The organism is Streptomyces musisoli, assembly GCF_016741855.1.
GTDB classification, from domain to species: domain Bacteria; phylum Actinomycetota; class Actinomycetes; order Streptomycetales; family Streptomycetaceae; genus Streptomyces; species Streptomyces musisoli.
In genome coordinates this window covers 230,687-284,389 of sequence record NZ_JAERRH010000008.1, presented here as the reverse complement: position 1 = coordinate 284,389, position 53,703 = coordinate 230,687, and the positions used below count along the sequence as shown (strand labels likewise).

73 protein-coding genes and 1 tRNA gene (1 of these 74 running past the window's edge) are annotated in these 53,703 nt (G+C 71.0%); 66 read left to right on the top strand and 8 right to left on the bottom strand.

What is annotated here, in order from left to right; translation table 11 throughout:
• Positions 1-329: 329 nt before the first annotated feature.
• Positions 330-701, bottom strand: coding sequence for a helix-turn-helix domain-containing protein (locus JK361_RS22760; protein ID WP_201821174.1), 372 nt, complete (start codon positions 699-701; stop codon positions 330-332).
• A gap of 269 nt (positions 702-970) precedes the next feature.
• Between JK361_RS22760 and JK361_RS22755 the strand changes: the two genes are divergently transcribed.
• The 20 genes from JK361_RS22755 to JK361_RS22665 all read left to right on the top strand — a co-directional run bounded on the left by JK361_RS22755 (position 971) and on the right by JK361_RS22665 (position 10,522).
• Positions 971-1,249: a helix-turn-helix transcriptional regulator gene (locus JK361_RS22755; RefSeq protein WP_201821173.1), complete on the top strand. Its 279-nt coding sequence runs from the start codon at positions 971-973 to the stop codon at positions 1,247-1,249.
• 6 nt (positions 1,250-1,255) lie between these two features.
• Positions 1,256-1,489 carry a helix-turn-helix transcriptional regulator gene (locus JK361_RS22750; RefSeq protein WP_201821172.1) on the top strand — a complete coding sequence of 78 codons (234 nt, stop codon included), beginning with the start codon at positions 1,256-1,258 and terminating at the stop codon, positions 1,487-1,489.
• A 92-nt stretch (positions 1,490-1,581) separates the two neighbouring features.
• The gene (locus tag JK361_RS22745) at positions 1,582-1,962 is read left to right on the top strand and encodes a hypothetical protein (RefSeq protein ID WP_201821170.1); all 381 of its coding nucleotides are present in this window, start codon (positions 1,582-1,584) and stop codon (positions 1,960-1,962) included.
• Entirely contained in the window at positions 1,959-2,507 is a 549-nt protein-coding gene (locus JK361_RS22740; protein ID WP_201821168.1) for a hypothetical protein, read from the top strand. Before JK361_RS22745 ends, JK361_RS22740 begins: the two co-directional genes overlap by 4 nt.
• A gap of 106 nt (positions 2,508-2,613) precedes the next feature.
• On the top strand, positions 2,614-3,156 hold the full coding sequence (locus tag JK361_RS22735; protein ID WP_201821167.1) for a hypothetical protein: 543 nt from the start codon (positions 2,614-2,616) through the stop codon (positions 3,154-3,156).
• Entirely contained in the window at positions 3,156-3,395 is a 240-nt protein-coding gene (locus JK361_RS22730) for a hypothetical protein (protein WP_201821165.1), read from the top strand. Before JK361_RS22735 ends, JK361_RS22730 begins: the two co-directional genes overlap by 1 nt.
• Entirely contained in the window at positions 3,392-3,652 is a 261-nt protein-coding gene (locus JK361_RS22725) for a hypothetical protein (protein WP_201821164.1), read from the top strand. The genes JK361_RS22730 and JK361_RS22725 overlap by 4 nt, the downstream gene beginning before the upstream one ends.
• Positions 3,652-3,939 (top strand): hypothetical protein, encoded by a 288-nt coding sequence (locus JK361_RS22720; RefSeq protein ID WP_201821163.1) that lies wholly within the window; start codon positions 3,652-3,654, stop codon positions 3,937-3,939. The genes JK361_RS22725 and JK361_RS22720 overlap by 1 nt, the downstream gene beginning before the upstream one ends.
• Positions 3,936-4,814, top strand: a complete 879-nt coding sequence (locus JK361_RS22715; RefSeq protein ID WP_307787305.1) for a Rad52/Rad22 family DNA repair protein — start codon at positions 3,936-3,938, stop codon at positions 4,812-4,814. The genes JK361_RS22720 and JK361_RS22715 overlap by 4 nt, the downstream gene beginning before the upstream one ends.
• The gene (locus tag JK361_RS22710; RefSeq protein WP_201821162.1) at positions 4,811-5,359 is read left to right on the top strand and encodes a hypothetical protein; all 549 of its coding nucleotides are present in this window, start codon (positions 4,811-4,813) and stop codon (positions 5,357-5,359) included. The genes JK361_RS22715 and JK361_RS22710 overlap by 4 nt, the downstream gene beginning before the upstream one ends.
• Entirely contained in the window at positions 5,356-5,604 is a 249-nt protein-coding gene (locus tag JK361_RS22705; protein WP_201821161.1) for a hypothetical protein, read from the top strand. The genes JK361_RS22710 and JK361_RS22705 overlap by 4 nt, the downstream gene beginning before the upstream one ends.
• On the top strand, positions 5,601-6,092 hold the full coding sequence (locus JK361_RS22700; RefSeq protein WP_201821160.1) for a RusA family crossover junction endodeoxyribonuclease: 492 nt from the start codon (positions 5,601-5,603) through the stop codon (positions 6,090-6,092). The genes JK361_RS22705 and JK361_RS22700 overlap by 4 nt, the downstream gene beginning before the upstream one ends.
• A complete protein-coding gene (locus JK361_RS22695) occupies positions 6,089-6,328 on the top strand; it encodes a hypothetical protein (RefSeq protein WP_201821159.1) in 240 nt (79 codons plus the stop codon). Before JK361_RS22700 ends, JK361_RS22695 begins: the two co-directional genes overlap by 4 nt.
• Positions 6,329-6,766, top strand: coding sequence for a hypothetical protein (locus tag JK361_RS22690; protein ID WP_201821157.1), 438 nt, complete (start codon positions 6,329-6,331; stop codon positions 6,764-6,766). It begins immediately after the preceding gene.
• A gap of 80 nt (positions 6,767-6,846) precedes the next feature.
• On the top strand, positions 6,847-7,644 hold the full coding sequence (locus tag JK361_RS22685) for a hypothetical protein (RefSeq protein WP_201821156.1): 798 nt from the start codon (positions 6,847-6,849) through the stop codon (positions 7,642-7,644).
• Complete coding sequence (locus tag JK361_RS22680; protein ID WP_201821154.1) at positions 7,641-8,057, top strand: hypothetical protein; 417 nt, start codon at positions 7,641-7,643, stop codon at positions 8,055-8,057. The genes JK361_RS22685 and JK361_RS22680 overlap by 4 nt, the downstream gene beginning before the upstream one ends.
• 49 nt (positions 8,058-8,106) lie before the next feature.
• Positions 8,107-8,718: a WhiB family transcriptional regulator gene (locus JK361_RS22675; protein ID WP_201821152.1), complete on the top strand. Its 612-nt coding sequence runs from the start codon at positions 8,107-8,109 to the stop codon at positions 8,716-8,718.
• A gap of 24 nt (positions 8,719-8,742) precedes the next feature.
• Positions 8,743-9,072 (top strand): hypothetical protein, encoded by a 330-nt coding sequence (locus JK361_RS22670; RefSeq protein WP_201821150.1) that lies wholly within the window; start codon positions 8,743-8,745, stop codon positions 9,070-9,072.
• Positions 9,072-9,197 (top strand): hypothetical protein, encoded by a 126-nt coding sequence (locus tag JK361_RS42100; protein ID WP_268983157.1) that lies wholly within the window; start codon positions 9,072-9,074, stop codon positions 9,195-9,197. Before JK361_RS22670 ends, JK361_RS42100 begins: the two co-directional genes overlap by 1 nt.
• Positions 9,194-10,522 (top strand): hypothetical protein, encoded by a 1,329-nt coding sequence (locus JK361_RS22665; RefSeq protein ID WP_201821148.1) that lies wholly within the window; start codon positions 9,194-9,196, stop codon positions 10,520-10,522. Before JK361_RS42100 ends, JK361_RS22665 begins: the two co-directional genes overlap by 4 nt.
• A 54-nt stretch (positions 10,523-10,576) precedes the next feature.
• Here the strand turns inward: JK361_RS22665 and JK361_RS22660 are convergent, their stop codons facing one another.
• Positions 10,577-10,867, bottom strand: a complete 291-nt coding sequence (locus JK361_RS22660; protein WP_201821146.1) for a hypothetical protein — start codon at positions 10,865-10,867, stop codon at positions 10,577-10,579.
• Positions 10,868-11,054: 187 nt separating this feature from the next.
• On the opposite strand from JK361_RS22660, the gene JK361_RS22655 reads away from it, so the two are divergent.
• The 37 genes from JK361_RS22655 (at position 11,055) to JK361_RS42085 (ending at position 37,694) form a co-directional block, all read left to right on the top strand.
• Entirely contained in the window at positions 11,055-11,237 is a 183-nt protein-coding gene (locus JK361_RS22655) for a hypothetical protein (protein WP_201821144.1), read from the top strand.
• Entirely contained in the window at positions 11,234-12,049 is an 816-nt protein-coding gene (locus JK361_RS22650; protein ID WP_201821142.1) for a DUF2637 domain-containing protein, read from the top strand. Before JK361_RS22655 ends, JK361_RS22650 begins: the two co-directional genes overlap by 4 nt.
• 3 nt (positions 12,050-12,052) lie before the next feature.
• A complete protein-coding gene (locus JK361_RS22645) occupies positions 12,053-12,199 on the top strand; it encodes a hypothetical protein (RefSeq protein WP_201821383.1) in 147 nt (48 codons plus the stop codon).
• A gap of 12 nt (positions 12,200-12,211) precedes the next feature.
• Positions 12,212-12,718: a hypothetical protein gene (locus tag JK361_RS22640; RefSeq protein WP_201821140.1), complete on the top strand. Its 507-nt coding sequence runs from the start codon at positions 12,212-12,214 to the stop codon at positions 12,716-12,718.
• Positions 12,718-13,089: a hypothetical protein gene (locus tag JK361_RS22635; protein ID WP_201821138.1), complete on the top strand. Its 372-nt coding sequence runs from the start codon at positions 12,718-12,720 to the stop codon at positions 13,087-13,089. The genes JK361_RS22640 and JK361_RS22635 overlap by 1 nt, the downstream gene beginning before the upstream one ends.
• A 77-nt stretch (positions 13,090-13,166) precedes the next feature.
• On the top strand, positions 13,167-13,304 hold the full coding sequence (locus JK361_RS22630; RefSeq protein ID WP_201821137.1) for a hypothetical protein: 138 nt from the start codon (positions 13,167-13,169) through the stop codon (positions 13,302-13,304).
• A 125-nt stretch (positions 13,305-13,429) separates the two neighbouring features.
• The gene (locus JK361_RS22625; protein ID WP_201821135.1) at positions 13,430-13,882 is read left to right on the top strand and encodes a hypothetical protein; all 453 of its coding nucleotides are present in this window, start codon (positions 13,430-13,432) and stop codon (positions 13,880-13,882) included.
• Between the two features lie 32 nt (positions 13,883-13,914).
• A complete protein-coding gene (locus tag JK361_RS22620; RefSeq protein WP_201821133.1) occupies positions 13,915-14,148 on the top strand; it encodes a hypothetical protein in 234 nt (77 codons plus the stop codon).
• Positions 14,149-14,273: 125 nt separating this feature from the next.
• A complete protein-coding gene (locus tag JK361_RS22615; protein WP_201821131.1) occupies positions 14,274-14,690 on the top strand; it encodes a hypothetical protein in 417 nt (138 codons plus the stop codon).
• Positions 14,687-16,039, top strand: a complete 1,353-nt coding sequence (locus JK361_RS22610; RefSeq protein ID WP_201821129.1) for a phage terminase large subunit family protein — start codon at positions 14,687-14,689, stop codon at positions 16,037-16,039. The genes JK361_RS22615 and JK361_RS22610 overlap by 4 nt, the downstream gene beginning before the upstream one ends.
• Positions 16,040-16,052: 13 nt before the next feature.
• A complete protein-coding gene (locus JK361_RS22605; RefSeq protein WP_201821127.1) occupies positions 16,053-18,380 on the top strand; it encodes a phage portal protein in 2,328 nt (775 codons plus the stop codon).
• A 2-nt stretch (positions 18,381-18,382) separates the two neighbouring features.
• Entirely contained in the window at positions 18,383-18,634 is a 252-nt protein-coding gene (locus JK361_RS22600; protein WP_201821125.1) for a hypothetical protein, read from the top strand.
• A gap of 2 nt (positions 18,635-18,636) precedes the next feature.
• Positions 18,637-18,984, top strand: a complete 348-nt coding sequence (locus JK361_RS22595; protein WP_201821123.1) for a hypothetical protein — start codon at positions 18,637-18,639, stop codon at positions 18,982-18,984.
• Positions 18,981-19,652 carry an HK97 family phage prohead protease gene (locus JK361_RS22590; RefSeq protein WP_201821121.1) on the top strand — a complete coding sequence of 224 codons (672 nt, stop codon included), beginning with the start codon at positions 18,981-18,983 and terminating at the stop codon, positions 19,650-19,652. The genes JK361_RS22595 and JK361_RS22590 overlap by 4 nt, the downstream gene beginning before the upstream one ends.
• Before the next feature lie 362 nt (positions 19,653-20,014).
• Complete coding sequence (locus tag JK361_RS22585) at positions 20,015-21,232, top strand: phage major capsid protein (protein WP_201821119.1); 1,218 nt, start codon at positions 20,015-20,017, stop codon at positions 21,230-21,232.
• An 83-nt stretch (positions 21,233-21,315) separates the two neighbouring features.
• A complete protein-coding gene (locus JK361_RS22580) occupies positions 21,316-21,612 on the top strand; it encodes a hypothetical protein (RefSeq protein WP_201821118.1) in 297 nt (98 codons plus the stop codon).
• A 3-nt stretch (positions 21,613-21,615) separates the two neighbouring features.
• Complete coding sequence (locus tag JK361_RS22575; protein WP_201821117.1) at positions 21,616-22,302, top strand: hypothetical protein; 687 nt, start codon at positions 21,616-21,618, stop codon at positions 22,300-22,302.
• Entirely contained in the window at positions 22,302-22,772 is a 471-nt protein-coding gene (locus tag JK361_RS22570) for an HK97 gp10 family phage protein (RefSeq protein ID WP_236053381.1), read from the top strand. The genes JK361_RS22575 and JK361_RS22570 overlap by 1 nt, the downstream gene beginning before the upstream one ends.
• A complete protein-coding gene (locus JK361_RS22565; protein ID WP_201821116.1) occupies positions 22,772-23,215 on the top strand; it encodes a hypothetical protein in 444 nt (147 codons plus the stop codon). The genes JK361_RS22570 and JK361_RS22565 overlap by 1 nt, the downstream gene beginning before the upstream one ends.
• Positions 23,212-23,517 (top strand): hypothetical protein, encoded by a 306-nt coding sequence (locus JK361_RS22560; RefSeq protein WP_201821115.1) that lies wholly within the window; start codon positions 23,212-23,214, stop codon positions 23,515-23,517. The genes JK361_RS22565 and JK361_RS22560 overlap by 4 nt, the downstream gene beginning before the upstream one ends.
• A 34-nt stretch (positions 23,518-23,551) precedes the next feature.
• Positions 23,552-24,124, top strand: coding sequence for a major tail protein (locus JK361_RS22555; protein ID WP_201821114.1), 573 nt, complete (start codon positions 23,552-23,554; stop codon positions 24,122-24,124).
• 93 nt (positions 24,125-24,217) lie between these two features.
• Positions 24,218-24,730 carry a hypothetical protein gene (locus tag JK361_RS22550; RefSeq protein ID WP_201821113.1) on the top strand — a complete coding sequence of 171 codons (513 nt, stop codon included), beginning with the start codon at positions 24,218-24,220 and terminating at the stop codon, positions 24,728-24,730.
• Positions 24,658-24,855, top strand: a complete 198-nt coding sequence (locus tag JK361_RS42095) for a phage tail assembly chaperone (RefSeq protein ID WP_201821359.1) — start codon at positions 24,658-24,660, stop codon at positions 24,853-24,855. Before JK361_RS22550 ends, JK361_RS42095 begins: the two co-directional genes overlap by 73 nt.
• 11 nt (positions 24,856-24,866) lie before the next feature.
• Positions 24,867-28,094 (top strand): phage tail protein, encoded by a 3,228-nt coding sequence (locus JK361_RS22540; protein ID WP_201821111.1) that lies wholly within the window; start codon positions 24,867-24,869, stop codon positions 28,092-28,094.
• A 3-nt stretch (positions 28,095-28,097) separates the two neighbouring features.
• A complete protein-coding gene (locus JK361_RS22535) occupies positions 28,098-28,952 on the top strand; it encodes a phage distal tail protein (protein ID WP_201821109.1) in 855 nt (284 codons plus the stop codon).
• A gap of 117 nt (positions 28,953-29,069) precedes the next feature.
• Positions 29,070-30,104, top strand: coding sequence for a hypothetical protein (locus JK361_RS22530; protein WP_201821107.1), 1,035 nt, complete (start codon positions 29,070-29,072; stop codon positions 30,102-30,104).
• Complete coding sequence (locus JK361_RS22525) at positions 30,104-31,306, top strand: hypothetical protein (protein ID WP_201821105.1); 1,203 nt, start codon at positions 30,104-30,106, stop codon at positions 31,304-31,306. Before JK361_RS22530 ends, JK361_RS22525 begins: the two co-directional genes overlap by 1 nt.
• 1 nt (position 31,307) lies before the next feature.
• Positions 31,308-31,790, top strand: a complete 483-nt coding sequence (locus JK361_RS22520) for a hypothetical protein (protein ID WP_201821103.1) — start codon at positions 31,308-31,310, stop codon at positions 31,788-31,790.
• Between the two features lie 12 nt (positions 31,791-31,802).
• Complete coding sequence (locus JK361_RS22515) at positions 31,803-32,720, top strand: peptidoglycan recognition protein family protein (RefSeq protein ID WP_201821101.1); 918 nt, start codon at positions 31,803-31,805, stop codon at positions 32,718-32,720.
• A gap of 2 nt (positions 32,721-32,722) precedes the next feature.
• On the top strand, positions 32,723-32,911 hold the full coding sequence (locus JK361_RS22510; RefSeq protein WP_201821099.1) for a hypothetical protein: 189 nt from the start codon (positions 32,723-32,725) through the stop codon (positions 32,909-32,911).
• Positions 32,912-32,961: 50 nt separating this feature from the next.
• Entirely contained in the window at positions 32,962-33,342 is a 381-nt protein-coding gene (locus tag JK361_RS22505) for a hypothetical protein (RefSeq protein WP_307787304.1), read from the top strand.
• 14 nt (positions 33,343-33,356) lie between these two features.
• Positions 33,357-33,713 (top strand): hypothetical protein, encoded by a 357-nt coding sequence (locus JK361_RS22500; RefSeq protein WP_307787303.1) that lies wholly within the window; start codon positions 33,357-33,359, stop codon positions 33,711-33,713.
• 102 nt (positions 33,714-33,815) lie between these two features.
• Entirely contained in the window at positions 33,816-34,895 is a 1,080-nt protein-coding gene (locus JK361_RS42090) for a collagen-like protein (RefSeq protein WP_268983155.1), read from the top strand.
• A gap of 78 nt (positions 34,896-34,973) precedes the next feature.
• Complete coding sequence (locus JK361_RS22490) at positions 34,974-36,179, top strand: helix-turn-helix domain-containing protein (protein WP_201821094.1); 1,206 nt, start codon at positions 34,974-34,976, stop codon at positions 36,177-36,179.
• A 173-nt stretch (positions 36,180-36,352) separates the two neighbouring features.
• Positions 36,353-36,667, top strand: a complete 315-nt coding sequence (locus JK361_RS22485) for a hypothetical protein (protein WP_307787302.1) — start codon at positions 36,353-36,355, stop codon at positions 36,665-36,667.
• Positions 36,668-37,090: 423 nt separating this feature from the next.
• The gene (locus JK361_RS22480; RefSeq protein WP_201821355.1) at positions 37,091-37,546 is read left to right on the top strand and encodes a glycine-rich domain-containing protein; all 456 of its coding nucleotides are present in this window, start codon (positions 37,091-37,093) and stop codon (positions 37,544-37,546) included.
• A 19-nt stretch (positions 37,547-37,565) separates the two neighbouring features.
• Positions 37,566-37,694 carry a hypothetical protein gene (locus JK361_RS42085; RefSeq protein WP_268983154.1) on the top strand — a complete coding sequence of 43 codons (129 nt, stop codon included), beginning with the start codon at positions 37,566-37,568 and terminating at the stop codon, positions 37,692-37,694.
• A 41-nt stretch (positions 37,695-37,735) separates the two neighbouring features.
• Here JK361_RS42085 and JK361_RS22475 read toward each other — a convergent pair whose 3' ends face one another.
• The 3 genes from JK361_RS22475 to JK361_RS22465 form a co-directional block, all read right to left on the bottom strand.
• Complete coding sequence (locus JK361_RS22475; RefSeq protein ID WP_236053380.1) at positions 37,736-37,969, bottom strand: helix-turn-helix domain-containing protein; 234 nt, start codon at positions 37,967-37,969, stop codon at positions 37,736-37,738.
• 545 nt (positions 37,970-38,514) lie between these two features.
• Positions 38,515-38,587, bottom strand: a tRNA-Arg gene (locus JK361_RS22470).
• A 406-nt stretch (positions 38,588-38,993) separates the two neighbouring features.
• Positions 38,994-40,268 (bottom strand): M6 family metalloprotease domain-containing protein, encoded by a 1,275-nt coding sequence (locus tag JK361_RS22465; protein WP_201821089.1) that lies wholly within the window; start codon positions 40,266-40,268, stop codon positions 38,994-38,996.
• Between the two features lie 278 nt (positions 40,269-40,546).
• Here JK361_RS22465 and JK361_RS22460 point away from each other — a divergent pair, with 278 nt between their 5' ends.
• Entirely contained in the window at positions 40,547-41,194 is a 648-nt protein-coding gene (locus JK361_RS22460; protein ID WP_201821087.1) for a TetR/AcrR family transcriptional regulator, read from the top strand.
• 167 nt (positions 41,195-41,361) lie between these two features.
• A complete protein-coding gene (locus tag JK361_RS22455; protein WP_201821086.1) occupies positions 41,362-42,900 on the top strand; it encodes an MFS transporter in 1,539 nt (512 codons plus the stop codon).
• A 28-nt stretch (positions 42,901-42,928) separates the two neighbouring features.
• Here JK361_RS22455 and JK361_RS22450 read toward each other — a convergent pair whose 3' ends face one another.
• A complete protein-coding gene (locus tag JK361_RS22450) occupies positions 42,929-43,438 on the bottom strand; it encodes a MarR family winged helix-turn-helix transcriptional regulator (protein ID WP_201821085.1) in 510 nt (169 codons plus the stop codon).
• Between the two features lie 163 nt (positions 43,439-43,601).
• Between JK361_RS22450 and JK361_RS22445 the strand changes: the two genes are divergently transcribed.
• Positions 43,602-44,393 carry a dioxygenase family protein gene (locus JK361_RS22445; protein WP_201821084.1) on the top strand — a complete coding sequence of 264 codons (792 nt, stop codon included), beginning with the start codon at positions 43,602-43,604 and terminating at the stop codon, positions 44,391-44,393.
• A gap of 81 nt (positions 44,394-44,474) precedes the next feature.
• Here the strand turns inward: JK361_RS22445 and JK361_RS22440 are convergent, their stop codons facing one another.
• Positions 44,475-45,011 carry a GNAT family N-acetyltransferase gene (locus JK361_RS22440; RefSeq protein ID WP_201821083.1) on the bottom strand — a complete coding sequence of 179 codons (537 nt, stop codon included), beginning with the start codon at positions 45,009-45,011 and terminating at the stop codon, positions 44,475-44,477.
• 193 nt (positions 45,012-45,204) lie between these two features.
• Between JK361_RS22440 and JK361_RS22435 the strand changes: the two genes are divergently transcribed.
• Together JK361_RS22435 and JK361_RS22430 are read left to right on the top strand one after the other, a co-directional pair.
• The gene (locus JK361_RS22435) at positions 45,205-46,203 is read left to right on the top strand and encodes a sigma-70 family RNA polymerase sigma factor (protein ID WP_201821082.1); all 999 of its coding nucleotides are present in this window, start codon (positions 45,205-45,207) and stop codon (positions 46,201-46,203) included.
• A 1,031-nt stretch (positions 46,204-47,234) separates the two neighbouring features.
• Entirely contained in the window at positions 47,235-48,182 is a 948-nt protein-coding gene (locus JK361_RS22430) for a TetR/AcrR family transcriptional regulator (RefSeq protein ID WP_372448732.1), read from the top strand.
• 392 nt (positions 48,183-48,574) lie between these two features.
• Here the strand turns inward: JK361_RS22430 and JK361_RS22425 are convergent, their stop codons facing one another.
• The gene (locus JK361_RS22425) at positions 48,575-49,648 is read right to left on the bottom strand and encodes a helix-turn-helix transcriptional regulator (protein WP_201821081.1); all 1,074 of its coding nucleotides are present in this window, start codon (positions 49,646-49,648) and stop codon (positions 48,575-48,577) included.
• A gap of 236 nt (positions 49,649-49,884) precedes the next feature.
• On the opposite strand from JK361_RS22425, the gene JK361_RS22420 reads away from it, so the two are divergent.
• From JK361_RS22420 to JK361_RS22405, 4 genes are all read left to right on the top strand, one after another.
• Positions 49,885-51,321: an MFS transporter gene (locus tag JK361_RS22420; protein WP_236053434.1), complete on the top strand. Its 1,437-nt coding sequence runs from the start codon at positions 49,885-49,887 to the stop codon at positions 51,319-51,321.
• 285 nt (positions 51,322-51,606) lie between these two features.
• On the top strand, positions 51,607-52,368 hold the full coding sequence (locus tag JK361_RS22415; RefSeq protein ID WP_201821080.1) for a DeoR/GlpR family DNA-binding transcription regulator: 762 nt from the start codon (positions 51,607-51,609) through the stop codon (positions 52,366-52,368).
• Entirely contained in the window at positions 52,365-53,312 is a 948-nt protein-coding gene (gene pfkB, locus JK361_RS22410; RefSeq protein WP_201821078.1) for a 1-phosphofructokinase, read from the top strand. Before JK361_RS22415 ends, pfkB begins: the two co-directional genes overlap by 4 nt.
• A 148-nt stretch (positions 53,313-53,460) precedes the next feature.
• Positions 53,461-53,703: the start of a PTS fructose transporter subunit IIABC gene (locus JK361_RS22405; RefSeq protein ID WP_201821077.1), read on the top strand. The gene runs 2,013 nt beyond the window's last position; the window shows 243 of its 2,256 coding nt (coding positions 1-243); its start codon is at positions 53,461-53,463; the stop codon falls past the right edge of the window.

Genomic DNA, 53,703 nt, shown 5'->3' with positions numbered 1-53,703 from the left:
TGAGGGACGACCAGTTCCCGAAGGATGGCGCGGACGAGGGTGACGGTATGTGCAGGGGTGAGGTCACTGGGGACGGTGATCACTCGCTCATCGGCATCGAAGGCAGGAGCGGTGTCGGGCGGAGCGAAGCTGATGCGGACGCACATGCGTACCCCCGGATGCGCAGGTAAAAGGGACCTGTCGCCGACGGGGGAGGACATCGGCAGCACGTCCGACCGTACCCCTGGATGGTGGAATTTTCGACCACTGTTGAACAAGTGGTTGCCGAAAACTCACTAGGAGTGAGCGAGTCCAGTTAGCGGAGACTCACGACGGGCGTGCCGGGTTGCCTACTGCCCCGTCCGATTCAGATCATGCAGGGCGCGCAGCTGCGCCTCGGTGATCCGCTGCTGTTCCGCGGTGAGGCCGCGGTATAGCTCCAGGATGCGGGCCTCGGCCTCGGTGCTGAGAGGGCCGGGGGACTGGCGGCCGGCGGCGCGGAAAATCTCGGCCTCGCTGAAGGCGGGGAACTCGCGGGCGAGCGCGGACAGCGCTTCGCGCTTCGGGCCTCGGCCGCCGCCGCGCTTGCGGTGGACCCAGCTGTTCACAGTGGCAGGGGCAACGCCGATGCGGCGCGCGATCTCGCTGTCTGTGACTCGGTAATGATCCTTGAGTCGTGCGAGAAGCTGCGCCAGATCTTCGGTGCGCTCCGGCTTGTCCACGGGGCAAGCATGCTCGGTGATCTTCTACTTTTGCAAGCCAAAGTAGAAGCGTGGCGGGTTTCACACGCAGCGCGCGACCTCCCCGTTACGCGCCGTTGTGCTCGGCATATGCCACACCTCTAGAACGTCCGTTCGAAATATGCCACACGCACGTATCGCTCATCAACACTCACTGACACTCACTTGACCTCACTGACACTGACACAGTAGAAATGTGTCAACGGCACCCCGCGGTGCCGGACAGGGACTACCGAACGCGTGAGGCGCACATGACCGACCTGATCCGCAAGGGCGCGGGCCAGCCACTCCGGGACGCAATGAGGCGTCGCGGGCTGACCCAAGCCGCACTCGCCGCCAAGACCAAGGGGGTCGACGCGAGCGGGAGGGGGGTCAGTCTCGGGACCATCATCAAGATCACCGGCCGCGGCAAGTACGGCGCGGACCGATGCCGCGAGCGCACGGCGCGACTCATCGCCGCGGCGCTCGGCGAACCCGTCAACGACCACTTCCTCACGCCCTCAGTTTCTACTGACACAGTGGAAAGGTGAACCCCCATGGCGACTCAGACCCTCGCTGAGCGCACCGAGATCCTCGCCCCCACCGGGCTCTCCCCGCTCCTGACCACCGCACAGCTGATGGCCCGCTACGGGGTCTCGAACTGGACGGTGAACGAGTGGGTCAAGGCCGGCTGCCCGGTAGAGCCGACCGCTTTCCGCGGCCGGCGCTTCGACCTCGCGGCGGTCCAGGCATGGATGGCCGAGCGCAGCGAGCAGCGGCTCACCGCCTGACCTCCCCCTGACGCGCCGAAGGGCCGCTCTCAGCTTCCCGGCCCGAGCAGCCCCCGACCGGCGCCCCTACAAGATCCGAAAGAGAGGCCCCGATGGGCACATCATTCCAGACCCCACCCGTCGTGCAGCACCTGAGCTTTCACGACCGGCAGGCCGCCCGGCGTCGCAACGAGACGGCGTACGACGTGACCACCGCGGTCAAGGCGCTGCCCACCCTGCACGTCGCGTTCCAGGCCACGCCGGACGCGGTCCTCGTGTCCGCCACCGACATGGACGTCCTCGCCGCGTGGCTGGACGTCATGGGCGGCACGATCACCACGGTCGACCTGCCGTCGGGCCAGACGGTGTGGACGCTGCACACGTCGACGTGGACCGACTCGCCGCGGGTGCCGGCGGTGCCGGTGTTCGTGTCGGTGGTGCAGGTGACGGGTGAGTCGGTCATGCCGGAGATTCGTGCGGCGGTGGCGGCATGAGCGGCCTCGCCGACGCCCGGCGTGCGGCTACCGCGCTGCTGCTCCAGACCACCGGGGCCGCGCTGCCCGAGTGGCGCCCCGCGTTCGACGGCGATGCGGTCACCGCCGCGCCGGATGCCATCGCTCCGGTGTGCACCGACGAGGGCCACGAGCGGACGGACGGCTCGGTGTACAGCTGCTGCCCGGACCCGGTGATCTCCGTTGACCCCCTGCTGGTGGACTACTTGGTCGCGCTGCTCAACGCCGACCGGGACGCCCAGGCCCGTGAGGCCGCGCCGACCACCGTGTTCCGCGCCGAGCACCCGGACTCCGGGATCACCCTCGGCCACTACGGAACCGAGGCCGCCGCCCGCGCCCACTGCGAGGCGACGGAGCGCCACTCCTGGCCGACGGGTACCACCCTCGCCTTCGACTGGATCGCGGACGACGAGGACCGCGTCGCCGAGCTGATGGTCACCGCCGGCCAGAACGAGGAGTCCACCACCGGCTACATCGTCACAGTCCTGGAGCTGGACTCCGAGTACGACGAGGGGGCCGACGAGTGACCGGCATCGAGTGGCTGCTGTGGGTGGCCGTCGTCTTGAGCGTCTTCCTCATCTACTGCTGGTGCGACGCGCCGACGCTGGTGATCCGCTGGAAGCGGGGCCGCCGATGAGCATCCGCGACGTCATCGAGCGCGCGCTCCGCGTCTACTACGCCGACAGTGCCGAGCCGAACGCCATCGCTCGGGACCTGCTCGCGCAGTACGACGCCGAGCGGGACGACGCACGGGAGCAGAGCAGCCGGCCGACAGTCGCCGGCAGCCGCGACTGCGCGTACCCCGCCGAGCGGATCGAGCGGTACATCACCGCCCTGCGCGAGGCCGACACGTACGCGCAGCTGGAGCGCCGGGACGACCGTGAGCGGTTCGCCCGCGCCGTGATGGCCGTCGCGGACGCCGAGACGGACCCGGTCTACCGCTCCGGGTACGGCACCGGCCGCGAGCACGCGGGTGCCGCCGGGTGGCTGCTCCAGGACTTTGAAGCAGTGATCAGCACCAGCGACGGCAGCCACGGCGTGGCCGGGGAGTACCGGTGCCGGACCTGCGGCGCGATCGGCGCGCAGGGCACCGGCCCCCGCTCGCTCCTCGACCTCGTGGCCATGGCCGCCCGTCACGAGTGCCTGCCGAATCTCGACCGGAAGGACGCCAGCTGATGCCGGACACGATCACCCGCCGCGGTTGGCTGCTCGCCGCCATACAGCGTGAGACCGCCCCGATCACCACGCAGCGCGCCGCGCAGATCCTCGCGGCCAGCCCGTGGGGCACGGCCGGCCGGAACACCGCGCGGAAGGACCTGCGGGCTCTGTCCTCGCGTGGGTTCCTGACCGCCGTTGAGACCGCCGGCCGCCGCACCTACTTCCCCACGACCACTGGAGAGGACGGCCGCTCATGACCGGCCCCGAGCACTACCGCGAGGCCGAGCGCCTCCTCGGCATGGCCCACCGCTTCACCTACGGGGACGGCGCCGACCCGGCCGTAGGTGCCGCGCTCGCCGCCGAGGCGCTTGCGCACGCCCAGCTCGCCACCGCCGCCGCGACCGCGCTGAACGACCACGCGGCCGACGCGGGCGGGATGCCGCTGGAGGACTTCCACGCGTGGGCCGAGACCGCTGGCGTGTGGAAGCCGAAACCGAAGGGACAGACCGCCTGATGACGACCGTCGCGCAGGCCGGGGCTCAGGCCCCGGCCGCCGGCCCGGCCCCCGGGTGGCCGCCGGACTGGGATCGCACCCTCGACACCGCCATCCGCAACTGGGGCGGGCAGTGGACAACCGCCCGCGTGCAGCAGCTCTACGCCGTCCGGTATGGCCGCCGCCTCTACCGCGAGGACGCCCGCGCGTTCCTCTCTCGCCGCGCCCGGCAGGGTCATCTGCGTCTCCACGACGAGCCGAACGCCCGCTACTACACCCCGATCACCAGGAAGGGCGGCGCCTCGTGAGCACCACTAGCCGACTGACCGACCAGCAGGTGGGAGTCCTGCTCAGTCCCATCAGCGAGAAGCGGGTACGACACCTGCGCGGCATGTCCCACCTCGAAGCCTGGGACGTGCGTCGCCAGCTCATCCGCATTTTCGGCTTCGACGGGTTCACCGTCGAGACGATGGCGCTGGACCTGGTGCACGAGAACGGGAACCCGAACTACCGGAAGAAGAACAAGGCGGGCGAGGAGTACGGCCCGACGTACACCGCCTGGACAATCGTGTACCGGGCGCAGGTCCGGCTCACAGTGAAGGCTGTCGACGGCCGTCCGCTCACGGTGTTCGAGGACGCCGCGGCAGGCGACGCGGTCAACCAGCCCTCGGTGGGCGACGCACACGACCTCGCGATGAAGACGGCGCTGTCACAGGCGTTGAAGCGCTGCGCGGTCAACCTCGGCGACCAGTTCGGTCTTTCCCTGTACAACGATGGCTCGCAGGCCCCGGTGGTGCTGCGGTCGCTGGCGTACATGGGAGAGCCGGTGGCCGAGTCGGAGGACAGCGAGGTCCGCCCGGAGCCGACGCCGCAGGGCGACCCGTCGCCGGACCCGGAGCCGACGCCCCCGACCGCCGCGTCCACCGCGCAGCAGTCGGCGCCGCCCGGCCCCACCGCCGTGCCGGACCCGCCGCAGCAGCAGCGCACCGGCACCATGCCGGCCGCCGGGCCCAACGAGCGGCAGGCCGCCATGGATGCGATGTGGGAGGCCGCCCGCGCCGTCGACTTCGCCGAGGGACTGCCCGCGCAGTTCGAGTCCGCGTTCGGCCACCCCATCGAGCAGGGCACCGCCGCCGAATTCCGGCAGGCCCGCGACCTCATGACCGGGAGCGCCGCCGCATGAGCAACCTCCGTGAACTGGCCCGCGAAGAGGCCACGCTGAAGGCCCTTGCCGACGTCGTCACCGAGCGACTCAAGGCCGTTCGTGCCGAGACGCAGGCCGCACTCAATGCGGCCGAGGAACAGACGGGCACCCGGCAGGTGTCGGCCGCGCTGCCCGACGGCACCGCCGTGGCCACGCTCTCCCTGACCGACCCCAAGCCCGAGGCGAAGATCACCGACGCCGAGAAGTTCCAGGCGTGGGTGATGGAGGCGTACCCCGCCGAGATCGCCCGCCGATTCGTCGCCGAGGTCCGGCCGGCGTTCACCGAGAAGGTGCTCGCCGAGATGACGGCCGCCGGTGTGGCCCGGGTGGTGAACATCGAGACGGGCGAGATGCACGACGTGCCGGGTGTGGAGGTGAAGGCAACCCGCTCACGCAATCACTCGCTGCGGTTCAAGCCGGGGGGCCGGGAGGGCATCGCCAAGGCGTGGCAGGAGGGCGCGCTTGCCCTGCCTGGAGTGACCGGCCCGGCCGCCATCGAGCCCGGATCGGGGGCAACGTCGTGAGCCTGCTCTCCCGCATCCGGCACCTCACCCGGCCGGGCACCGGCCGCCGCCGCGCCAACCACCCGCGGTGGACGGACGAGACCGTCGCCATGCTGCGCCCGGTGGAGGCCCTCGCAACGGACACCGCATGGTGCCCGGCCGAGAGGGAGACCACCCTGCACAGCTTCCTGCGGATGGGCGGCCGAATCTGCCTGACGTGCCGGACCCTCACCACCGACCCGACCCCGCCGGGCGGTGCCGAGTGACCACCCCGACCCTGTTTGAACCGGAGCGTCCGGCCGCCGTGGTGGCGGCCGGGCCCCGGCCCGCACCGTTCGTCATCGCACTGCCCGCCGGGCTGTTCCTGCTGAACTCGAACCAGCGGCTGAACCGACACGACCGGGACCGCCACGTGAAGGCCCTGCGCGGAGCCGCACGCGATGCGGTGACCGAGTGCCCGTCGCTCATGGACGCGCTCGCCGCCGCGGCCGGCCCGCTGTTCCCCCGGGCGCACATCCTCGGTGTTCTGCACCCGCCGTCCCGTCGCCGGGCGGACCCCGCGAACTGGTACCCGTCGTTCAAGTCGGCCACGGACGGACTGGTCGACGCGGGCCTGTTCGAGGACGACGACCACACCCGCGTGCTCGGCCCGGACATGCGCCTCGGCCGGGTCGTGAAGGGCGGCCAGCTGGTCCTCGTGGTCCGCGGCCTCGCCCCCGGCGAGGACCCGCTCGGCTACCGGCCGGCGCCGTGACAACCCGCCGCGGGCGCCGCGCCCCACCCGAGCCCGAGTACGTCCCCGGGACGCTCCTGGACTGGCGCGACTCCTCGCACTGGTCCGCCACCGAACAGCCCTGCCGCTACTGCGGATTCCCCACCCACCTCCGCGACTCGCGCATGAAACCGGCGCACAAGGTGTGCGCCGAGTTCGCCCTCACCCAACAGGCCGCGGAAGCTGCCGCCGCCTACCGCACGAGAGGAACCCTGTAGATGCCCAAGCTCACCCCGGCCGACGTCCCCGAGGTCAAGCTCGACTCGGCCGCCGCCTCCATCGAAGCGTCGATGCCGCGCGAGATGCGCCGCGGTCTGTTCGAGAAGCCCGGCACGGTCGTCGTCGCCATCGTGGAACTCACGTCCAAGTCCTACACCGGCCACGCCGAGGGCGAGGACAAAGACCCGCAGGTCAAGGTGCGCGTCACCGGCTGCGAGGTCGCGAGGTCCGACGAGGACGCCGAATCGCTGCTGGAGGCCAAGCGCGCGATGTGGAGGGCCCGGCAGATGGACGGGACGTTGGACGAGATCGGCGAGGGCCCGCAGCGGCCGGACGCCCACCTCTCCGCGGTCACGGACACCAAGCCTTCCGAGGCCGAACTGAAGGAGCACAAGCGGCGCGTGGAGGACCGGCGCCGCGCCGAGTACGTCCGCTGATCCCACGGCCCGGGACGGCCCCACACCGCGCCGTCCCGGGCCCGCTGGCCCCGCCCCACCCCGCGTGAGAAGAGACCCGAGTGAGCACTGAGGAGCAGGCCGCACCCGGCAGCGTGCCGAACGCCTACGGCAACGCTCTGTCGTGGAAGTGGACGCGCCAGATGTCCGCCTACCTACGGCGGTCCGGCCTGCCCCTGCTCCTGTGCCAGCTGCGGAACCTCGCTGCCGCCAGCGGGGAGATCGCGTTCGCCTCGGACCGCAAGCCCATCCGCATTCAGGACATCGCCAAGGCCGCGTGCTGCGACGAGAAAGACGCCCGCCGCTACATGGATGCCGCGATCCGGGCCGGCGTCGTCCGGGTGCTCGGCGAGCGGAAGCGGGGCAAGCCGACCCGGTACGCGCTCGTCGTGTCTCCGTGGCCGGACTGGCAGGCCGCCGAGGACTACCTCCGGTCGACCGCCCGGAAGCGGGCCCCGGGGTGGGACCAAAGTTCGGGGGACAGCGACCCGAACCAGAACGGGGGACAGCGCCCCGAACTTACCGCCGGTACGCCGGAAGAAGTTCCGGGGACAGCGCCCCGTATGAGTTCGGGGGACAGCGCCCCGAACGGTTCGGGGGACAGCGCCCCGAACAACCCAGGGGGGTACCCATGGGGTTCCCAAGGCGGGGCTGATGTCGGTTTCCAACCTCAGGTAGTGGGCGCTCCCGAGGACCAGAGCGATCACCACGAAACCCACCACGACGACCCCACCACGTGGACCCGCTGCGCCGTATGCGGCCGGCCGATCCTCCCCGACCCGCACCGCCCCGGCCGGACCGTGCACGCCCGCTGCGAACCCCACCTCGCCACCACCGACCACGAAAGGCACAGCGCATGACCACCAGCCGCCCGTACACCGACGACGACCTACGCAGCGAGGCCGGGCTGTGTCACGACTCCCTGAGCAAACTCCCGACCCCCGAGGAGATCGCGCACCACCTTCGGGAGGCATACATGCCCTCGCGGACGACCGACGACGCGACACCGACGTGGGGCGACCTGCTCAGCGAGGACCAGCTGAAGGACGCCGCACACCGCATCAAGGACCTGATGACCTTCACCGCCCCGGTGTCGACGTGGGGTGTCGCCCTCGGCGCCGACGGCCTGGAGCCCTCACCCGACGTCATCAACCTCGACGGCGACAACGGCCCCGTCATCCGCATCCACTTCGCCTTCGCCCCCGACATGCCCCTGCGCGCCCGCCAGCAATTCGCACTCGGCCTCGCGCAGGCCATCGCCGACAACACCTGACCAGCACCGCCGACCAACCGCCCCACGACCAACCCCCGGGAGCGCCGGAATGACCAGCCTGCACGACCTCACCCCGACCACCCCCGGCCTGCCCTGCCGCACCACCGACCCCGACCTCTGGTTCAGCAAGAGCAGCACCGAGCGCGCCCTCGCGCAGGCGCTGTGCCGGGAGTGCCCGCTCCAACAGCCGTGCGCGCAGTACGCCCTCGACAACCCCGAGCTGCGCGGCGTGTGGGGCGGGACGACGGCCGCGGACCGCCGACAGTTCTGGACGGGGGAGCCGTGCCGACTGGACGAGTTCGGCCGGGTGCGGCTGCTGTGCGGCTCGGAGCGCGCGTACCGGGCGCACTTCGGGTACCGGGAGCAGCCGTGCGAGGAGTGCCGGGCGGCGCATGAGGAGCACGTCACGGCCGAGCGGCGGGCCCGGCTCGCCGAGGAGCACGCGGCCGGCGGCTCGGTCCGCGGCTACGAACTTCACCGGCTGCTGGGGGAGGAGGCGTGCGAGGCGTGCCGCGGGAAGCGCCGGGAGAAGTCGAAAGCGCGCCGTCGTGCGGTCCCTCCGCGCCGTGGGCGTGCGCGCGGGACGTCTGCGGCGCCCGGGACGCCCGGAGCCGCGAGCGCCGCTCCTGCGGGCGCACAGCCCCTTCGCATCGCCAGCTGACCACCACCACCGAACGGACTGACCATGGACCGCACCACCACCGCCGAACCAGACCTCACCGAACTCGGGCCCCTCGTCCGCATCATCACCGACGCCCTGCACGAGACCCCGCTCACCCTCGGCACCCCGGCCGGCTGCGCTGACCTCGCCGCCACCATCGCCGTGCGCGTCGCCGTCTACATCGGCCGCGAGGTACTGCCGCCCGTCAGCATCTCGCCCACTGCCGCCTACCTCGCCACCCCGTGTGACGCGTGCTCGCACACCCTCAACTGGCACCGCAACGACGTCGGATGCACCGTCCCGCGGTGCGTCTGTGGCCGCTTCCACTCACCCACCAGCGAGGCCCGCCCGTGATGGCCGTCCTCGCCTACGTCGTCCTCGTCTTCAGCCTCAGCGCCATCACCCTCGCCCACTGGCTCTACCCGCCGTGGCGCACCACCCCGACCACCGACCACCCGCGGAAGGACCGCACCTCGTGAGCCAGACAAGCCCGGACGCGCGGGCCGTCGTCCGCGCCCTCGACGCCCTGACAACGCAGGTCCGACGCATCGCCGACGGCCCGTCGTCCACCGATCAGCAACCCGTCGACGGGGCGTCGTCGCCCGTCGCCATTGCGCACCACATCCCGGCCAAGGCGTACACCACCTGGACCGAGCAGCAGACGCCGGCCGCCGATGAGCTGGAGCGGATGCGCGCGGTCCTGGAGTACGAGCACAAGCGGGCCAACGACGCCATCGACCGAGAGGAGACCGCCGAGCAGGCCGCCGAGGAGCAGCGCCGCCGCGCCCACATCGCCGAGACCGAGCTGCGCACCCTGCGCGCCGGGCTCCGCGCCAACGGCGCCGACCCCACCCAGCTCCAGAACCTGTGGGCGCAGATCAGCCTTCGCAACCGGCAGTGGCGCGAGGCCAAGCAGGAACGCGACAGGGCCCGCGCCACGATCGATCGAATGAAGCGCACGAACCGCATGGTGAACGGTGCCGCACAGCAGAGCAGGGAGCGCGCCGAGCGGGCCCATGCGCGCGTGTGCCAGCTGGAGCGCGCCATCCGGGATGCGTTGGCCATCTGCGGCGAGCAGGGCAGCGACGTGCAAGACATCCTGCGGCCCGCCCTCGACGGAGCCGAGCCGGCGGCCGGGCCGTGCGCGCAGCACCCCGACGCCCCGGTCATCGGCGGTGTGTGCGGCGGCTGCACCCAGTACCCCGCCGACTCCTCGGCCGCGCTCGCCGACGAGGAGCAGACGCTCCGATGGGCGCGCCGCGAGTCCCTCCTCGTTCTCGTCACCCGCGTCCAGCACGGCCGCACCCTCACCGAGGACGAGGCCCGCACCCTCCGGCAGCACGTAGAGACCGAGATGCGCGAGGCCGAGACTGCGCGCGCCGTGGCCGCAGGGAACCGCAGGCACGTCCAGTTGCTGTACGCCGAGCTAACCGAGGCGCAGGCCGCCGTCGCCCGGGTGCGCGCCCTGCACACCCGGACCACCGTCCAGACCACCAGCGGGCCCGCGGCAGCCTGCTCCGGCTGCGAGTCCGACAGCATGAGCGCGCCGTGGCCGTGCCCAACCACCGAGGCCCTCGACGGCACCGAGCAGCCCACCCCCGAGGCACAGCGCTACGTCGACTCGTGCCCGGCCCACGACGGCCCGTGCTTCCCCGAGCCCGGCGCCCGCTGCTCCGCCCACGGCACCCACCGGTGCGCGCTCTGCCACCGCAACCCCAGCACGTGCACCAGTGAACTCGGCGGATGCGGCACGTGGTCACTGGAGGGAATGCACTGGGACACCTGCCCCAACCGGATCAAGTAACGACGCACGTCAACGCCCCGTCGCCCACCCGGACGACGGGGCGTCGTCATGCCGTCAGCTCTGACCCTTCCAGATGCGCCACGCCCGCGACCGGTCCGTGTCGATCAGCTCACCGATCTCCGGGAAGTCGAGACCCTGCCCCGAGTGCAGCGCGTCGACCGCTTGCTGTCGGATCTCCTTCGGCAAGCTCCGCTGTGCCGGCCACTCGCGCAGCACGAGGCCCGCGGCCCGCGCGCGTACCGCTGCGTCCGGGATCGCCTCCAGCCCGCGCAGCGCCGCACGCACCGCCTCGAGGACGCCGTCCGCTGCCGCGCGCGCCTCGTCCGTCCCCTGCTCCTCGGCCATACCCGCTACCTCCCCGCCGGAGCGTAGGTCTGCACACACCGGCCCGTGTCGGGTACGCTCCACCGTGTCGGCTACCCGACACCGCGTCACGACGGGCCGACGACGCCCGACGACGCCCCACAACAGAACGACCCCCGCAGGCGCTGCGAACGCCGAACGGGGGCCTGACCACCGGAGAGTGACCTCCATGGCTGAGCAGCAGCCTACCCACACCGCGCTGGAATACCAGCGCCTCCAGCGCGCCGCGCACTCCCTCATGGACACCGCGGACGCAGCCGCCCGCCGCGGCGACACCGCCACCGAGGACCGGGCCCGCGCCGCCGCCGGCCGCATCCTCGACACTGCCAAGCAGGTCGGACGGCAGCAGTGAAGGCCGAGGAGCAGACCCCGCGCACCACCGCCGCCGCCGGGCTCGGCCTCGCCATCGGCGCCGCCGTACTCATCACCGCCATCACCGGCGTGGCGTTCTGGCTGTCGTATCACCACCTGCACGACGTCGCCGCCGGCAACGGGCTCGGCGTAGACGCGGCCCGCGCGTGGGCGTGGCCGGCCGTGCTGGACCTGTTCTACCTCGCAGGTGAGCTGCTGATCCTGCGCGCCTCGTACCTGCGCGAGGTCGACCCTTGGGCCATCGCACTCACCGCGGTGGGCGCGCTCGGCTCGATCACGCTGAACGTGGCCGGTGTCGGCGCGCACGCCCGGCCGCTGGAGTACACCGTCGCCGCGGTCCCGCCGGTCGCTGCCCTGCTCGCGTTCGGCGCGCTCATGCGTCAGCTGCACGTCTGGTTCGCCCGCCGCCCGGCCGCCGAGCCTGCCCCGGTCACGGTGACGGTGGAGCGCGCCGAGGAGTCGACCGGCCCGGTCGTGCCGCCGAGGCCCGAGCAGGCCCCGGCCGTCCCGCCCGCCCCCGAGCCGCAGGCGATCGAGCCCCCGGCCGAGGAGCAGCCGCCGCAGCCGCCGGCCATCGAGTACAGCGACCGGCGTTGCGCCGTGATCCGCGCCCTGTACGAGGACGGCTACCGGCCCACCACCACCGAGATGCGCACCGCCATTGAGGGCGCGGGCCTCGCCGTCCCGGGTGGCTCCACCCTGCGCGGCGTGCTCCGCGCCGAGGTCGAGCGCCACGAGCCGAAGCTGGCCAAGCTGCCCACCCGGCCGTCGCCGCTCCGCCGCGCGGGCTGAGCCGTGCTGCTCGCCCTGCTCTTCCCGCTCGCGGCCTGCGCCGCCGTCCTCGGCCTCGCCCTGGTCGACCTGCGCACCGTCCCGCCCATCACCGGGACGTGCGCGCTCATCCTGACCCTCGCGGCGCTCGGCGTCGCCGTCCTCCGCTGAAGGACCCTTCCCATGACGTACGTGACTTTCGGCGGTGTCACCGTCGGACTCCTCGTCCTCGCCTACCACCTCGCCGCTTGGTACCCCGGGCTCAAGGCGCTGCGCTCCGATCCCGTCGGGCACGCCGCGGCACTGCTCCCGTTCCTGTTCGGCTGGACCTACGGCGCGCTCACGACCCTGGGCGTCGGCGGGCTCATCGGCTGGGCCGCCGACACCGCCCGGTGGATCTCGAACTGGCTCGGGGACGTCGCCCTCGTCTGGGGCGTCGGCGGGCAGTCCGGCCAGCGCGCGGGCGCCGTCACCTACCTGCCGCTCACGCAGACCGGCGGCGCCATCGTGCTCATCCTCACGGCGGTTATGGCTGTGCTGGTGAAGAAGCCCCGGTACGGCAGCGACCTCAAGCGCGGCATGTGGTGCGGGCTCTGCCTCGGCACCTCGGCGGGTGTTGCCGGGTTCGCCGCGGCCCCGCTCGCGCAGGCCGTCAACTGGCTCGGCGGCGGCGTCTACGGGGCGTTGTGATGGCAGAGCACGAGGACCGGCCGACGCGCGGCGTGGCCCCCGAGGAGCGCAGCCCGCTCGCGGGCGGGTGTGCCCTGCTCGTCCTCGGCGGCGCCGGGTTCGCGGCCGTGTTCGCCGTGTCGGCCGAGGGCGGGATCCTCGCGGTCTGGCTGGCCGGCGTGGCTGCCGTGTGGTGGTCCGCCCGCCGCCGTAAAGGTACGTACCAACCCCTCCCCTCCCCCACCGGTCTCCCCTCCCCTCACGACAAAGAGGGAGGTCAGACCACTCTCGTACACCGAGAGGGGATGGTGATCTACCTCACCCCCGATGCGACCAACCCGGTCCGCACCCACGTGCACGTTCAGCCGACCGGCGACGAAACGCACGCCTAAGACCCCGGGGCGGCCGACTGCTGCCAGGCGATCCGGCCGCCCCGGTCCCATCCCAACCACGAGACAGGAACGCCATCATGGCACTCGGATTCAAGCGCCCCATCCCCGCCGACGACCCCCGACTGAAGGGGCACGAGACGGACTACTCGGAGTCCCGCGGCGGCTGGGTCAAGACGCAGCCCAAGCCGGTCCCCGGCAAGCCGAAGAAGAAGTAGGGCGGCTGTCACACCCCACTGCCACACTGAGACCCGGGCCCCGCTGAAATCCCCCGTAGGCGGGGCCCGACCCATGCCCGCCATGGCACCATGCCCCTCCAGCCACACCGCCCATGGGGGGACACATGCGCACCCGCGCCACCACCATCACGCTCACCGCCGCCGCGCTCCTCGCGCTCACCGCCTGCTCGTCCAGCGACGACGACAGCCCGGCCGCCAGCGACAGCGGGACACCCGTCGCCGAGCCCACCGTCAGCGTGCCGGCCGCCCACGAGGCCGACGACGTGAAGGCCGCCGTCGGCACCTACACCGCCGCCTACTTCGCGGCCGACACCGACACCGCGTACGGCATGCTGTCCGCGCGCTGTGCGAAGGCCGTCGACCGGGCGTCGTACGCGGCCGAGCTGAAGCAGGCGAAGGACATGTACGGCGCCGACCACCCGGCGACCGACGTGCAGGCCGAGGTGTCCGGGACGCTGGCCCGGGTGTCGTACGGCGTGAAGGGCCTTCCGGCGCTGGCGCAGCAGGCGCAGGTGTGGAAGCTGGAGGGCGACGCCTGGAAGTACGACGCCTGCTGACGACGAGCCCGATCCGCGAGAGACTGAGACCCATGAGCGACAGCATCGACCCACACGAACTCCGGGCGAGACTGCACCGGATCGCCGCCGGACGGCTCCGCGTGGCCGCCGCCCAGCAGGACATGGTCGCCGCCTTGGTGATGACCACGAAGGCCATGCGTGACTTCGCCAGCACCTTCAACGCAGGCATCGCGCGCGACGTCGCCGAACACCCGGACCTCGCCGAGCTGAACGTACAGATGGACGCCTTCTACGACGCAGCCTGAGCCACCGCACAGCCCCAACGCCCCGTCGACCAGCGTCGTCGGGGCGTCGTCGTACCCCGCGGATTGCAGACCCCAAGATCCTGCCGCGCCCGAAATCCGTACCTTCCAGAGCAGGGAGGTGGCGGGTGCCGACGGCGCAGAACCGGGACATCGGCCTCGTGCGCGAACACGAGGCCGTGCTCCTGCGCACCCGTGACCGGCTGGAGTTCCGGCAGATCGCCGAGCGCCTCGGCTGCGACGTGAAGAACGCGCACAAGGCCTGGAAGCGCGGCGTGGAGCGGCTCGCCGCCGAGGCCGCCGAGGCGCACCGGCAGTACCTCGGCGAACAACTGGCCGTCATCAGCGTCGCCATCGACGGACTCATGCGTGGCGTGGTGAAGGGTGACGTCCGCTCGAACGAGGCCCTCGTCCGGCTCCTCGACCACCAAGCCAAGTTGCTCGGCCTGTACGCCCCGGTGCGCGTGAACGCCACCGTCACGGACGAGATGACCGCCCGCGTCATGGCGCTCGCCGAGGAGATCGCCGCGCTGGAGGCGCCGTGACCCTCAGCCTGGACGACCTGCCCGCCCGGCTCCAGGGACTCAGCCCGGAAGAGCTGGAGATCCTGGAGACAGAACTCCGCGCCCGGCTGTGGCAGCGCCGCTGGGACCGCTGGACGCCGTACCCGTGGCAGGTCCCGCCCGACCACATCGAGACCCTTGGCTGGTGGCTCCAGCTCGGCGGCCGAGGCACCGGCAAGACGGACGGGTGCGCCCGGTACATGGTCGCCCACGTCAATGGGCCGCCGTGCGACCCGCGGCTGCGCGGCGGTCACCGCATGGCCATCATCGCCCCCACCCAGGGCGACGCCGTGGAGGCCTGCGTGAACGGGCCCTCGGGCCTGCGTGCCCACGACCCGCGGGTGGTCCTGCGCACCACGGCGGGCGGAACTTTCGCGCGCTGGCCGAACGGGGCCGAGGCCAAGCTGTTCGGCGCGCACACCCCCGACGACGTGGAGCGTCTGCGCGCCGGTGGTAACCGCTGCTTGGTGTGGATGGAGGAGGTAGCCGCACAGCGCCGCCTCGGCGAGGCCATCACCCACAGCGAGATGGGCCTGCGCATCGGACCCAACCCCCACTACATCGCGTCGACCACACCCAAGCCACGCACCGAGCTGATCGCCCTCACCCGCCGGCCGGACGTCATCCGGACGCAGGGCCGCACCCGGGACGCGGTCCACCTGCCGCAGGAGCAGCGGGACAAGCTGATCGCCAAGTACGCCGGCACCCGCACCGAGGCCCAGGAACTCGACGGCATCCTCCTGGAGGACATCGAGGGCGCGCTGTGGTCCCGGGACGGACTCGACACCGCCCGCGTCGGTGCCGCACCCCCGTTGGCCAGCGTCGTCGTTGCGATGGACCCTGCGGCGACGTCCACCGACGACGCCGACGAAATGGGGATCATCGTCGCCGGGCGCGGTGCCGCGTACATCCCGGACCGCAACGGGTTCGCCCGGCAGCACGGGTACGCCCTCGATGATCTGTCCGGCCGCATGCCGCCGGTGGAGGCTGCCCGTAAGGCGATTAAGGCGTACCACGAGCACCGGGCCGACGCGATCGTGGCCGAGGTCAACAACGGCGGTGAGTGGATCGGTGCGGTCGTGAGGCAGGTCGACCCCACCGTGAACTACCGCACAGTCACCGCCTCGCGGGGGAAGCAGACCCGCGCTGAGCCAGTGGCCGCGCTCACCGACCAGGGCAGCGCGCACATCGTCGGCAGCCTGCCCGAGCTGGAGGAGCAACTCGTCACGTGGGTGCCCGGCGACTCCAGCCCGGACCGGCTCGACGCCTACGTGTGGGCCCTCACAGATCTCATGCTCGCCCCCGCGGGCAACCTCGCCGCGGTCGCCTAGGAGGAACGACGACGTGAGCCAGTACAGGAACAGGGCCCTCGGGAGGGCGGCCGGCCGGCGGGCCGTGGACCTCGCCGCGCTCCGCGACCGTGCGCCCGTCACCGTGGCCAGCATCGGCGGACAACAATCCCTCACGCTCGCCCTGGACGCCGAGGCCCGCGGTTTCTCGAACAGCGCCGTGGCGTACCGGTGCGTGGACGCCATCGCCAGTAACGGATCATCGGTGCCGCTCCAGGTGGCCCGGCCCGATGGCTCGTTCATCGACGGCCACGACGTGGCGCGTCTTTTCAACAAGCGGCCCAACGACAACATGTCGGCGCGCGCGTTCAAGTACCTCGCGCTCATGCAGGCCGAGCTTGCCGGCCAAAGCTTCGTGCACCTGGGCCGTGGTGAGACCGGGCTCGGTCCCGTGGCCGCCGCGCACCTCGTGTATGACGCGGTCGACGTGGTGGTAGACAAGCCGCTCGCGCAGCAGCCCACCATCGCCAACCTCGTCGGTTTCATCATCCGGCGGGCGGACGGCGTGCAGGTGCCGGTCCTGCCCGAGGAGATGCTCTGGCTGCGCTACCCGCACCCGTTCGACCCGCTCGGCTGCCTGGCCCCGTGGAAGGCTGCGCGGCACGCCGTCGACATGGACGCGTTCGCCCGAGAGTGGCAGCGCTCCTCGTACGCCAACGGTGCCCGACCGAGCGGCATCGTCTACCTCGGCGACATGGGCGAGGCCGAGTTCACCGCCACCAAGGCCGCGTGGCGCTCCTCGATGCAGGGCCCCGAGGCTGCCGGCAAGACGCTGCTGGTGCGGTCGACACCGGGCGGCGGGCAGGCCGGCGGGAAGGGCATCGGGTACGAGCGGCTGACGTTCACGGCCGAGGAGATGGAGTATCTGGAGTCCCGCGTCGCGAACGCTGAGGAGGTGATGCTCGCGTTCGGCGTGCCCCGGGACTACCTCCTCGGTGGGACCACGTACGAGAACCGGAGCGCGGCCAAGGCCACGCTGTGGTCGGACACGATCAAGCCGAAGCTGGAGATGATCGCCAGCGAGATTGACCTGCGGCTGCTGCCCTCGGATGCCGAAGAAGCGCAGTTCGATCTGTCCGGGGTGGACGCGCTTCAGGACTCGCAAGACTCGGTGGCCAACCGCACCCGGGCGTCGGTGTACTCGGACACGCTGACCATTGACGAGGCGCGCGCCGAACTGGGGTACGACCCGCTGCCGGACGGGATCGGGGCCCACACCCTCACCCCGTACCGGAGCCAGTTCGCCCCCGTGCAGGGGCAGGCCGGCACGGACGAGGCTCGCTCGTGGGACGCCGATTTCTCCCGTCTGCTGCCGTCGTCGCCGGACGTCGGCGCCATGGTGGAACGGGCCGTAGAGTCGGCGCTCGCCCGACTCCTCGGCGTCGCACCGCCGCAGGTCGACGGCCGTCCGACGCCCCGACGCCCCGAGCTGACCCGCGCGGACGACACCCCGTCGTCACCGTCGCTCGCCGACATCAACGACGCGTACGAGGAGCTGGAGGGTGTTGGGCGGCGCGCCGTGCAGGCCCTCGCCCGGGAGCAGCGCGAGCGCGTCCTCCGGGACTTTGACCGGCTGATGAAGAAGCCCGAGCGGTCCGCGGCGTGGCTGGAGGAGACCCGCGCGCAGGCGTGCGCCCTCGCCCGAGAGCAGACGCTCACCCTTGCCCCACCCGACCCCGAGCAGGTGCAGGCCGCCCGCCTCACCGACATGGATGTGGCCACCGGTCCGGACGGGTGGGAGGAGCGCATCCGGGTGCGGGACGTGTTCGATCCGCGGTACTGGAGGCGCCGCACCGGGGCGCTGCTGCGGCCGTTCATCGAGCGGGCGTGGAAGCGCGGCGGCACGTCGATCACCGGCACGTTCGATCTGGACGAGCCGGACGTAGCCCGCGCGCTCGCTGACCGGATCGAGGAACTGGCCGGGCAGGTCACGGCCACCACCGAGCAGGTGCTCCGCTCGCAGATCCTCGCGCACGGCGTCGCCGAGGGAGAGAGCGTGCCCGAGCTGCGCGCCCGCATCCAACAGGTGTTCACCAACCTCAGCGACTACCGGGCCACGATGATCGCCCGCACCGAGACCGTGGGCGGCTACAACGCCTCGGCGTGGCTCGCCGCCCTGGACGCCGGGGCCACCCGCAAGACGTGGCTTGCCACGGCCGACCAGCGGACCCGCGAGACGCACCGGCAGGAGAACGGCCGCGCCGTCCCGATGAACAAACGCTTCACCCTCACCAAGAGCAGGTGGCCGGCGGACCCTACCGCCCCGGCCGCCCAGTCCATTCAGTGTCGGTGCGCACTCACCTTCGAGTTCGAGGAGTCCTGACCATGCCCAAACCCACCGTGGGCCGCATCGTCCACTACGTCAGCTACGGCACCCCCAGCGGCGAGTACACCTCGCAGTGCCGGGCGGCGATCGTTACGGAAGTCCACCCCGGCACCGAGGGCCGCGGGGTATCGCTCGCCGTGCTGAACCCCGAGGGCCTGTTCTTCAACCAGAGCTGTGCGCACTACGAGCCGGACGGCGCGGGGATGCCGCCGGGTGGTTCCTGGCACTGGCCCGAGCGTGAGGAGTCCTGACCATGACGACCCTGCTGCGCGGCGAGGTCCGCGCCATCCTCCAGCCCGCCGGGCACGCCCAGTACCAGGGCGCCTACTGCCCGCCGGGCGTCCCGTTCGCCGAGGTGCGCCGAGGGCCGTTCGACGGGAAGCGGGACATCGTCGTACGGCCGGACGTCGACGGCGAACTGCCCAAGCTCATGACGTTCGGGGGCGGTCAGGTGGTCTACGAGTACGACGGCCGCGACCGGCAGAACCGGGCGGTGTACCGGTACGCGCCCAAGCTGAGCAGCAGCCACCGAGACGTCATGAACGGCGTGGCCGAGGTCTACGCCGAGCACGCGCTGAAGCAGGCCAAGGAGGACCAGTGACCGAGATCGAGTTCCGCGTATTCGACACGGCAGAGTTCCGCGTAGGCGAGGACGACGATGGCACGTTCGAGGGCGTTGCCTGCCAGTACGGGAAGAAGGACAGCTATGGCACCACCTTCCACCCGGGCGTATTCCGGCGCGGCATCGACAAGGGTTCGTACGCCTACCTGTGGATGCACAGCCCGTACGACCCCATCGGCACCTTCCGGGCCGACGAACAGAGCAACCTTCTTCACATCGGCGGCCGGTACGACGACACCGCCCGCGGCCGTGACGCCCGCGTGATGGCCCGATCAGGGTCCGCCCGGGAACTCTCCGTTGGATTCGTCCGAACCGACCTGCCGGACTGGAAGAAGTTGGCGGAGATGGCGGACGAGGACCGAGACGACGTGCTGAACAACATCCGATCGGCACGGCTGGTGGAGGTCTCTCAGATCACCGCACGCATGGCGGCTGTGCCCGGCTCCAAGCTGAAGACGGTGCGATCGGCGCTCGGCGCGCTCTACACCGAGACGGGGGAACCCACGCTCGCCGAGCGACTGGCGGAGTACGACCGCGAGCACGGCCGGGACACGGCGCTCGCACACGAGCAGGAGCAGCAGCGGCAGATGCAGGAGCGGCAGCGGCGGGCGGCGCTGCTGCGGCTGACCACGGTGGGAGGTGCGTGAGATGGCCCGCCGGTTCGTGTCCAAGGCACAGTGGCGGATGGCGTTCGCGCGGAAGCTGCCGTTCGCCCGGAAGTGGGCGCACCGCAATCAGGCATCGCAGCCGTACCGGACGCTGCCGCAGCATCACAGTGGGCGCGGCTTCCGCGGCCGACGACGCCGGTAGACGCCCGTTGCGCGCGCGGATTGCAGACCCCACCCACGCGCGCGCGGTCAGTCGATCTACCCTCCACCCATCCGGGCCGCACTGACCGGACGTGAAAGCCCAGTGCACGCCGGGCGCGATCCACCGGCCGTGACAGACGGACGCAGCAACCCATCACGCATGGGCGGCTGTGAGCCGTCCACGGACCGAGGAGGAACCGATGCCCACGGCACCGACCCTCACGGAGCAGCGCGACGAACTGGTGCGGCTGCTCCAGGACCCCAACTACGACGGCGACGTAGCCGAGCTGCTCCAGCGCGCCGACCAGATCACCGCGCAGATCGAGCAGGCCAACCAGCGCGACGCCCGGCTCCGCGCGCTCAAGGCCGCGCAGCTGCCGGCCGGCGACCCGGACCCGGACACCCGCGTGCAGCCCGGCATGCAGCCGGACGACCGTGGCAACCCCGACCCGGTGTCGGCGGCCGAGGCGTTCGTCCGCTCCAAGGCGCTGGAGGCATTCCGCGCGAACGGCAAGCAGGGAAAGTTCGCGGTGGAGTACCGTGCCGCCCCCGCCGGCACTGTCACGACCGGCACGCAGCCGCAGCAGAACACCCGGGTTCCGGGGGTCATCCCGCAGACCCCGGACCTGCCGCTGCTGGTGGCGAATCTGCTGGACCGGCAGACGTCGGACGGCACCACGCTGGAGTACATGCGGGACACTTCTGGTCCCCAGTCCACGTGGAACAAGGCTGCGGTGGTGGCCGAGGGCGGGGACAAGCCCAAGTCGGGGCCGTTCTCGTTCGACCTGATCACGACCACGCTGAAGACTGTGGCTCACTGGGTGCCGATCACGAGGCAGGCTGCGGACGACAACGCCCAGCTGATGGGCTACATCAACGGGCGGCTGACGTACGGGCTGGAGTACAAGCTCGACCGGGAGATCCTCACCGGCAACGGCAGCACCGAAATGCAGGGCATCCTTACCACGCCCGGCATCGGCACGTACCAGCCGGGCAGCGGCTCGACGGACCCCAAGCTGATCACCGTGCGAAAGGCGAAGACGCAGGGCGAACTCGCGCTGTACCCGCCGACCGCCGTGGTCATGAACCCGATGGACTGGCAGGACATCGAGCTGGACGAGGACGCCAACGGCCAGTTCCGCGTGATCGCGAACGTGACCGACCCGGGCGCGCCGATGCGGCTGTGGGGTTTGGTCGTCGTCACCACCGTCGCCATGACTGCGGGGACGGCGCTCCTCGGCGGGTTCCGGACCGGCGCCACCCTGTGGGAGCGGCAGGGGATCACGATCCTCATGACCGACTCGCACGCGGACTACTTCACCGCGAACACCTTGGTGATCTTGGCCGAGCGCCGCGCGAATGTGGCCGTGCACACCCCGGCCGCGTTCGTGAAGATCACGTTCGCTGCCGCGCCGTAACCCCCAGTCAGGGCGCGGCCGACCCCGTTCCCGGCCGCGCCCACCCCACCCCTGACACCCCTCTCAGTCTGAGGAGCCATCTCATGGCCACGCGTGGCAGCAAGACCCCCGACGAGACCCCCGAGCAGCCGGCCGCCACCATCCGCACGCAGGAGTACGCCGCGGGCGAAGGATGGCAGGTCGGCCAGACCGCGCCGTCCGACGCTTTCCGCGCGCTCGACGCGGCCGGCACCGGCGAGCCCACCGGCCCGGTCGTCCACAAGCACCCCGGTGGCTACGCCCGGCAGATCGTGGCCAAGGGCGCCACGATCACCGAGGGCGTGCGTCGCGAGCTGGACGACGCCGAACAGTCCGAGACCGCCGAGGGCGAGCAGGGCTGACCCATGGCGTACTGCTCCCTCGATGCCGCGCGAGACGCGGGCTGCACCGGCACGGACGCCGAGGTAGCCGCGTGGATCGCTGCTGCCCGGGAGCGGATCGACGCGTACACCCAACAGGTATTTGAGCCAACTGACCTGGTGGTGGTGGCGGACGTCGGCGCGGATGGACTGGTCATCCTTCCGCGCCGCGTTCGCCAAATCACCGCGGTCATGCCCGTGCTCCAGGCAGACGACGGCCCGTCGATCCCGTCGTCTGCCTGGCGTGTCACCTCGTCTGACGTGCTCGGACAGGTCGACGCCGTGCACCTCGCATGGGGTGGATACGACGACTTGGTGGTAGGGGCCGAGTCGTACAACGGGGGATGGCTCGGGCTGTGGGAGCGGTGGGGTGCCGAGCAGGTCAAGGTGGTCGGCGTCTTCGGGTACGCGTCGGCGCCGCTGCTGGTGCAGCAGGCGTGCGCGCTGCTGGCCGCTCATCTCCAGGCGCAGGCTCAGCCCTCGGACGCAGACGTCGCGCAGGATCCGACGCTCACGGTGGACGACGAGGGCAACAACGTAGCCATCGAGGACACCGAGGGGGCGTCGCCGGAGACGCATGTCTCTCCGTCGGCGTCGACCGGATCGACGCAGGTCGACGCCCTGTTGGCGGGTTACCTGAACCGCGGCCCGTCGCTGATCGGGGGAGTCTGATGGTGCGTGTACGCCGCAGCGTCTCTGTGGGGATGCGGGCCGAGGCCCGGACCACGATCAACACCCGCGCGTACGAGCGCGGTCTCCGCCGGTGGTTCGGCCGCATGTCGGACGACGTCGCCCGCGCTGTGGAACGGACCCGGATCGACGTGCAGAACGAGGCGCGCCGCCGGGCCCCGGTCGATACTGGCCGGCTGCGGTCCTCGATCGTGTCGCGCGCCGAGGGTGGCGGCCGGTCCCTCGGCTACGTCATCGGTACGAACGTGAACTATGCGGCGGCCGTGGAGTACGGCACCGCCCCGCACGTCATCAAGCCTAAGTACAAGCAGGCCCTGTACTGGCCGGGCGCCGCGCACCCGGTCGCCAAGGTGAACCATCCCGGCACCGCTGCGCGGCCGTTCCTGCGGCCGGCCATCGCCATGACCGAGATCTTTTGGCGGGCGCACGCCTCGCAGATCGGGCGGCGCTGATGGCTGCGAGCACTGCGGGTGCGATCAAGGCCCGGCTGGAGTCCCTCGCGTTCGGGGTACCGGTGTTCCGTGACGGCCCGCGCGAGGGGCAGGCCGAGCCGTACATCGTCGTGCAGGAGGGCATGCCCGCGGCCGTCGACCTGCGCGCGGCCGGGGACGCGGGCGAGGACCCGCAGATCACCGAGACCCTCACAGTCGACCTCGTGCAGCTGGCCCGGGTGAAGACCGGCGCCCGCAGCACGCGAGTCACCGAGCGGTACGGGCTGGCCGAGGCCATCGCCGCCGCACTGCACGGCTGCACCCTCCCCGCGCACCCGGCCCACGTGACCGCTGTCCGCGTGCAGGACATCGACCGCATCCCCATCACCGACAACCGAGTGCGCCACTCCATCACCGTGACCGTGCGCCGCGCCCTGCTCACCCAAGAGGTGACCCCGACGTGAACCCTCCCGTCTACACCCCGCTCGCGCACGACGACGTGGTCAGCTACCTCGGCCGCTGCTGGCCGCCGGTCCCCGGTGCTCCGTGCCTGACCGTCCCGCCCGACTCGGGCCTGACCGACGGCGCCGCCACCGTCTACCCCGTCGAGGGCCGTCCCGGCACGTCGTGGTGGGTGGTCGACTCCACCGTCTACCGGCAGGACGCCGGCACCCCCGATGAGGCGCTTGCCGCGCTGCTGCCCGGCTCGGTGCTCGGCACCGTCCCCGATCCCGACCCCGCCCCGGACACTCCGCCCGAGGGATGAGCCGAACCCCGGCACCAGGAAGGACACACACGTCATGCCGCTCCAGCGCTTCACCCGCATGTACGGAATTCAGGACGCCAAGATCAGCGTTCTGACTGCCGACCCGTTCGGCGGATCCCCGACGTACAGCACCCCCATCGACGTGCCCGGCATCAAGACCTTCGAGGTCAGCGGCGACGTGGAGGTCAAGGCCCTGCGCGGCGACAACATCAAGTTGGCGTCGAACTCCACGATCACGAACATTCAGGTCAGCGTGTCGCACGCCAAGATGTCGCTGGACGTCCTCGCTGCGATCATCGGTGGCGCGGTCACCGACTCGGGCACCACACCGAGTCAGGTCACCCGGTGGGACCTCAACAGCGACGACGCGAACCTGCCGCCGTTCAAGCTGGAGGGCATCACTCCGCCGGGAGGTACGGACATCGTCGGCGGTGACGCGCACGTGATCCTCCACAAGCTCACCCTCAGCGCGTTCCCCGACCTCGGGTTCGCCGAAGAGGACTACCGCATCGCGTCCTTCACCGCGGACGCGGACCCGCTCCAGTCGTCCGGCGACTGGATCAGCGTCGTCCTGAACGAGACCCGCACCCCCATCCCCGCTTCCTGACCCCGGGTCGGGCGCGTCCTCGCTCATCGCGCCCGGCCCGGCCCCGCCCCATCCGCAGGCCGAAACCCGGCACTCACCGAGGGACACACCACCATGACCGCAGGAATGGACCTGCTCGGCGACGGCGGCACCATCCCGCTGTCCGACGGCACTGAGATCACCCTCCGCTACTCCATGAGGGCCATCGCGCTCCTCGAGCAGCGCTACGGCTCGATCAACGCCGTACAGGGCGCCATCGACACCACCGGCCACGGGGCCGCGTTCGGCCCGATCATCCAGCTTGTGGGCTCCGGGTGCCTCGGGCCCGGCGGATTCGAGCCGCACTACCGCGAGCACCAGGACGCCAAGGGCGAGCGCCGCATCACCGGTGACGTCACCTTCCGGCGCCGCACGGACGGCGCGGACCTCGCGGACCTGCTGCTGCCGTCCAAGCTGCACGACTATGTCGGCGCTTTCAACAGCGCGTTCTCGAAGGCGCTGGAGGGCCTGGGGGGAAACGACGACGCCCCGGAGGGGGCGGCGGTGGAGACGGTATCCCCTGGTCTCAGCTCTACTACCTCGCCGTCGGTGCCCTCCAGATTCCGCCCGGTGACTTCTGGGACATGACGCTCGGCCAGCTACTCGCGCTGGCCGACGAACACCAAGCCGCCCACCAGACCGGCGGCACCCGTCCCCAGTCCACCCAGTCCGGCCCCGGCCTGCTGGAGATGGCCCGCATGACCCGAGCGTGAGGAGGTGACCCGTGGCCGACGACATCGACCTGCCGAACCTCGTCAGCCGGTTGGCGGTCAACCTCGACGGCATCAGCGGCGCCATCGCGGACGCGAGCCGGCAGGGCTCCAGCATGGGCGCTGCGCTCGGCGCAGGCATCCAGCGTGAGCTACGCGACCTCACGTCGCGCCTGCCCGCAATTCAGATCGACGGCAACAGCAGCGACCTGGACCGGGACTTGGCTCGGGTGCGCCGCGAGATGGCCGAGCTGTCCAACCAGCGCATCGGCGTGGACATCTCCATCGAGGAGGCGCTGCGCCGGGTCAACGAACTCCAGCCGCACATCCAGCGCCTGTCCGACCAGCACCCGGACATCAACGTACGGGCCACGACCCGGCAAGCTGCGGCGCAGCTGGACAGTCTCCTCGCCGCCGCGCGCCGCGTGGACGGCACGGACGTGGACATCAACGTCAACGTGGACGAGGACCGCCTCGGCCGCGTTCACGGTCTGCTGGGCAGGCTTGGCGGCGCGCTTGGCAGCCTCGGCGGGCTCGGCGCGTCCCTGGGCCGTACGGCGGCCGGGCTCGGCGCGATCGTGCCGGCCGCCGCGAGCGTCGTCACCACGCTGGCGAACGTCGCCCCTGCGGCCGGTGTCGCGGTCACCGGCATGGCCGCGGTGCAGCTGGCCTCGGGCGCGGTGAAGCTGGCGGCCGTCGGTATGGACGACGCCCTGTCGGCCGCGCTCGATCCGTCCAAGGCGGAGGACTACGCCGAGGCGCTGAAGAAGCTCAGCCCGGAAGCGAGGAAGTTCGCGGCCGCCGTCCACGACGCGGCGCCCGCGCTGCATCAGCTACAGCAGGACGTGCAGGACGAGGTGTTCAAGGGGCTGGGCGATCAGCTGAAGCGCACCGGGACGAGCGTCCTGCCGGTCCTGCGGACGAACCTCAAGTCGGCGGGCGGCGCGCTCAACGAGATGGCCAAGGGCGCCCTGGAGGCCGGCAAGGATCTCGCGGACTCCGGCACGTTGGGGCGGGCGTTGGGCTCAGCGAGTAAGGGTCTGCACAACCTCGCAGGCATTCCGAAGGTGGTCGTCACGGCGCTCGGCCAGATCGGCGCCGCGGCCGGCCCCAGCTTCGAGCGGCTGACCAAGGGCGCGGACGGCCTCGCGAAGAAGATCGGTGACCGGCTGGGCAAGGCGTTCGAATCCGGCGCGATGGAAGACGCGATCGAGGACGCGATCGATCTCCTCGGCCAACTCGCGGACGTCGCCGGCAACGTGTTCTCGATCGTGGGGTCCGTGTTCTCGGCGGCGCAGACGTCCGGCGGCGGACTGATCGGCACCCTCCAACAGATCACCGGGGCCCTTGCGGAAGCGTTCGCGACACCCGAGGTGCAGGAGGGGCTACAGGCCCTGTTCGAGACCATGTCGACGCTCGCGACGACGGCGGCGCCGTTGCTCGGTGAGGCCCTCGGGCTGATCGCTCCCGTCCTCGCCGAACTCGGCCCGCCGGTGCAGGAACTGATCATCGCGCTCGGCGAGGCATTGCAGCCGATCCTTGAGCAGCTCGGCCCGGTGCTGGTGGAACTGGCCGGGGTCGTCGGACAAGTGATCATCGCTGCGCTACCGCTGCTCGATCTGATCGGCCAACTGATTGCGGCGCTGCTGCCCGCGCTGGTCCCGCTGCTGCAAGCCGTGAGCGATCTGATCGCCGCTCTCTCGCCGATCGTCGCGATTGTGGCCGAGGGGCTAACGAAGCTTCTGACGCCCGCTTTTAAGGGCCTGGCGGATTTCCTGGTTAAGGTAGTCGCTCCGGCTATTTCGGTTGTCGCTGATCTCCTGCGAGGTGATTTCGCATCGGCGAGTGAGACCTCCCGGGTCCTTATTCAGAAGATGATTGACTTTCACGTCAACGCGTTCCGGAGTCTCCCGTCGCGTATCTCCGGATATGTGGCGCAGTTCGTGTCTGTCATGATCTCAGGCATCGGTGACGCCAAGAACTGGACCGTACGCACGATTCAGGACATGATCGATCAGGCAGTCTCCACCGTGCGGAGTCTCCCGTCGCGTGCCGCTAGCGCAGTGGGCAGCATGCGCGGCGTACTGGTCAACGCTGGCGTTAGCCTGGTCCAGGGGTTCATTGACGGTATCCGCTCCGCGATTCCCAGCGTGCAGGGAGTCCTTGGCGCGCTGACCAATAGCCTTCCGAACTGGAAGGGTCCGAAGCAGAAGGACGCCAAGATCCTCACCCCGGCCGGTCGTCTGCTCATCCTCGGTTTCATCAGGGGAATCGACGGCACCACTGCTCAACTGCGGGCGAAGCTGGCCTCAATCACCAAGGCTCTACCCGCAAATGTTCGGAGCGGTATCGGGAAGACGCTCGCCCACTCCACTCGGGAACTGGAGCGGCTTGTCACCTCCCGGGACAAGGTGGTTAAGAAACTCGCCGCGGCCGAAAAGCGGCTTTCCGATCTGACCAAAGCCCGCAACAAAGCCGCTTCCGATATCCGCGCCGGGATCCTCCGTGAGGCGAACATCACCACCGGGCACTCCGATGTCAACTCGGTGAAGGCCATCACGGTTGAACTGCAGCAGTCCCTCAAAGCCACGCAGCGATTCCAGGCGAATATTTCCCGGCTGAAAAAGATGGGCCTGCGTTCGGACCTGCTCCAGCAGATCGCGGACGCGGGGGTAGAGGGTGGCGCAGCCACGGCCGAGGCGCTCGCCAAGGCGACGCCCGCAGAACTGAAGAAGATCAACGATCTTCAGGGGAAGCTGAACAAGAGCGCGACGGACACCGGCAAGACGGTGGGCGATGCCCTGTACGGAGCGGGCATCAAAGCGGCCCAGGGCCTGGTCAACGGACTGAAATCTCAGCAGAAACGCATCGAGCAGATCATGGAGTCGATCGCCGAGCGAATGCTGAAGGCGGTCAAGAAGAAGCACAAGACACACAGCCCGAGCCGCGCGTTCCACGAACTCGGCGTGATGGACATGGAAGGGCTGCGCGGCGGTGTCCTCGCCACCGCACACCGCGTCGTCGGCGCCGTCACCGATGTAGCGTCGCGCGCCCTGAACGCGGCCGGCGGTGTGGGCGCGGCCCTGTCCGCGACACCGACCGGGGGCCAACTCGCCGCGGTGTACGGCGGCCCCGGCGGCGGCGGTGACCAGACGAACCACTTCCACCTGTACGGCGGCGACGCCACGCCGGACGGGATCCTGCGCGCCCTGTCGTGGCAGGCCCTCGTGGGGAGGGGATGAGCGGTGGCACAGCAGCGCCTCGGCAACGTGCAGTGGCAGGGCCTCACGTTCGGCCCCGGCACGCCGTACGCGGTGACCGCGCTGGACGGCCTGGACGACCTGCCCGATATCCGCTCTCAGGATGTGGAGCGCCCCGGGCAGCACGGCGACTACAGCGGCCCGGACTGGACCGGGCCCCGCACGATCACGATGAAGCTGGGCATGCACACGGACAGCCCGGACGCGCTGCGGGACTTGAGCCTCGCCCTGCGCGCGGCCACACAGCCGCAGGCCCAACCGGCGCCGTTGCAGTTCCTCGATCAGGACATGCTCGTGTGGGGGAAGGTCCGCAAACGCAGCATTCCGTACGACGCCGAGTACCTGTGGTCGATCGGTGACGCCGCGATCGAGTGGTACTGCGCCGACCCGTACGTGTACGGCCTGGACGAGAAGTCGGCGAGCACGACCGCCTATAGCCCGTCGGCGGGCCGCACGTACCCGCTCACCTACCCGCGGTCGTACGGCAGCGCGGGCACGTCTGGCCGGCTCACAGCCGTCAACGACGGGGCCAGCGCAGCGTTTCCGGTGTTGCGCCTTGACGGGCCGGTGGCGCAGCCGTCGGTGGAGCAGGTCACCACCGGATCCATCCTGACCCTCGACGCCACCCTCCAGGCCGGCGAGTACCTGCTGATCGATACCCGGTCCCGGGCGGTGCTGCTGATGGGGTCCAGCCCTCGCCGGACGTGGGTGCGGGCGGGCTCGATGTGGCCGCTCCTTCAGCCCGGCATCAACGAGTTGGCCTACCGCGGGAGCGCGCTGCCGGGCGCCCCCGGACAGACGTCCCTACTGACCGTCACTTGGCGCGATACCAGCCTGTGAGAGAGGAGATCCACCGTGGCTGTGATCAACCCCCCGTCGTGGATGCAGGCCGGTAGCTACCCGGCCAGGAACGACCGGCTCGTCCTGTCCGGGCTGCTCAGCTACCCGGGATTCCTGGTGGATGAGGCGTTCCCGGTCCGCATCCGGCAGGGCGTCAAGCCCAGCTATCAGAACCAGCAGTTGAAAGTCAGGCCGGCGGCCACCCCGAACATGACCGTCATCGTGTCGGGCGGTATCTGCTACATCGACCAGCACGACACCGGGGGGCAGGGCGCATACGTCTGCGCCAACGACGCCGACGTGACACTGACCGTGCAACCAGCGGGCGGCGCCGGCCAGTACCGGAAGGACACCGTCGTCGCCTCGGTGTACGACGCCGAGTATGCGGGCTCGGCCAACGAGTGGCGGCTGGAGGTGATCCAGGGCCCGTACGCGGCGAGCGCGGGCGCGACCGTGCGCGGGACGCTGCCGCCCAACGCGCAGATCCTGGCAGACATCGCGCTCGGCCCGTCACAGACGAGCGTGTCCGCGGCGAACATCACCGACGTCCGCCAGTTCACTGTGGGCTCGGGCGGAATCGTGCCGGTGTCCTCCAGCGCCGACTTGGCCCGCCCGCACCCGGGCCAGCTGCGGTACCGGATGGACACGGACACGTGGGTGTACGGCAAGACGGACGGCACCACGGCCACGCTGCTGGACGCGTCGCTGCGGGCGCGGAAGACCGGTGATACGCCCCGGGCCAACACGACCTCGGTGGCGTCGGATCCCCATCTCGTTCTGCCGGTGGCAGCGGGCGCGATCTATGAGCTGGTGGGCGTGTTCTACATCACCTCGGCCAGCACTGTGCCGGACTTTCAGTGCGGTCTCAACGGGCCGGCGAGCAGTGACGGATTCTGGTCCCTGATCGGTAACCCGAACACAGCGACGAGTGACTCCGACGTCGCCCGACTCACGGCCACCACTATCAACGGCGGCAACCGCTCATATGGCATCCCGACTACCTCCACCGTCTACGGACTCCAGTTGGCCGGGATGCTGGAAGTAGGCGGTACAGCCGGGAACTTGACGGTGGACTGGGCGCAGGCCACCACGTCCGGGTCATCCACGGTGCTGAAGAAGTACTCGTGGATTCGCGCGGTCCGGGTGGCGTGATGACGGCCGACATGCTCGCGCTCCTCGCCACCACGCCGGGCGCCGCGCCGCAGCCGCAGCACACGTACACCTACCTGTTCTGCGACCTGCGTACGGACACGCTCCTCGCCGAGCTGCCACTCGCCGACGTGTCGTACAGCGTCGAGTTGAACTCGATTGGCACCTTGCGCGGCACTATCCCGTACACCGCCGAGACGCTGCCGCTTGACCCGGAGACCGCAAGCGCGCCGGGCCGGACCGCGGTGTACGTCGACCGTGACGGGGTGCTGGTGTGGGGCGGCATCGTGTGGACCCGCGACCGAGCAACGGGCGGCAAGCAGATCCAAGCCAGCGAGTTCCTGTCCTACTACCAGCACCGCTACGTCAAGAAGACACTGGCCACGGACACGAGCCTGCTGACCAACTCGGCGTACGTGGACGCGGGTGGGCAGCGGCTCTACTCCGACCAGAAGTTCGTCATGTGGTCGCTGCTGAAGTACGCCGCGATGCAGTCCGGCGGTGACATCGGCGTGGACCTCAACCCGCTGACTGGCACCCCGCACGGCATCACCCGCACCGCGGCCTACTTCGGATACGAGCGGCCGGAGATCTACAAGGCGATCGCTGATCTCTCCGCCTCAGACGATGGGTTCGATTTCGCAATTGAGGTGGGCTGGACCCCGGCCGCGAACAACGTGCCGCCACGCAGATTCCGGCAGGCCCGCACCTGGTTCCCGCGCCGCGGCCGGACCGTCGCCGAGAGCGGCCTGGTGTTCAGCAAGGGTGGCGGAGCCGGCTCGATCATCGACTACAGCTGGCCCGAGGACGGCACGTCCATCGTGACGGAGATGAGCGGGTTGGGCGCCGGCAGCGGGGAGGCCCGCGTCGTGAAGACGGCCCGCTCTCAGGCCATGCTCGATGCCGGGTGGCCGCTGCTGGAGGGCGTGGCCGCGTTCGACGGCATCGTTGATGAGGCCCAGGTCCAGGGCATGACGAACGCCGAACTGAACACGCGCGGCGAGCAGGGTCAGCCCAGTTTCGAGGTGGCCGCGGACGTGGATCCGGCGTTCGGCTCGTACTCGGTCGGTGATGAGGCGCTCTTCACGATCGAGCCCGAGCCGCAGTCGCCGACCGGCCGCGAGGCAGTGCTGCGGATCGTGGCCATTGAGAACACGGCGTCGGACGGGCCCGAGCGCGTCCGACTCACGTGCGTGGGGGTGTGACGTGCCCAAGGTCCAGCGCTCACCGAACCTGCTGCGGGACATCGCCGAGTTGCGCGATGCCGTGGCCGCGATGCAGCGCGCGGGACGGGAGCAGGCCGAACTGCCGTTCTTCCCGACCAGCCTGCACGGACTCGTGTACGAGGACAACACCACGTTCACCACCGTGTGGGAGACCGTGCTCAGCCCGCGCACGGCCACGCTGTCCCTCGGCCTTGTTCTCCTCGGCGATGTGGTCGGCACGACGAACACGGGCGGCGCCTGGCAGGTGGTGTTCAACGACTCGACGGTGGTCGCGAGCGGCAGCGTCCCGCCCACCTTCAGCTTCACATTCCCCGCTCTCACTCTCGACCTCACCCCGTACCTGACCGCCGCGCAGCTGAAGACGCAGGTGCAGGTGCAGCGCACCTCGGGCGCCACGACGGGCGGGAAGTACGGCGCCGGTGGCGCTATCGGCTGCTCGCCCCGTTACGCCCGGCTCATCTGAAAGGACAACCCCATGGCCCCGCCCCTCACCCACGATCAGTGGCTGACCATCCTCCGCGCCGAGGGCGTCACCGTCGCCGAGTACCCGGGTTGGCGTACCCGGCAGCGGGACGACGAGACCGGCAAGCCTTTCGGCCCGGTGCACATGTTCGTCAACCATCACACCGGCGGCCGGGACGCCCGGGACGTGGTGGCGCGGGACGGTGTCCCGGGCCTTCCCGCGCCGCTCGCTCACGTCTACCTCGCCCGGTCCGGGGTGGCGACGATGTGCAGCGCGGGCCGCGCGAACCACGCGGGCCTGATGGCGGTCAACGCCTACAACTCGTTCCTGAACGAGGAGTCGAGTCATCCGGCGCCGAGCGCAGCGTCCGGCACGGTCGACGGGAACGATGTCGCCTACGGCATTGAGACCGAGAACCGCGGGGATGGGACGGACGTGTACCCGCGCGAGCAGTACGACGCGTGGGTGCGGATCAATGCGGCTGTGTGCCGTCATCACGGCTGGTCCGCGGCCTCGGTGGGCTGTCACAAGGAGACGTCCATCGAGGGGAAGATCGACCCGCGCGGCCCGGTGGAGGGCTACGGCGATAGGGGCCGGTTCGAGTTCACGCCAGCGCAGTTCCGCGCGGACGTCGCCGAGCGGCTGACACACCCCGCGTCCTGGAGCCCCGGCTCCACCACCTCACCGCCGAAGCAGGAGGAAACCGGTATGGATCTCAACGACAGGGTGCTGCTGGGGGATTGGGTCCCCAAGGCGTGGCCGGATGACAAGGGTCTGGCGGACAAGCAGATCACCATCAACACGGCGCTCGGCGGCGGCTACGCCTACGCCCGCCGCGCCGCCGAGACCACTGGCGCGCTGCTCACCGAGGTCAGGGCGCTGCGAGCCGAGGTCGCGCAACTGCGTGCGGCCATGACGAAGGGAACCTGATCATGCGCATCTCCAGCATCGCCAAGGCGATCGTTGCGGGGCTGTCCGCTGGTGCCGCCACCGCGGTGGCGGCCGTGCAGGACAACGTGGTGACCACGGGGGAGGGCGTCACCATCGCGCTCGCCGTGCTCGGCGCGTGGGGCATCACCTACGCCGTACCCAACCGGCCGGGGCCGGGGGCGGGGGTCTGATGCGCGCGGCGGCCCGGCGGCTCCGAAAGAGGCTGGGTCGCCGCGGTGCCGTGCTCGCTCTGCTCGGCACCGGCAAGGTGTGTTACGGGGCGGGCTACCTGCTGACACCGCAACCCGAGGTGAGGGGCCTGGAGCTACTCACCACCCATGGGGACATCCGCTGTTGGGCCATGGTGTGGGTGGTCTGCGGTGCCATCACGGCCAGTTCGGGTCTGATGCGGATCGGCCGGGACCGGTGGGGTTTCATCGCCGCTCTGGTCCCGCCGTTCGTGTGGGGCGGCGCATTCCTGTGGGCGTCTGTTATGGGGGATTTTCCACGCGGCTTGGCAATCTTCGGATGGTATGGCTGTAGCCACATCGGGCTCATTCTGTGGGCTGCGAGCGTGCCGGAGTACGCCGTGCCGCACTACACACCCCGGGAGAAACCGTGACCGGAGGATGGGGCGTGGCAGCCGGGATCATCGGCTCGCTACTCGGTGCCATCGCCCTGCTCGGCTCGGGCCTGTTCGCAGCCCGCGCCACCCGCGCCGCTGCGGCGACCACCGCCGAGGCACAGCGCGCCGCGGCCGATGCGGCGGCCGAGCCGCAGCAGCGTGCCGCAGACCTCGCCGCGTTCAAGGAAATCAGGGTGGGGCTGGAGCGGCGAATCGAGCAGCAGGACCGGCGCATCGACAGCTTGACCTCGTTGGTGCGCGCGTTCAGCTGGTACGTGTCCGAGCTGACGGGGCAGATGCGGCAGAACCGGATCGAGCCCCCGGCACCGCCCACGCGTGTGGACGAGTACAACCGAACTGGAGTGTGACCCCCCATGCCGTTCCCTGCCGGGGTGCAGACCGTCACCCTCACCGGACACCAGACCCTCGCCGACGGAGCCGGCCGCCCGCTGCCGGTACGGATTCGGCCGGTGCCGCATCGCGTCGTCGGTGAGGAGTGGGGCGTCGTCGTCGGTGATGACCCGGTCGTCGTCCGGCCCGACAACGCTGGTCAGTGGACTGTCACCCTTGTGGCGACGGACGCCGCCGGTTTCACGCCGACGGGGTGGACGTACCGCGTCGAGACGGGTGGCGACGCCGTCCATGTCTCACTCCCGTATGCGCTTGGCAGTGTCGACATTTCCGAGCTGACTCCGGCCGGTGCGGACGAGGGCGAGTACGTCCTCGTGCAGGGGCCGCCCGGGCCGCAGGGCGAGCCGGGACCGGCCGGGCCGCAGGGTGCGCCGGGCGCGCCGGGGCCCGCCGGCCCGAAGGGTGACCCCGGGAACCCGGGTGTGGCAGGGCCGGCCGGCGAGCAGGGGCCGGCGGGTGCGACGGGTGCAACCGGTCCGGCCGGCCCGAAGGGAGACACCGGAGCGACCGGAGCGACCGGCCCGCAGGGTGACGTCGGACCGCAGGGACCCAAGGGCGACACGGGCGCGACTGGTCCACAGCCGCCGCTCGGCGCGGCCGGTGCAGGTGCGACGATCGCCCTGCGCAGCGATGACCCCAGCACCACGAACGCGCGCACACCGACCGCGCACGCGGCGAGCCACGCCGCGGGCGGCGGGGACCCGGTCACCCCGGCGGCGATTGGCGCGCTTACACAGGCGCTCGCCGATCTGCGGTACCTGCTGCTGACCGGCGGCACCCTGTCGGGGACCGTGACAAACAATGTGGGCGCGGCCAGCACGCCAGCGTTCGCGGGCGGCGTAAGCGGCGACGCGTTCGATCGCTGGCGGATTCTCGCCAACGGCACGATCGAGGCTGGCCCGGGCAGCGCCGGGCGGGACGTGAACCTCCGCCGGTCCGCGGCCGACCAGTGGACGACTGACGACGCCCTTATCGTCAGCCTCATGTTCCGGCACCTCGGCACCACGCTCGGGTTCTACGGCGCGGCGGCCGTGGCTAAGCCGACCGTCACCGGGTCCCGCGGGGGCAACGCGGCGCTCGGCTCGCTGATCAGCGCACTGGCCACGCTCGGCCTGATCACCGACAGCACGACCGCGTAAGGCATCCCGCACAGCCGATCCCGCCAGGTGTCCACCGCAGTACGGTGGACACCTACATACCTTCTGGCGGGGGTACTGATGAACACCACGATCGGCGACCGCATCCGCAGCCTGCGTGAATTCCGCGACCTCACCCAAGAGCAGCTCGCCGCCCGGGCCGGCGTCCACGTCGACACCATCCGAAAGCTCGAACAGGGGCAGCGGCAGTCCGCTCGTATCACCACCCTGCGAGCGCTCGCCCGCGCCCTCGATGTGCAGCTGGAGCGTCTGGTAGGACAGCCCACCATGACCCAGCAACTCACCGATGACGGCGGGCTCCTCGCGCTCCGCGACGCAATCCAGGATCTCGGCGCCCTGCCCGGCGTCCCGGTCGATGATGACCTGGAGGACGTGCCGAGCGAACACGCGTGGGTCAGCAGCGTGAAGGTGGCCACAACACGGTATTGGCGTGGCGAGTATTCGGAGCTGTCAGGGATTCTGCCGCTCCTCCTCCGCGACGGCCGAGCGGTCGCCCGCGAGACCCCGACCGAGCGCGTGTGGCAGCAGCTCGCCCTCGCCTACCAGCTGGCCGCATGCCTCGCGACGCAGGCCGGCCACCCGGACTGGGCGTACACCGCGGTGGAGAAGCAGCTCGCCGCGGCGGCGCGCGCGAGTGATCCGCTCATGGAGGGCATGGGCGTGTCCACCTTGTCGTGGGTGCTGCTGCGGCAGGGGCGATGGGAGCAGGCGCAGGACATCGCGGTGCGGAAGGCCGAGGCCCTCGAGCCCAGTTTCCTGCGTGGAAGCCCGGCGCAGTTCGCGGTGTACGGGAATTTGCTGGTGGCCGCGGCGACGCCGGCCGCGCGCCGCGATGACCACGACCGGGCCATAGAGCTGCTGTCCGGGGCCGAGGCTGCCGCGGTCCGCTCGGGCCCCGTGAGAGCCTACGGCACGGCGTTCAGCGTGGTCGACGTGCGCACTCAGAAGGTGAACATCGCGTTGGCCGGGACGGACAACCGGCCAGAGGTGGCGCTCGAGTTCGCCGACGACGTTCGGGTGAGCGAGATCTCCAGGCCGGTGCACTCAGCGTCGTATCGCGTCGATGTGGCGCAGGCGCAGTACCAGACTGGTGACAGCGAGGCCGCGCTCGCCACCCTGCTTGAGGTGGAGCGGGATCAGCCGGAGTGGATTCGGCTTCAGGCTCTGGCCTCGGCGACGGTGCGGGAGATGCTGGAGGCCGAGCGCCGCCGCAACACCCCGCTGCGCAGCCTGGCCGCGCGGCTGGGAGTCGACCCCGCGCTGTGAGAGGGGTAGGGCAACGCGTCCTAGTCCGGCGAGAATTGACGGGGCGACTGGTGCACTACGTCGCTGGGCTGTGATCGCACACGCACTTAGCGTGAGGTCACATGAAGCGGCGCCGCCCAACCCCCGCCAGGCAGCGGGCGGCGCCGCACCGCCCACTGCCCGAGGAGCCGGCCGTGTCGACCGCCGTTATGGACCTGCTGTCCCTGCCCGCCCTGGACGGCCTGAACGCCGAGCAGCGCCGAGGCGCGGCCTGCGTCTGGGACGGACGCCACACCCCGCTCACGGCGACCACGGCGATCGACCTCGGCGAGCACCAGGACCGTAGCGGTACCACCTGCTTCCTCCGGGCGTGTAAGCGGTGCGCTGAGTGGCGAGCGCTCAGCGCGCTGCACCAGCACACCAGTTCCTGCGAGCCGTGCATCATCGACCACACGCAGTGCCCGACGGGCCTCGCACTGGTGCGCCTCGTGCGGGACACCCGCCGATGATCTGTGCCCGCTGTGATGAGCCGATCCGTCGCGGTGAGCCGTACCGCCCTGTCGACCATCACGGCGCCTCGGGCCCGGGCATGACGGTGCATGTACACCAGCAGCCCTGCCAGCCGTTCCCGCAGCAGACCTACCCCACACGCCCCCGCGGCGCATGACATCAGACTCCGGCGTCCGCAAGACGCCGGACGGCCGCCCGGGGCAGCTGGGTGGGCGGCCACAGGGTCCGCCGTCGAGGTACCCCCGAACCGGCGGCGGGCCCGCACCAGCACAGTGAGCGCCCGGACCAGCATCCCGCAAAGACCCGGTCCGGGCGCGTGTCCTCAACCGCCAGAAGCGAAGGAGAACATCGTGACCATACCTCCCGGACCCACGCCCGACCCCGGCCCCGCGGACCCGAAGCCGCCGACAGTGTTCGCGCGGATGCTCATCACCGACGAGCGGTTCGAGAGCTGCCGCAAGACGGTGCTCGACGGCAACCCGAACATGGACAGCGAGATGGCCGGCCGGATCGTGGAGGAGGGCCTGAAGTTCGTGGCCGCCTGCTCGGCCAACCCGGGCGTCGGTCTGGCGCCGTCGCGGATCGTGGACGAGGGCTGGCACGCGCTGATCCTGCACACGGCGATGTACGCCGAGTTGTGCGAGCGGCTCGGCGGCGCCTTCGTGCACCACTACCCCGGCTGGGACCCGACGCACTACGACCCCGAGATCCTGGACCGGACCCGCGAGAAGATCGCCGCGCTCGGCTGGACCGCGGACTCGGAACTGTGGGGGCCGCCGTCGGACGAGACCCTCGTCTCGGTCGCGGCGAACTGCCAGCACGCGCCCGAGTGCACGATCCGGCCCATGCCGAAGCCGGAAACTCCTCAGACTCCGTAGTCTGGCTACGGAGGTGACCATGTCCGAGGAGTGGATCGACCCGAGATACGCGGACCTGGTGGCGGCGTGGCGACGCGCGCAGCAGCCGGACTCGCGTGACCCGGAGCCGCAGCCGCGGCGGATGTTCCTCATCCCGTCGCAGAGCTGACGACTCTTCACGGGCCCCGGTCGGCGCGAGCCGGCCGGGGCCTACTCTGCGCCGTCGTCGTGAAAGAAGTCCTCTGGTCGCACGCTCAAGGCGTCGGCTAACAGCAGCAGATCCTCGAGGTCCGGGCAGCGGTACGCGTATTCCCACCGGTGCACTGTGCGGTGGTCCCGGCCGATGCGCTCGGCCAGTTGCATTTGCGTGAGTTGGGCGCGTAGGCGTGCGGTGCGGATGCGTGCCCCGATCTCCCGGCGGCGGATCAGTACCCAGTCGGGCATGGGGTCGAGTGGCACCCGCCAACGTTGTATTGATCACGATCGGTTGTCTTTGCCTGGTCAGGCAAATCTAATGATCGGGATCCCTCAAACGCCGCTACGCCCCTGGTGGCCGGGGGTGGAGCGGATCAGAGCGGCCGGCGAGGCGTACGCGTCTCCACCTCTTTCGGCCGTCAGACGCTAAGGCTTTGGCCAAAGGCGTCCCGCCCCGGGTGCTAAGGCACTCGGGGCGGTCTACGTTGGGACACAGCAGGGCCCCCGTCGACAAGAACGACGGGGGCCCTCTGCCTGTCCGGGCCGGCCTCCCCGCCGGGCACCGCACAGGTTCACGGGACGCGCGTCTCTGGCGCGCGTGGGGGAGACGCGCCAACCCGTCCCGATGCCGACACTCTACGTGTCTGTTGAACATAGTCCAGGGCCCGGGGCGGGTGAATCTGAACAAGATCACCGGGGGATGTGGCATCCATGTGGCATCCGGGTACGAGGAAGGCCCCCCGTTCGAACAGAACGGGGGGCCTTCACCTACTCTGACCTGTGCCTTAGGTCTGTGCCCCCGGCAGGATTCGAACCTGCGACACCCGCTTTAGGAGAGCGGTGCTCTATCCCCTGAGCTACGAAGGCGGGGATCTGTCGGGAAGCGTGTCCGGACCTGGCGCAATGGCTGTGGGCTTCAGGTCTGCTGCCGACAGGATTGTGGTGGACAGGCCACTGAGGTCTGAGCCACCGCAGACAGTGTAGCGGGTCGCCCGAGTCGGCATCAGTGTGAGATCACCGGGCAACGGCGTGTGTGCCCTCTGCCACGGCACGGGAGAGGGGCCACTACGCCACCTACGCAGCTCCCCGTCGTACCGAGACCGAGCCGTACGGTGAACTGTGTTTCCGTGGCGAGCCGGTGGGCCCGGTCAGGACGCGGGTCAACTTCCCCCGGCCTCGCGCGATGCGAACTTCCCCCGACCTCACACGATGCGAACTTCCCCCGCGTCGCGCCGTTCCGGTCCCTCAAGCCTCGCCCACGTGTGCCGGCCCCTCACGCCCGAGTGATTCGGACCCGGTAGTTCCCGTCCTCGTCCGTGCTCACCACCTGCACGGTGATGCCGTGCCGTGGGTCCTTGAAGCTCTCGCCGGGGGCGAACGGGGCGTCGGAGAGTTCCGCGTGGACGTTGGGGCTGCGGGTGCAGCCGCCGCTGCCGCGGTGGCTGTCGAAGACGGTGACCGGGCCGCGGCCGGTGTCGACCGTGGCGTCGACCCGGTAGATGAGGAGGCCCGGGCGGCACACGGCCTCGTCGTTGCCGCCCTGCGCGCGGACCTCCAGCGCGTAGGTGGTGCGCGCGGTGACCGGTATCAGGATCAGTTTTCCGCCGCCCGGCTTGTACAGGGGCGACAGGGTGTAATCCACGCTGCCCCGCGCCGCCGCGCAGCCGACCTGGCCGCCGTCCAGCCAGCCCAGCTTCCACTTGTGCCAGCCGAGCAGGTCGTTGTTGGCGCCCCAGTCCTCGCTCATGATGTCCCAGTGCCCGACCGCGCCCCCGCCCTCCTGCGTGTACAGGTCGGGCAGGCCGAAGGTGTGGCCGTTCTCGTGCGGCAGCACCCGGTAGCCGGTGCGGTCGTAGGAGCCGGAGCCGTCGTCCTGGCGGGAGTAGACGAAGGAGGCGTTGGATATGCGGACGCCGTCGGCGACCGGGGCGTCGTCATTGCCGGCGAAGGTCACCGACAGCACGGTGTCCAGGGCGGAGGGCCCGGCGTTCGGGGTGACGAGCACGTTGAGCAGGTCGTAGCTGCGGAAGTCCACCGTCGGGTCGGCGGCGGCGACGATGTCCTGCACCAGGTCCCGGTATCCGGGGTCGAACGGGGCGCCGCGCTCTATGCCGTACTCCCGGAACCCCTTCGGCATGCGCAGCCAGCCGGTGACGGGGGTCTCGGGGCGGTAGTCGAGACGGCCGTACGACGCGGTCCGGAACCAGTCCTGGGTCTGCGGGAAGAACTCGTGGAAGCGGTCCATCGCCTTGCCCTGGCCGGGCGCGTCGGGGAAGTCGACCATGAGGGTCAGGGCGCGGACCGTGCCCGTGGAGCGGGAGTAGCCGGGCGGGGTGGGCAGGCCCTCGGTCATCTGCACGTCCAGGCCGCCGTGGACCATGCAGGGCACCAGCGCGGAGGAGCGGGCCAGGCCTATGGGCCCGGCGGTGGTGGGCGCCGTCAGGTGTCCGGTCCCCGCCGAGGTGCTGACCGCGAGGGTCAGCGCGGTCACCACGGAGAGGGCGGCCACCCGGCGCGATCGTATGCGGCGGCGGAGCGGCGGCTGCATGCAGGGACCTTTCGCGCCACGGCAGCCGCCGGTCTCCGGCTGCACCCTTGCGCTCACCCTGTGTCGGCGGGGCGTCGGGCGCGCGCTGGAGGAGACCGATGGTGGGAAAGCGGGTCGGCGCAGGAGTGAAACCGGGCCCGCGGTGATTGTGTCTCAGGTCACAGATGTTCTTCCCGCGGCCGGGAAATAACCGGGGACGCTTTCCCCGTTTAGCCCTGTGTCCGAGCGAAACGGGGAGCGGCTCCCCGGATCGCCCTCCCTCTCCTCAAGGAGTACCCGTGCCCGCCACGACCGCCCCCGCAGCGCGCAAGGTGTCCCGGCCTCGCGCCGACGCCCTGCGCAACCGGGAGCGGATCGTCACCGCCGCCCGGGAGATGTTCGTCGAGCACGGCCCGGACGTGCCGCTCGACGAGATCGCCCGCCGGGCCGGCGTCGGCAACGCCACGGTGTACCGCAACTTCCCCGACCGCGACGCCCTCGTCCGCGAGGTCGTCTGCTCCGTCATGGACCGCACGGCCGAGGCGGCCGAAGTGGCCCTCGCCGAGACCGGGGACGCCTTCGCCGCCCTGGAGCACTTCGTGCACGCCGCCGCCGACGAGCGGATCAGCGCGCTGTGCCCCATGGTGTCCACCACCTTCGACCAGCACCACCCCGACCTGGAGGCCTCCCGCGAGCGGATCGAGCGGCTCGTCGAGGAGATCATGGGCCGGGCCAAGGCGGCCGGGCAGCTCCGGCCGGACGTCGGCGTCGGTGATCTGCTGATCGTCGTGGCCCAGCTGAGCCGGCCCCCGGCCGGCACGGACTGCCTCCGCGGCGACCGTTTCATCCACCGCCACATGCAGCTGTTCCTCGACGGACTGCGGGCTCCCGCCCGCTCCGCCCTGCCGGGTGAGGCCGTCAGCATCAAGGAGCTGCGCGAATCCTGACCGATTAGTTCAGCTCCCGCGCCCGGTCCACCCGTCGTGCGGCAGCCCTCGCGGCCGCTCCTTCTTTCTTCACCTCTCCGTCTTACTCCGTTTTCTCGTCATTTTTCGCCGCATCTTCCGCCACGTCTTCCGTCACGAAGTCACGAAGTCCCGAAGTGGGTACCTCCATGTCCGACACAGCCCGCAAGGCTCCCGGCGCCATCGCACCGAGCGGTGACGCCAACCGCTGGAAAGCGCTCGTCTTCATCGCGCTCGCCCAGCTGATGGTCGTCCTCGACGCCACCATCGTGAACATCGCCCTGCCCGCCGCCCAGCAGGACCTGGGCATATCCGACGGCAACAAGCAGTGGGTCATCACGGCCTACGCCCTCGCCTTCGGCGGTCTGCTCCTGTTCGGCGGCCGGATCGCCGACCTGTGGGGCCGCAAGCGCACCTTCGTGCTCGGCCTGATCGGCTTCGCCGCCGCCTCCGCGCTCGGCGGTGCCGCCACCACCGGCGCGATGATGTTCGGCGCCCGCGCCCTCCAGGGCGTCTTCGGTGCGCTGCTCGCCCCGGCCGCGCTGTCCCTGCTCGCCGTGATGTTCACCAACCCCAACGAGCGCGCCAAGGCCTTCGGCATCTACGGCGCGATCGCGGGCGGCGGCGGTGCCGTCGGCCTGATCCTCGGCGGCTTCCTCACCGAGTACCTGGACTGGCGCTGGACCTTCTTCGTGAACATCCCGTTCGCCGTGATCGCGGCGGCCGGCGCCTACTTCGTCATCCGCGAGCCGGAGGGCGGCCGTAACCGCTCCCCGCTCGACATTCCCGGCGTGATCCTGTCCACCCTCGGACTGGTCGCCCTCGTGTACGGCTTCACCCGCGCCGAGTCCGACGGCTGGGGCGACACCGTGACCGTGTCGATGTTCATCGCGTCCGTGGTGCTGCTCCTGGCCTTCGTCCTGGTGGAATCCCGGGTCAAGGCCCCGCTGCTGCCGCTGCGCGTGGTGACCGACCGCAACCGGGGCGGGATCTACCTCTCCCTCGGCCTCGCGATCATCGGCATGTTCGGCCTGTTCCTCTTCCTGACCTACTACCTCCAGGTCGTCCGGGGCTACTCGCCGGTCAAGACCGGCTTCGCGTTCCTGCCGATGGTCGGCGGCATGATCACCGGCTCGACCCAGATCGGCACCCGGCTGATGACCCGGGTCCCGGCCCGGCTGCTGATGGGCCCCGGCTTCCTGGTCGCCGGCCTCGGCATGCTGCTGCTGACCCAGCTGGAGACCGACTCCTCGTACGCCGCCCTGCTGCTGCCCGCGATGCTGCTGCTCGGCCTCGGCATGGGTACGGCGTTCATGCCGGCGATGTCCCTGGCCACCCAGGGTGTCCAGCCCCGGGACGCCGGTGTCGCCTCGGCGATGGTCAACACCTCGCAGCAGGTGGGCGGCGCGATCGGCACCGCCCTGCTGAACACCATCGCCTCCTCGGCGACCACCTCGTACGTCAAGGACCACATCGCCGGTGCGACCGCCAAGCCGCAGCAGCAGCTGGTCCAGCTGGAGGCGCTGGTGCACGGCTACACGGCGGCCATCTGGTTCGCCGTCGGCATCCTGGGGCTGGCCGCGCTGATCGCCTTCACCTTCGTCAACGCCGGCCGGCCGAGCCCCGTGCCCGTGGCCTCCGGCGAGGGCGTCGAGGACGAGGTGCCGGTGCCGGTGGTGGCGCACTGAGCACCCGGGCGGTGATCCCCCTGCCGGTCTAGCGGAGCCAGGGCAGGTCCGCACCCGCTTCATCGGGCTGGAGGCCCTCGGCGACGATCTCCATGATCTCGCCGAGGGCCTTCTGCTGTTCCAGGCTCAGCCGCTCGAACAGCGCCTGCCGTACGGCGGTCACATGGCCGGGAGCGGTGCGCCGCAATACCTCGAATCCCTCGTCGGTGAGGACGGCGAACTGGCCGCGCTTGTCGGAGGGGCAGTCCTCGCGGCGCACCCAGCCGTTCTTCTCCAGCCGGGCGATCGCGTGTGAGAGCCGGGAGCGGGTGATCTTCGCCTGCATGGCCAGCTCGGTCATCCGCAGCCGGCGGCGCGGCGCCTCGGCGAGGCCGACGAGGAGGCCGTAGTAGATGTGCGGCATGCCCGCGTCGCGCTGCAACTGCCGGTCGAGGTGGTCCTCCAGCAGGGTGGTGGCGTGCAGGTAGGCGCGCCAGGTGCGCTGTTCCTCGTCGGTGAGCCAGCGGTGCCGTGCGGCGGGGTCCGGTGCCGTGTTCATGTGTCCCACTGTACGAGGCAGCTCCTTGAAAGTTGAACAAGTGGAGAGTAGGGTTCCGTGGTGAGAGCTTGAGATTTAAAGCATCTGCATGCGGACCATGCGTGTACCCGTTCCGTCGTATCCGTGGCCGCATGCGTGTCTGGAGAAACCCGGAGCCGCCGCGATGTCCGCCACCGCCCAGGAGCGCATGCCCGCCCTGTACCTCAGCCATGGCGCCCCGCCCCTCGCCGACGACCCGGTGTGGCCCGGCCAGCTCGCCGCCTGGTCCGCCGGCCTGCCGCGCCCCACGGCGATCCTCATGGTCTCCGCCCACTGGGAGGAGGCCCCGCTCGCCCTCGGCGCGATCGAGACCGTCCCGCTCGTCCACGACTTCTGGGGCTTCCCCGAGCACTACTACCGGGTCCGGTACGCCGCCCCCGGCGCCCCCGTCCTGGCCGAGTCCGTCCGCAAGCTGCTGCGCGGCCCCGGCACCCCGGTCCAGGACATCCCCGACCGGGGCCTCGACCACGGCGCCTACGTTCCCCTCGTCGAGATGTACCCGGCCGCCGACATCCCCGTGCTCCAGATCTCCCTGCCCACCCTCGACCCGGTCCGTCTCATGGACATCGGCCGCAGGCTCGCCCCGCTGCGCGACGAGGGCGTGCTGATCGTCGGCTCCGGCTTCTTCACCCACAACCTCGCCGCACTCCGGTACACCGGCAGCGGCGTCCCCTCCTGGTCCTCGGAGTTCGACGACTGGGGCCGGCGCGCCCTGGAGTCCCGTGACTGGGACGCCCTGCTCGACTTCCTGGACAAGGCCCCGGCCGGCCGCTACGCCCACCCGCGCACCGAACACTTCGCCCCGCTCTTCGTGACCATGGGGGCGGCGGAGGCGGGCGGCGAGCTGGATGCCCAGAAGTCGGTGATCGACGGGTTCTGGATGGGAATGGCGAAGCGGTCGGTGCAGTTCGGCTGAGGGTGGGCGCCGTTCGGGTGAGCGCGGAGCCGGGGGCGGCGCACCGGCCGTCCGGGTGAATCCCGGTGCGGCCCGGCCGGCCTACAGCCGCTTCTCGTACCAGGCGACGTCCCAGTAGCGGCCGAACTTGCGGCCGACCTCGTGGTACGTGCCGACGTGCCGGAAGCCGAAGCGGACGTGGAGCCGGGTGGATGCCTCGTTGGGCTGGGCGATCCCCGCGTAGGCGCGGTGCACGTCCTCGGCGGCCAGCGCCTCGAACAGGGCGTCGTAGAGCAGCGTGCCGGTCCCCCGCCGGCCGGGGGCGCCCCCTCCGCGGGAGTCCGGGGCGACGTACACCGAGGTCTCCACGGACGTCGCGTACGCGGGCTTCGGCCGATAAGGGCTGGATGTGGCGTACCCCAGAATCTCCTGTGAGGCCGCGTCCGTGGCAACCATCAGCCGGTGCGGGCCGTCTTCCGGGTGGGAGAGCAGCCAAGGGCGGCGCTCTTCGGAAGTGAAGATCGCGGTATCGAATGTGATGGCCGTCTCACGTACGTAGTGGTTGTAGATCGCCGTGAGGGCTTCGAGGTCCCCCTCGACTCCCGGCCTGACCTGCACCCCGGCACGTTCCGACGGCATCTCGCCTCCCTGCGTGGCGGAACAGGGTACTGCAAGATCAGAAAAATCGGGGGGCAGGTTGGGAATTCTGTCCGGATTCCAGTCGTTGTTTCCCACGGATGCAGGGCACTCGGAGAGAGTCCCAGAGACAGCCCCCTTCAGTGCCGAGCGTTCACCAGGACCACCGCCAGCCCACCATCGCAAGGGAGCACGCATGGCAACCCGTGCCGTCGCCCGTCGTCAGTCCGCCTCCGGCGAGACGGCCGACTCGGCAAGCAGTGTTCGCGCTCATGGCGGCGAGATCGCAGACCGCGACCTGGTCGGCATGTACCTCGACGAGATCGCGCGTACGCCGCTGCTCGACGCCGCAAAGGAAGTCGAGCTGTCCCAGACCATCGAGGCGGGTGTGTTCGCGCAACAGGTCCTCGACGGCGAGGAGGAGTCCAAGACGGACGCCACCCGTGAGGAGCTGGAGGCCCTGATCGCCGCGAGCGACCGGGCCAAGGACGTCTTCATCCGCTCCAACCTCCGTCTGGTCGTCGCGGTCGCCCGGCGGTACCCGCGCAGCGGTCTGCCCCTGCTCGACCTGATCCAGGAGGGCAACGCCGGCCTGGTGCGCGCCGTCGAGAAGTTCGACTACCGCAAGGGCTTCAAGTTCTCGACGTACGCCACCTGGTGGATCCGTCAGGCCATCACCCGCTCCATCGCCGACCAGTCCCGCACGATCCGGCTCCCCGTCCACCTGGTGGAGGAGCTGGGCCGCATCCGCCGCGTCCAGCGCGAGTTCAACCGCGAGAACGGCCGTGACCCGGAGCCCGCGGAGATCGCCGCGGAGCTCGGCTCGACGCCGGAGCGCGTCACGGACGTCCTCGACTGGGCCCGCGACCCGGTCTCCCTGAACATGTCGGTGGACGACGAGGGCGAGACCCAGTTCGGCGACCTGCTGGAGGACACGTCGGCGGTGTCGCCGGAGCAGTCGGTGCTGACGCTGCTGCGCAGCGAGGAGCTGGACGACCTGATCGGCCGCCTGGACCAGCGCACGGCCTCCATCATCAAGATGCGGTACGGCATCGACGACGGCCGCGAGCGCACCCTGACCGAGGTCGGCAAGGAGCACGGGCTGACCCGCGAGCGCATCCGCCAGATCGAGAAGCACGCCCTTCTCGAACTGAAGAAGCTGGCCCGCGACACCGGCTTCGACGCGGCGGCGTAACGGGACGGAGCAGACCGGAGCAGAGGGGCGGCGGCCGTACCAGCAGTGGTGCCGACGGGCAGTGGTGCCGATGGCCTCTCCGGCAGTGGTGCCGACGGCCTCTCCGGCTGTCGGGCTGTCGGTCGCCCCGGGTTTCGTGGCGCCGCTCTTTGCAGCGGTCGGCCTGGCGGTCGCCGCGGCTTTCGCGCCGCCGCTCTTTCCCGCGGTCGTGCTGTCGTGCTGTCGTGCTGTCGGCCTCCCCGGTCTTCGTACCGTCGACCTCGCCGGCCTTCGTGCTGTCGGCCTCGCCGGTCTGTCGTGCTGTCGGTCTCCCAGGCGTCGCGCCGGTGGTCCCGCGGGTCGGCGCTTCGGCGGGTGCCGCGCCGGCGGCCGGGCCGGCTCCCGGGCCCGCCCGTGGGGGCACCGGCTGCCGTAAGGCGGCGCACTGCGCGGCGCGCACGCCGGGTGGCGAAAGACGGCGCAAACATGGCGTAGTCCAGTCGCTTCAATGACCGAGCCCGAGGGAACAACCCTTCCGGGCCCACAAGAGGGCCCCTGGGAACCGAACCGCACTCCCCGTCAACACCCCCACACAGCACCCCCCGGCCGACGCCCTACGCCGGCCGACCCCATGTGATCCACGTCCCGACGCAATCCCCCCCCCGGCGCCGGGACCTTCCCAAGTCGGACTTCGGCGCCTATCCCCCCCAGGCGCCGGAGTCCGGCTTCTTCTTGCGGCGAGAGGTGGCCTTGCGCCGGGCCGGGGAACAGATCAGGCCCACCTGTGTGATGCGCGCCCGCGTGGATGCGGGCCATGCGGTGCGGACCCGCGTGGATGCGGGCCATGCGGTGCGGACCCGCGTGGATGCGGGCCATGCGGTGCGGACCCGCGTGGATGCAGACCATGCGGTGCGGACCCGCGTTGGATGCAGGCCACGCGGATGCGGACCCGCCGCGGCACCCACATGCTGGAGCGGCGGCCCACCCCGTACCTGAACCCCGGGGTGGACCGCCGGATGGCAGATTCTGCCACACGGGCATAGCCTGCCGAGATGAGCACCACCCCCAGCGCCGCCCACCACCCGTTTTCCACCTCCGCGCCGGTCTCCCTCACCGAGCGCCGGAAGGCCGAGACCCGGATGGAGATCGCCCGGGCGGCGGCGGCCCTCTTCGTCCAGCAGGGTCTGCGGGCGACCCGTGCCGAGGACATCGCCCAGGCCGCGGGCATCGCACCGCGCACGTTCTACCGCTATTTCGCCACCAAGGAGGAGGCGGTCTCCCCTCTGTACGCGGCCGGCGCCCAGCGCTGGATCGAGGCGGTCCGCACGGCCCCGGCCGATCTGCCTCTTCCGAAGGCCCTGGAACACGCCGTCCGCCACACGCTCACCCCCGGCCTCGGTGTCTCGGCCGCGTCCTGGGAATGGCTGCGCACCCTGATCCGCCTGGCCGACACCAGTCCTGCCCTGCGCAAGGTCTGGGCCGAGGTGTGCCAGGCGTCGGAGGGGGCCCTGGCGGAGATCCTGGCGGACCGCGAGGGGGGTCCGGCCGGGCGAGCGGTGGTCTCGGCCGACAGGGAGAGGGTTTCAGCCGGGGAGGAGAGCAGTCCGGCCGGGGAGGAGAGCAGTTCCGCCGGGAGGAAGAGGACTCCGGCCGGGAGAGAAGGGACTCCGGCGGAGGGGGAGAGGACTTCGGCCGAGGGGGAGAGGATTTCAGCCGCTAGGGAGGGGCGTCCGGCCGGGCGAGGGGAGGAGCCGGCCGGGCGGGTGGAGGGTCCGGCCGGCCCAGAGGGGGGCGCGGCGGCGATCACCCCGGACCTCCGCTTCGCCGCGGCCGTGGCGGGTGCCGCCGTGCGCGTGGCCGTGGAGTCCTGGGCCGCCACGACGACCCTGCCCACCGGCCCCGACGGCCCGGCGGCCCTGGCCCTGCGCAATCTGCGTGCACTGCGGGACTTCGAGTGGGCCAGGTCCGTGAGGGAGGCCGGGTGGGAGCCCGGCCAGTAGCCCGGACGCGAGTTCGGGCGTGAGCCCGTGAGGCAGCCCGCGCGCGGGGACCGGGAGTCGGGGCGCGGGACCGGGCGGTGACGAGCGGAGTTTGGGTGGTGATCGGGCGACAGTCCGGGTGGCGGAGCCGAGGGCTTGAGGCGGACCGAGTTGGTCCCTACGCCCCTGACGCCCAGGCGATCCCGGCCCTGCGCGGCCGGAGCGGTCGGCCCTCTGTCTGCGGCCACCCCTCTGTCCGCGGCCACCTCTCTATCCGCCCGCCACCCCTCTGTCCGCGGCCGGCCCGCTGTCCGCGCCCACCCCTCATCCGCCCGCCACCTCTCTATCTGCGGCCGGCGCCATTTCGCGGTCACCTCTCTATCCGCGGCCGGCCCGCTGTCCGCGGCCACCCCTCATCCGTCCGCCACCTCTCTATCTGCCGCCACCCCTCTATCCGCGGCCAACCCGCTGTCCGCGGCCACCCCTTTACGCGCGGCCACCCCTTTACGCGCGGTCGCCCCGCTGTCCGCGGCTGCCCTGCTCAACCGGGCCCCCAACTCCTCGACGCACTCGACCAGTTCCCCTGGCTCCTGGACCGAGAACTCGCACCCCGTCATCGCCAGCCGTACCGCCAGCCACTCCATGGGGTCGCCGGTGGTGCCCCGCAGGACGCAGCCGCCCGCGCCGTCGTCCTCGGGCACCCCGACCGTCCTCGGCACCCGCGTGGAGATCTGTTCGGCCGTCGCGGCGAACCGCACCTCGAACGCGTACGTCTCCTGCCGCCGGTGGATCGACTGCCGCAGGTACTCGGCGGCGCTTCCCGTCGGCAACTCCCGTGGCGCGAACCGGACTCCGGTCGCGAACGGCTCGCTCACCCGGTCGACCCGGAAGGTGCGCCAGTCCGCCCGGTCGAGGTCGTACGCGACCAGGTACCAGCGCCGCCCCGTCGACACCAGCCGGTGCGGCTCGGTCAGCCGCCGGGACGCGCTGCCGTCCTTGTCGCGGTAGGCGAACCGCAGCCGCTCCCGCCCCGCCACCGTCGACGCCATCACGGTCAGCGTCTCCGGTGCGATGCTCGGCCCGTCCCCGCTGGTCAGCGGCGTGGTGGCGGCCTGAAGCGTGGACACCCGGTGGCGCAGCCGCGAGGGCAGCACCTGCTCCAGCTTGGCCAGGGCCCGCACGGACGCCTCTTCCACCCCCTCCACGGCGTGCCCGGCACCGGCCCGCAGCCCGACCGCGATCGCGACCGCCTCCTCGTCGTCCAGCACCAGCGGTGGCATCGCCTTGCCGGCGACCAGCCGGTACCCGCCGTCCGCGCCCTTCGTGGCCTGTACCGGATAGCCCAGTTCCCGCAGCCGGTCGACGTCCCGCCGCACGGTCCGGCGGGACACGCCGAGCCGGTCGGCCAGCTCACCGCCGGGCCACTCGCGGGGCGTCTGGAGGAGCGAGAGCAGCTGGAGCAGCCGGGCCGGAGTGTCGATTGTCATGCGTACGAGGATGCCGGAGAAATAGGACACGATCTGACCTAATGGGGTCCTAGATTCCTCTCATGACTCCGAACGACCGCAACGCCGCCCAGGGGGGCGGGACCATGATCACGGCCGACTCCGCCGAGGGCCGCGACCAGCGACAGCCGAAGGACAGCCGGACCACCGCGGACACCGCGACGGCTCACTCCGAACCGGCCCCCGACCGGGCCCGCTGGCTGGCCCTGGCCATCGTGATGGCCGCGGCCTTCATGGACCTGGTGGACGTCACGATCGTCAACATCGCCATCCCGTCCATCGAGCAGAGCGCCCACGCCTCGGTCAGCCAGATCCAGTGGATAACCGCCGGCTACGCACTCGCCTTCGCCGCCGGTCTGATCACCGGCGGGCGGCTCGGTGACATCCACGGCCGCAAGCGGCTGTTCCTCATCGGGGTCGGCGGCTTCACCATCGCCTCCGCCCTGTGCGGTTTCGCCGCGAACCCGGAGATGCTGGTCGCCTCCCGCATCCTTCAGGGCGGTATGGCCGCGCTGATGGTGCCGCAGGTGCTGTCGATCGTGCACGCCACCTTCCCCGCCCATGAACGCGGCAAGGTCTTCGGCCTGTTCGGTGCGGTCGTCGGTCTCGGCGCGGTCTCCGGCCCGCTGCTCGGCGCCCTGCTGACGGAGTGGAACCTGTTCGGCCTCGAATGGCGCCCCATCTTCCTCATCAACCTCCCTGTCGGTGTCGTGGCCCTGTTCCTGGGCCGCCGCTTCATCAGCGAGTCGAAGGCCCCCAAGGCGCTGAAGCTGGACCTCGTCGGCGTCGCCCTGGTCTCGCTGGGCCTGCTGATGCTGCTCTACCCGCTCACTCGCGGCCGCGAGCTGGGCTGGCCGCTGTGGGGGTACCTGTGCATGGGCGGCGCGCTCGTGGTCTTCGCGGCGCTGGTGTCGTACGAGAAACGGAAGGCCGCCCGGGACGGTTCCCCGCTCGTCGAGCTGTCCCTCTTCCGGGTGAAGAGCTTCGCCGCGGGCATCGCCGTGCAGACCGTCTTCGGCGTCGCGCTCGGCATCTTCTTCCTGGTCTGGACGCTCTACATGCAGATCGGCCTGGGCTGGAGCCCGCTGCGGGCCGGACTGACCGGGGTGCCGTTCTCGATCGCGGTGTCCGTGGCGGCCGGGCTGTCGGTGCAGCAGCTGGTCCCGCGGTTCGGCCGGAAGGTGCTCCAGGCGGGCGCGCTGGTGATGGGCGCCGGTGTGCTGCTCTACCTGTGGGAGGCCCACCGCTACGGCCTCGCCATCGCCTCCTGGCAGATGGCCCTGCCGCTGGTCGTGATGGGTCTCGGCATGGGGCTGATCGTCGCGCCGCTGACCGACGCGGTGCTCTCCGAGGTGCCGCGCGAGCACGCCGGCTCCGCGTCCGGGCTGATCAACACCGTGCAGCAGATGGGTAACGCGCTCGGACTTGGCCTGGTGTCGGTGGTCTTCTACGGGCAGATCGGTGACCGGCTGACCCTGGGGCAGGTCGGACCGGCCTTCGTCCACGCCTTCCAGCACGCGCTGTGGTACGTCGCCGGGATCATGGCCGTGATCTTCCTGCTGATGTCCGCCCTGCCGAAGCGTTCGGCGCAGCACGCGGAGGCTGCCGCGCAGGAGGCGCCGGCGGTGGAGAAGGAGCCGGAACCGGTCCACTGACCGGACGCGACGTCGAGCCCGGCACCGAAAGGGTGCCGGGCTCGCTGCCGTCCGGCCCCGGAAGGCGCCGGTTCTCGCTCGCACCCAAAGCCACGGAGGCCGCGCGGTACGCGGGTCCCGGAAGTCCGTTCATGAGTCCGTTCATGCCCGACCAGGGGCCCGAATCTGTTTACTTTCCAAAAACCCGGGCGTAGCCTGCGGGTGAAGCCACACGTTCGGGCATCCGTCGGAAGCGATCGGGCATTCGGGCGGCGGGACCCACGGGATCAGGCGGAGGCGACCGACATGTACGCACCGGAACGGCAGCAGGAGATCCTCCGGCTCGCCCGTGACGGCGGCCGGGTGGACGTGCTGTCGCTGGCCGAGGAGTTCCAGGTCACGGCGGAGACGATCCGCCGCGATCTGAAGGCCCTCGACCGTGCCGGTCTCGTCCGCCGGGTGCACGGTGGTGCCATCCCGGTCGGCCGCCTCGACTTCGAGCCGGACCTCGCCGAGCGCGAGTCGACCGCCGCCGACGAGAAGGACCGCATCGCCAAGGCGGCCCTCGCCGAACTGCCGACAGAGGGCACGGTGATCCTCGACGCCGGTACGACGGTGGCCCGCCTCGCCGCCGCCATCCCGCTGGAGGCATCCCTCACCGTCGTCACGCACAGCCTGCCCATCGCCGCCCGCCTCGCCGATCACCCGGGCATCCAGCTCCACCTGATCGGGGGGCGGGTACGGCACCGCACGCGCGCTGCCGTGGACGCCTGGGCGCTTCGCGCGTACGGCGAGATCCGTGCCGACGTCCTCTTCATCGCCGCCAACGGCTTCTCCGTCGAGCACGGTCTGACCACCCCCGACCTCGCCGAGGCGGCGGTCAAGCGGGTCGCGGTCGCCGCCGCCCGCCGGGTGGTGCTGCTGGCCGACTCCGCCAAGCACGGTCAGGAGCACTTCGCCCGCTTCGGCGGCCTGGGCGACGTGGACCTGCTGATCACCGACAGCGGGCTGAGCCCGGACGACGCCGCCGCCATCGAGCGCGGCGGCACGGAAGTGGTGCGCGCATGATCCTCACCGTCACCCCCAACCCCTCCCTCGACCGCACCTACGAGGTCCCCGTCCTGGAACGCGGCGAGGTCATCCGCGCCACCGGCGAACGCGTGGACCCCGGCGGCAAGGGCGTGAACCTCTCCCGCGCCGTCGCCGCCGCCGGCCGGCGCACGGTGGCCGTCCTGCCGCTGGGCGGCGCGCCGGGAGCGGTCGTCGCCGACCTGCTCGACGCGCAGGGCATCGAGGTCGCACCGGTCCCGGTGGCCGGAGCCACCCGCTCCAACATCGCGCTCGCGGAGTCCGACGGAGTGCTCACGAAGATCAACGCCCCGGGCCCGGAACTGTCCGCGAAGGAACAGGAACTGTTCCTGGAAGCGGTCCGTGACCAGTCGCGCGACGCCGACTGGATCGCGTGCTGCGGCAGCCTGCCCCGGGGGCTCGCGCCCTCGTGGTACGCCGAAGTCGTCAGCCGGGCGCACGCCGAGGGCGTACGCATCGCACTGGACACCTCGGGGCCTGCGCTCCTGGAGGCGCTCCGCGCGCGGCCCGACGTGGTGAAGCCGAACGCCGAGGAACTCGCGGAAGCCGTCGCGCGCCCCCTGGCGACGGTGGGCGACGCCCTCAAGGCGGCCGAGGAGGTGCGCGCGATGGGCGCACACGTCGTGCTCGCGAGCCTGGGCGCCGACGGCCAGCTGCTGGTGTCGGACGCCGGCGCGTGGTTCGGCAGCGCGCGCGTGTCCGCCGTCCGCAGCAACGTCGGTGCCGGCGACGCCTCCCTGGCCGGTTTCCTCATCGCCGGCGGCAACGGTCCGAAGGCCCTCGCCTCCGCCGTCGCCCACGGCGCCGCCGCCGTCCGGCTCCCCGGCAGCGTGATGCCGACCCCCGCCGATCTCAACCCCACGGCCGTGACCGTCACGACGGACATCCCCCTCGACCGCGAACTGACGGAGCCGGCGCCATGACGGCCCCCACGGCACCCGGCACACCTCCCCCCACGGCGCACGGTGCGGCCACCCCGGCCGCGCCAGGGCCCACCGCTCCCCTCAACACCCCCGTCCCCACCCCCGCCCACCCCGCTCCCCGGGCGGTACGCGTGCAGAGGAGCCCGCGATGAGCGACATGATCACCGCGGATCTGGTCGACCTCGACCTGTCCGCCGACACCAAGGAAGCGGCGGCCCGTGCCCTCGCCGAGCGCATGGTGGCCCAGGGCCGGGTGACCGACCTGGAGGGTTTCCTCGCCGACGTGGCCGCCCGCGAGGCACAGATGCCGACCGGCCTCGACGGCGGTATCGGCATCCCGCACTGCCGTAGCGCCCATGTCACCGAACCGACCCTCGCCTTCGGCCGCAGC

What these genes read in the sequence shown, in the direction of transcription:
- JK361_RS22640 (WP_201821140.1), top strand. Translation starts at nt 12,212, where the DNA reads ATGACGTACGTGACTTTCGGCGGTGTCACCGTCGGACTCCTCGTCCTC.
- JK361_RS22750 (WP_201821172.1), top strand. Translation starts at nt 1,256, where the DNA reads ATGGCGACTCAGACCCTCGCTGAGCGCACCGAGATCCTCGCCCCCACC.
- JK361_RS22740 (WP_201821168.1), top strand. Translation starts at nt 1,959, where the DNA reads ATGAGCGGCCTCGCCGACGCCCGGCGTGCGGCTACCGCGCTGCTGCTC.
- JK361_RS22430 (WP_372448732.1), top strand. Translation starts at nt 47,235, where the DNA reads ATGAGCACCACCCCCAGCGCCGCCCACCACCCGTTTTCCACCTCCGCG.
- JK361_RS42085 (WP_268983154.1), top strand. Translation starts at nt 37,566, where the DNA reads ATGTCCGAGGAGTGGATCGACCCGAGATACGCGGACCTGGTGGCGGCG.
- JK361_RS22475 (WP_236053380.1), bottom strand. Translation starts at nt 37,969, where the DNA reads ATGCCCGACTGGGTACTGATCCGCCGCCGGGAGATCGGGGCACGCATC.
- JK361_RS22720 (WP_201821163.1), top strand. Translation starts at nt 3,652, where the DNA reads ATGACGACCGTCGCGCAGGCCGGGGCTCAGGCCCCGGCCGCCGGCCCG.
- JK361_RS22755 (WP_201821173.1), top strand. Translation starts at nt 971, where the DNA reads ATGACCGACCTGATCCGCAAGGGCGCGGGCCAGCCACTCCGGGACGCA.
- JK361_RS22625 (WP_201821135.1), top strand. Translation starts at nt 13,430, where the DNA reads ATGCGCACCCGCGCCACCACCATCACGCTCACCGCCGCCGCGCTCCTC.
- JK361_RS22735 (WP_201821167.1), top strand. Translation starts at nt 2,614, where the DNA reads ATGAGCATCCGCGACGTCATCGAGCGCGCGCTCCGCGTCTACTACGCC.
- JK361_RS22570 (WP_236053381.1), top strand. Translation starts at nt 22,302, where the DNA reads ATGGTGCGTGTACGCCGCAGCGTCTCTGTGGGGATGCGGGCCGAGGCC.
- JK361_RS22565 (WP_201821116.1), top strand. Translation starts at nt 22,772, where the DNA reads ATGGCTGCGAGCACTGCGGGTGCGATCAAGGCCCGGCTGGAGTCCCTC.
- JK361_RS22655 (WP_201821144.1), top strand. Translation starts at nt 11,055, where the DNA reads ATGGCTGAGCAGCAGCCTACCCACACCGCGCTGGAATACCAGCGCCTC.
- JK361_RS22690 (WP_201821157.1), top strand. Translation starts at nt 6,329, where the DNA reads ATGCCCAAGCTCACCCCGGCCGACGTCCCCGAGGTCAAGCTCGACTCG.
- JK361_RS22440 (WP_201821083.1), bottom strand. Translation starts at nt 45,011, where the DNA reads ATGCCGTCGGAACGTGCCGGGGTGCAGGTCAGGCCGGGAGTCGAGGGG.
- JK361_RS22635 (WP_201821138.1), top strand. Translation starts at nt 12,718, where the DNA reads ATGGCAGAGCACGAGGACCGGCCGACGCGCGGCGTGGCCCCCGAGGAG.
- JK361_RS22420 (WP_236053434.1), top strand. Translation starts at nt 49,885, where the DNA reads ATGGCCGCGGCCTTCATGGACCTGGTGGACGTCACGATCGTCAACATC.
- JK361_RS22680 (WP_201821154.1), top strand. Translation starts at nt 7,641, where the DNA reads ATGACCACCAGCCGCCCGTACACCGACGACGACCTACGCAGCGAGGCC.
- JK361_RS22660 (WP_201821146.1), bottom strand. Translation starts at nt 10,867, where the DNA reads ATGGCCGAGGAGCAGGGGACGGACGAGGCGCGCGCGGCAGCGGACGGC.
- JK361_RS22525 (WP_201821105.1), top strand. Translation starts at nt 30,104, where the DNA reads ATGACGGCCGACATGCTCGCGCTCCTCGCCACCACGCCGGGCGCCGCG.
- JK361_RS22455 (WP_201821086.1), top strand. Translation starts at nt 41,362, where the DNA reads ATGTCCGACACAGCCCGCAAGGCTCCCGGCGCCATCGCACCGAGCGGT.
- JK361_RS22575 (WP_201821117.1), top strand. Translation starts at nt 21,616, where the DNA reads ATGGCGTACTGCTCCCTCGATGCCGCGCGAGACGCGGGCTGCACCGGC.
- JK361_RS22675 (WP_201821152.1), top strand. Translation starts at nt 8,107, where the DNA reads ATGACCAGCCTGCACGACCTCACCCCGACCACCCCCGGCCTGCCCTGC.
- JK361_RS22595 (WP_201821123.1), top strand. Translation starts at nt 18,637, where the DNA reads ATGACGACCCTGCTGCGCGGCGAGGTCCGCGCCATCCTCCAGCCCGCC.
- JK361_RS22730 (WP_201821165.1), top strand. Translation starts at nt 3,156, where the DNA reads ATGCCGGACACGATCACCCGCCGCGGTTGGCTGCTCGCCGCCATACAG.
- JK361_RS22515 (WP_201821101.1), top strand. Translation starts at nt 31,803, where the DNA reads ATGGCCCCGCCCCTCACCCACGATCAGTGGCTGACCATCCTCCGCGCC.
- JK361_RS22550 (WP_201821113.1), top strand. Translation starts at nt 24,218, where the DNA reads ATGACCGCAGGAATGGACCTGCTCGGCGACGGCGGCACCATCCCGCTG.
- JK361_RS22745 (WP_201821170.1), top strand. Translation starts at nt 1,582, where the DNA reads ATGGGCACATCATTCCAGACCCCACCCGTCGTGCAGCACCTGAGCTTT.
- JK361_RS22415 (WP_201821080.1), top strand. Translation starts at nt 51,607, where the DNA reads ATGTACGCACCGGAACGGCAGCAGGAGATCCTCCGGCTCGCCCGTGAC.
- JK361_RS22670 (WP_201821150.1), top strand. Translation starts at nt 8,743, where the DNA reads ATGGACCGCACCACCACCGCCGAACCAGACCTCACCGAACTCGGGCCC.
- JK361_RS22630 (WP_201821137.1), top strand. Translation starts at nt 13,167, where the DNA reads ATGGCACTCGGATTCAAGCGCCCCATCCCCGCCGACGACCCCCGACTG.
- JK361_RS22585 (WP_201821119.1), top strand. Translation starts at nt 20,015, where the DNA reads ATGCCCACGGCACCGACCCTCACGGAGCAGCGCGACGAACTGGTGCGG.
- JK361_RS22450 (WP_201821085.1), bottom strand. Translation starts at nt 43,438, where the DNA reads ATGAACACGGCACCGGACCCCGCCGCACGGCACCGCTGGCTCACCGAC.
- JK361_RS22600 (WP_201821125.1), top strand. Translation starts at nt 18,383, where the DNA reads ATGCCCAAACCCACCGTGGGCCGCATCGTCCACTACGTCAGCTACGGC.
- JK361_RS22580 (WP_201821118.1), top strand. Translation starts at nt 21,316, where the DNA reads ATGGCCACGCGTGGCAGCAAGACCCCCGACGAGACCCCCGAGCAGCCG.
- JK361_RS22445 (WP_201821084.1), top strand. Translation starts at nt 43,602, where the DNA reads ATGTCCGCCACCGCCCAGGAGCGCATGCCCGCCCTGTACCTCAGCCAT.
- pfkB (WP_201821078.1), top strand. Translation starts at nt 52,365, where the DNA reads ATGATCCTCACCGTCACCCCCAACCCCTCCCTCGACCGCACCTACGAG.
- JK361_RS22725 (WP_201821164.1), top strand. Translation starts at nt 3,392, where the DNA reads ATGACCGGCCCCGAGCACTACCGCGAGGCCGAGCGCCTCCTCGGCATG.
- JK361_RS22490 (WP_201821094.1), top strand. Translation starts at nt 34,974, where the DNA reads ATGAACACCACGATCGGCGACCGCATCCGCAGCCTGCGTGAATTCCGC.
- JK361_RS42100 (WP_268983157.1), top strand. Translation starts at nt 9,072, where the DNA reads ATGGCCGTCCTCGCCTACGTCGTCCTCGTCTTCAGCCTCAGCGCCATC.
- JK361_RS22480 (WP_201821355.1), top strand. Translation starts at nt 37,091, where the DNA reads ATGCTCATCACCGACGAGCGGTTCGAGAGCTGCCGCAAGACGGTGCTC.
- JK361_RS22710 (WP_201821162.1), top strand. Translation starts at nt 4,811, where the DNA reads ATGAGCAACCTCCGTGAACTGGCCCGCGAAGAGGCCACGCTGAAGGCC.
- JK361_RS22620 (WP_201821133.1), top strand. Translation starts at nt 13,915, where the DNA reads ATGAGCGACAGCATCGACCCACACGAACTCCGGGCGAGACTGCACCGG.
- JK361_RS22555 (WP_201821114.1), top strand. Translation starts at nt 23,552, where the DNA reads ATGCCGCTCCAGCGCTTCACCCGCATGTACGGAATTCAGGACGCCAAG.
- JK361_RS22510 (WP_201821099.1), top strand. Translation starts at nt 32,723, where the DNA reads ATGCGCATCTCCAGCATCGCCAAGGCGATCGTTGCGGGGCTGTCCGCT.
- JK361_RS22435 (WP_201821082.1), top strand. Translation starts at nt 45,205, where the DNA reads ATGGCAACCCGTGCCGTCGCCCGTCGTCAGTCCGCCTCCGGCGAGACG.
- JK361_RS22465 (WP_201821089.1), bottom strand. Translation starts at nt 40,268, where the DNA reads ATGCAGCCGCCGCTCCGCCGCCGCATACGATCGCGCCGGGTGGCCGCC.
- JK361_RS22425 (WP_201821081.1), bottom strand. Translation starts at nt 49,648, where the DNA reads ATGACAATCGACACTCCGGCCCGGCTGCTCCAGCTGCTCTCGCTCCTC.